At 47.9% G+C, this 57,671-nt stretch carries 55 protein-coding genes, 1 pseudogene and 1 riboswitch (2 of these 57 running past the window's edge); of the genes and pseudogenes, 49 read left to right on the top strand and 7 right to left on the bottom strand.

What is annotated here, in order from left to right; all coding sequences use genetic code 11:
* The 29 genes from lanM to ACO53F_RS02070 form a co-directional block, all read left to right on the top strand.
* Positions 1-1,085: the final stretch of a type 2 lanthipeptide synthetase LanM gene (lanM, locus tag ACO53F_RS02210; protein WP_485137146.1), read on the top strand. 1,627 nt of this gene lie to the left of the window's left edge; only the last 1,085 of its 2,712 coding nucleotides appear in the window; the start codon falls outside the window, past its left edge; the stop codon is at positions 1,083-1,085.
* Positions 1,086-1,099: 14 nt separating this feature from the next.
* Positions 1,100-1,420: a hypothetical protein gene (locus ACO53F_RS02205; RefSeq protein WP_485137145.1), complete on the top strand. Its 321-nt coding sequence runs from the start codon at positions 1,100-1,102 to the stop codon at positions 1,418-1,420.
* 15 nt (positions 1,421-1,435) lie between these two features.
* Entirely contained in the window at positions 1,436-2,137 is a 702-nt protein-coding gene (locus ACO53F_RS02200) for a flavodoxin family protein (protein WP_485137144.1), read from the top strand.
* A 15-nt stretch (positions 2,138-2,152) separates the two neighbouring features.
* On the top strand, positions 2,153-3,748 hold the full coding sequence (locus tag ACO53F_RS02195; protein WP_485137143.1) for an ATP-binding cassette domain-containing protein: 1,596 nt from the start codon (positions 2,153-2,155) through the stop codon (positions 3,746-3,748).
* Positions 3,749-3,880: 132 nt separating this feature from the next.
* Complete coding sequence (locus ACO53F_RS02190; protein WP_485137142.1) at positions 3,881-4,429, top strand: hypothetical protein; 549 nt, start codon at positions 3,881-3,883, stop codon at positions 4,427-4,429.
* Positions 4,426-5,472: a radical SAM protein gene (locus tag ACO53F_RS02185; protein ID WP_485137141.1), complete on the top strand. Its 1,047-nt coding sequence runs from the start codon at positions 4,426-4,428 to the stop codon at positions 5,470-5,472. Before ACO53F_RS02190 ends, ACO53F_RS02185 begins: the two co-directional genes overlap by 4 nt.
* Positions 5,473-5,494: 22 nt before the next feature.
* Positions 5,495-5,851 (top strand): hypothetical protein, encoded by a 357-nt coding sequence (locus tag ACO53F_RS02180; RefSeq protein ID WP_311465878.1) that lies wholly within the window; start codon positions 5,495-5,497, stop codon positions 5,849-5,851.
* A gap of 37 nt (positions 5,852-5,888) precedes the next feature.
* Positions 5,889-6,230, top strand: coding sequence for a hypothetical protein (locus ACO53F_RS02175; protein WP_485137140.1), 342 nt, complete (start codon positions 5,889-5,891; stop codon positions 6,228-6,230).
* Between the two features lie 198 nt (positions 6,231-6,428).
* A riboswitch (TPP riboswitch) is annotated at positions 6,429-6,534 on the top strand.
* Between the two features lie 68 nt (positions 6,535-6,602).
* Positions 6,603-7,418 (top strand): ABC transporter permease, encoded by an 816-nt coding sequence (locus ACO53F_RS02170; RefSeq protein WP_291453839.1) that lies wholly within the window; start codon positions 6,603-6,605, stop codon positions 7,416-7,418.
* Positions 7,419-7,439: 21 nt separating this feature from the next.
* Positions 7,440-8,441, top strand: coding sequence for an ABC transporter substrate-binding protein (locus ACO53F_RS02165; RefSeq protein WP_485137139.1), 1,002 nt, complete (start codon positions 7,440-7,442; stop codon positions 8,439-8,441).
* A 43-nt stretch (positions 8,442-8,484) separates the two neighbouring features.
* A complete protein-coding gene (locus ACO53F_RS02160; RefSeq protein ID WP_485137191.1) occupies positions 8,485-9,198 on the top strand; it encodes an ABC transporter ATP-binding protein in 714 nt (237 codons plus the stop codon).
* Entirely contained in the window at positions 9,185-10,678 is a 1,494-nt protein-coding gene (locus ACO53F_RS02155; protein WP_485137138.1) for an amidase, read from the top strand. Before ACO53F_RS02160 ends, ACO53F_RS02155 begins: the two co-directional genes overlap by 14 nt.
* A 109-nt stretch (positions 10,679-10,787) precedes the next feature.
* Complete coding sequence (locus tag ACO53F_RS02150; RefSeq protein ID WP_485137137.1) at positions 10,788-11,882, top strand: M24 family metallopeptidase; 1,095 nt, start codon at positions 10,788-10,790, stop codon at positions 11,880-11,882.
* Positions 11,883-12,065: 183 nt separating this feature from the next.
* Positions 12,066-12,680, top strand: coding sequence for a TVP38/TMEM64 family protein (locus ACO53F_RS02145; RefSeq protein WP_268442403.1), 615 nt, complete (start codon positions 12,066-12,068; stop codon positions 12,678-12,680).
* Between the two features lie 4 nt (positions 12,681-12,684).
* Positions 12,685-12,978, top strand: coding sequence for a membrane protein insertion efficiency factor YidD (gene yidD / locus ACO53F_RS02140; RefSeq protein ID WP_291428268.1), 294 nt, complete (start codon positions 12,685-12,687; stop codon positions 12,976-12,978).
* Positions 12,979-13,119: 141 nt separating this feature from the next.
* Positions 13,120-14,154 (top strand): PTS sugar transporter subunit IIC, encoded by a 1,035-nt coding sequence (locus ACO53F_RS02135; RefSeq protein ID WP_291428266.1) that lies wholly within the window; start codon positions 13,120-13,122, stop codon positions 14,152-14,154.
* A 22-nt stretch (positions 14,155-14,176) separates the two neighbouring features.
* The gene (locus ACO53F_RS02130) at positions 14,177-15,109 is read left to right on the top strand and encodes a 2-dehydropantoate 2-reductase (RefSeq protein WP_485137136.1); all 933 of its coding nucleotides are present in this window, start codon (positions 14,177-14,179) and stop codon (positions 15,107-15,109) included.
* Between the two features lie 229 nt (positions 15,110-15,338).
* Complete coding sequence (locus ACO53F_RS02125) at positions 15,339-19,958, top strand: Cna B-type domain-containing protein (protein ID WP_485137135.1); 4,620 nt, start codon at positions 15,339-15,341, stop codon at positions 19,956-19,958.
* Positions 19,959-20,118: 160 nt separating this feature from the next.
* Positions 20,119-21,759, top strand: a complete 1,641-nt coding sequence (locus tag ACO53F_RS02120) for a Na/Pi cotransporter family protein (RefSeq protein ID WP_485137134.1) — start codon at positions 20,119-20,121, stop codon at positions 21,757-21,759.
* Between the two features lie 114 nt (positions 21,760-21,873).
* On the top strand, positions 21,874-23,259 hold the full coding sequence (locus ACO53F_RS02115; protein WP_485137133.1) for an ATP-dependent helicase ComFA: 1,386 nt from the start codon (positions 21,874-21,876) through the stop codon (positions 23,257-23,259).
* A 12-nt stretch (positions 23,260-23,271) separates the two neighbouring features.
* Entirely contained in the window at positions 23,272-24,036 is a 765-nt protein-coding gene (locus ACO53F_RS02110; protein ID WP_485137132.1) for a ComF family protein, read from the top strand.
* A gap of 133 nt (positions 24,037-24,169) precedes the next feature.
* A complete protein-coding gene (gene hpf / locus ACO53F_RS02105) occupies positions 24,170-24,730 on the top strand; it encodes a ribosome hibernation-promoting factor, HPF/YfiA family (protein ID WP_485137131.1) in 561 nt (186 codons plus the stop codon).
* 250 nt (positions 24,731-24,980) lie between these two features.
* Positions 24,981-27,368, top strand: coding sequence for a preprotein translocase subunit SecA (gene secA / locus ACO53F_RS02100; RefSeq protein WP_485137130.1), 2,388 nt, complete (start codon positions 24,981-24,983; stop codon positions 27,366-27,368).
* A 152-nt stretch (positions 27,369-27,520) separates the two neighbouring features.
* Positions 27,521-27,745 carry a helix-turn-helix transcriptional regulator gene (locus ACO53F_RS02095; RefSeq protein WP_485137129.1) on the top strand — a complete coding sequence of 75 codons (225 nt, stop codon included), beginning with the start codon at positions 27,521-27,523 and terminating at the stop codon, positions 27,743-27,745.
* Complete coding sequence (locus ACO53F_RS02090) at positions 27,714-28,301, top strand: DUF3278 domain-containing protein (protein ID WP_485137128.1); 588 nt, start codon at positions 27,714-27,716, stop codon at positions 28,299-28,301. The genes ACO53F_RS02095 and ACO53F_RS02090 overlap by 32 nt, the downstream gene beginning before the upstream one ends.
* Positions 28,291-28,488, top strand: coding sequence for a hypothetical protein (locus tag ACO53F_RS02085; protein WP_023391369.1), 198 nt, complete (start codon positions 28,291-28,293; stop codon positions 28,486-28,488). The genes ACO53F_RS02090 and ACO53F_RS02085 overlap by 11 nt, the downstream gene beginning before the upstream one ends.
* Before the next feature lie 24 nt (positions 28,489-28,512).
* The gene (locus tag ACO53F_RS02080) at positions 28,513-29,256 is read left to right on the top strand and encodes an ABC transporter ATP-binding protein (RefSeq protein ID WP_485137127.1); all 744 of its coding nucleotides are present in this window, start codon (positions 28,513-28,515) and stop codon (positions 29,254-29,256) included.
* On the top strand, positions 29,246-31,576 hold the full coding sequence (locus ACO53F_RS02075) for a CPBP family intramembrane glutamic endopeptidase (RefSeq protein WP_485137126.1): 2,331 nt from the start codon (positions 29,246-29,248) through the stop codon (positions 31,574-31,576). Before ACO53F_RS02080 ends, ACO53F_RS02075 begins: the two co-directional genes overlap by 11 nt.
* Positions 31,577-31,784: 208 nt before the next feature.
* Entirely contained in the window at positions 31,785-32,534 is a 750-nt protein-coding gene (locus ACO53F_RS02070) for a hypothetical protein (RefSeq protein ID WP_485137125.1), read from the top strand.
* A gap of 117 nt (positions 32,535-32,651) precedes the next feature.
* Here ACO53F_RS02070 and ACO53F_RS02065 read toward each other — a convergent pair whose 3' ends face one another.
* A complete protein-coding gene (locus tag ACO53F_RS02065) occupies positions 32,652-33,389 on the bottom strand; it encodes a hypothetical protein (protein ID WP_485137124.1) in 738 nt (245 codons plus the stop codon).
* Positions 33,390-33,622: 233 nt separating this feature from the next.
* Here ACO53F_RS02065 and ACO53F_RS02060 point away from each other — a divergent pair, with 233 nt between their 5' ends.
* Positions 33,623-34,156, top strand: coding sequence for a DUF1697 domain-containing protein (locus ACO53F_RS02060; protein ID WP_485137123.1), 534 nt, complete (start codon positions 33,623-33,625; stop codon positions 34,154-34,156).
* 39 nt (positions 34,157-34,195) lie between these two features.
* Here the strand turns inward: ACO53F_RS02060 and ACO53F_RS02055 are convergent, their stop codons facing one another.
* Positions 34,196-34,519, bottom strand: coding sequence for a hypothetical protein (locus tag ACO53F_RS02055; protein ID WP_485137122.1), 324 nt, complete (start codon positions 34,517-34,519; stop codon positions 34,196-34,198).
* A gap of 76 nt (positions 34,520-34,595) precedes the next feature.
* On the opposite strand from ACO53F_RS02055, the gene ACO53F_RS02050 reads away from it, so the two are divergent.
* From ACO53F_RS02050 to ftsX, 4 genes are all read left to right on the top strand, one after another.
* Positions 34,596-34,958, top strand: a complete 363-nt coding sequence (locus ACO53F_RS02050; protein WP_485137121.1) for a MerR family transcriptional regulator — start codon at positions 34,596-34,598, stop codon at positions 34,956-34,958.
* A 109-nt stretch (positions 34,959-35,067) separates the two neighbouring features.
* A protein-coding gene (prfB, locus tag ACO53F_RS02045; protein ID WP_303885708.1) for a peptide chain release factor 2 occupies positions 35,068-36,181 on the top strand; the annotation gives its coding sequence in 2 pieces (ribosomal slippage) (positions 35,068-35,139 and positions 35,141-36,181; 1,113 coding nt in all).
* A 97-nt stretch (positions 36,182-36,278) separates the two neighbouring features.
* Positions 36,279-36,965 carry a cell division ATP-binding protein FtsE gene (ftsE, locus tag ACO53F_RS02040; RefSeq protein ID WP_268442382.1) on the top strand — a complete coding sequence of 229 codons (687 nt, stop codon included), beginning with the start codon at positions 36,279-36,281 and terminating at the stop codon, positions 36,963-36,965.
* Positions 36,952-37,842, top strand: coding sequence for a permease-like cell division protein FtsX (gene ftsX, locus ACO53F_RS02035; RefSeq protein ID WP_268442380.1), 891 nt, complete (start codon positions 36,952-36,954; stop codon positions 37,840-37,842). The genes ftsE and ftsX overlap by 14 nt, the downstream gene beginning before the upstream one ends.
* Positions 37,843-37,929: 87 nt before the next feature.
* Here the strand turns inward: ftsX and ACO53F_RS02030 are convergent, their stop codons facing one another.
* Positions 37,930-39,186: an MFS transporter gene (locus ACO53F_RS02030; protein WP_485137120.1), complete on the bottom strand. Its 1,257-nt coding sequence runs from the start codon at positions 39,184-39,186 to the stop codon at positions 37,930-37,932.
* 205 nt (positions 39,187-39,391) lie between these two features.
* Here ACO53F_RS02030 and ACO53F_RS02025 point away from each other — a divergent pair, with 205 nt between their 5' ends.
* The 13 genes from ACO53F_RS02025 (at position 39,392) to ACO53F_RS01965 (ending at position 51,991) form a co-directional block, all read left to right on the top strand.
* Positions 39,392-40,222 (top strand): phosphotransferase family protein, encoded by an 831-nt coding sequence (locus ACO53F_RS02025; protein ID WP_485137119.1) that lies wholly within the window; start codon positions 39,392-39,394, stop codon positions 40,220-40,222.
* Positions 40,223-40,225: 3 nt separating this feature from the next.
* The gene (gene trmB / locus ACO53F_RS02020; protein ID WP_023391358.1) at positions 40,226-40,867 is read left to right on the top strand and encodes a tRNA (guanosine(46)-N7)-methyltransferase TrmB; all 642 of its coding nucleotides are present in this window, start codon (positions 40,226-40,228) and stop codon (positions 40,865-40,867) included.
* A gap of 131 nt (positions 40,868-40,998) precedes the next feature.
* Positions 40,999-41,175 carry a hypothetical protein gene (locus tag ACO53F_RS02015; RefSeq protein WP_023391357.1) on the top strand — a complete coding sequence of 59 codons (177 nt, stop codon included), beginning with the start codon at positions 40,999-41,001 and terminating at the stop codon, positions 41,173-41,175.
* 60 nt (positions 41,176-41,235) lie between these two features.
* A complete protein-coding gene (locus ACO53F_RS02010) occupies positions 41,236-41,847 on the top strand; it encodes an NUDIX hydrolase (protein ID WP_268442376.1) in 612 nt (203 codons plus the stop codon).
* A gap of 89 nt (positions 41,848-41,936) precedes the next feature.
* Positions 41,937-43,943 carry a transketolase gene (gene tkt / locus ACO53F_RS02005; protein ID WP_485137118.1) on the top strand — a complete coding sequence of 669 codons (2,007 nt, stop codon included), beginning with the start codon at positions 41,937-41,939 and terminating at the stop codon, positions 43,941-43,943.
* 178 nt (positions 43,944-44,121) lie between these two features.
* On the top strand, positions 44,122-44,754 hold the full coding sequence (locus ACO53F_RS02000) for a sugar O-acetyltransferase (protein ID WP_485137117.1): 633 nt from the start codon (positions 44,122-44,124) through the stop codon (positions 44,752-44,754).
* Positions 44,747-46,294: a cardiolipin synthase gene (cls, locus tag ACO53F_RS01995; protein WP_485137116.1), complete on the top strand. Its 1,548-nt coding sequence runs from the start codon at positions 44,747-44,749 to the stop codon at positions 46,292-46,294. Before ACO53F_RS02000 ends, cls begins: the two co-directional genes overlap by 8 nt.
* A 39-nt stretch (positions 46,295-46,333) precedes the next feature.
* A complete protein-coding gene (locus ACO53F_RS01990) occupies positions 46,334-47,782 on the top strand; it encodes a polysaccharide deacetylase family protein (RefSeq protein ID WP_485137115.1) in 1,449 nt (482 codons plus the stop codon).
* Between the two features lie 162 nt (positions 47,783-47,944).
* Positions 47,945-48,805, top strand: coding sequence for a phosphate ABC transporter permease subunit PstC (gene pstC, locus ACO53F_RS01985; RefSeq protein WP_485137114.1), 861 nt, complete (start codon positions 47,945-47,947; stop codon positions 48,803-48,805).
* A complete protein-coding gene (pstA, locus tag ACO53F_RS01980; RefSeq protein ID WP_070756363.1) occupies positions 48,805-49,623 on the top strand; it encodes a phosphate ABC transporter permease PstA in 819 nt (272 codons plus the stop codon). The genes pstC and pstA overlap by 1 nt, the downstream gene beginning before the upstream one ends.
* 1 nt (position 49,624) lies before the next feature.
* Complete coding sequence (gene pstB, locus ACO53F_RS01975; protein ID WP_070756364.1) at positions 49,625-50,386, top strand: phosphate ABC transporter ATP-binding protein PstB; 762 nt, start codon at positions 49,625-49,627, stop codon at positions 50,384-50,386.
* Between the two features lie 19 nt (positions 50,387-50,405).
* Positions 50,406-51,062 carry a phosphate signaling complex protein PhoU gene (phoU, locus tag ACO53F_RS01970; RefSeq protein ID WP_291428214.1) on the top strand — a complete coding sequence of 219 codons (657 nt, stop codon included), beginning with the start codon at positions 50,406-50,408 and terminating at the stop codon, positions 51,060-51,062.
* 20 nt (positions 51,063-51,082) lie between these two features.
* A complete protein-coding gene (locus tag ACO53F_RS01965) occupies positions 51,083-51,991 on the top strand; it encodes a substrate-binding domain-containing protein (RefSeq protein WP_485137190.1) in 909 nt (302 codons plus the stop codon).
* A 265-nt stretch (positions 51,992-52,256) separates the two neighbouring features.
* Here the strand turns inward: ACO53F_RS01965 and ACO53F_RS01960 are convergent, their stop codons facing one another.
* Positions 52,257-53,606, bottom strand: a complete 1,350-nt coding sequence (locus ACO53F_RS01960) for a BaiN/RdsA family NAD(P)/FAD-dependent oxidoreductase (RefSeq protein WP_485137113.1) — start codon at positions 53,604-53,606, stop codon at positions 52,257-52,259.
* 239 nt (positions 53,607-53,845) lie between these two features.
* Between ACO53F_RS01960 and rplM the strand changes: the two genes are divergently transcribed.
* Both rplM and rpsI read left to right on the top strand, forming a co-directional pair.
* Entirely contained in the window at positions 53,846-54,289 is a 444-nt protein-coding gene (gene rplM, locus ACO53F_RS01955; protein ID WP_083316312.1) for a 50S ribosomal protein L13, read from the top strand.
* Positions 54,290-54,302: 13 nt separating this feature from the next.
* The gene (gene rpsI, locus ACO53F_RS01950) at positions 54,303-54,695 is read left to right on the top strand and encodes a 30S ribosomal protein S9 (protein WP_035363993.1); all 393 of its coding nucleotides are present in this window, start codon (positions 54,303-54,305) and stop codon (positions 54,693-54,695) included.
* A 498-nt stretch (positions 54,696-55,193) separates the two neighbouring features.
* Here rpsI and tnpA read toward each other — a convergent pair whose 3' ends face one another.
* From tnpA to ACO53F_RS01935, 3 genes and pseudogenes are all read right to left on the bottom strand, one after another.
* Positions 55,194-55,667, bottom strand: coding sequence for an IS200/IS605 family transposase (gene tnpA / locus ACO53F_RS01945; protein WP_070755616.1), 474 nt, complete (start codon positions 55,665-55,667; stop codon positions 55,194-55,196).
* Positions 55,668-56,088: 421 nt separating this feature from the next.
* Positions 56,089-57,053, bottom strand: a pseudogene (locus ACO53F_RS01940) (glycosyltransferase family 2 protein).
* Positions 57,046-57,671, bottom strand: the 3' portion of a protein-coding gene (locus ACO53F_RS01935; RefSeq protein ID WP_314211302.1) for an acyltransferase family protein. The gene runs 403 nt beyond the window's last position; 626 of the gene's 1,029 nt are visible here — the last part of the coding sequence; its start codon lies beyond the right edge, outside the window — the gene reads right to left on this strand; it ends in the stop codon at positions 57,046-57,048. Before ACO53F_RS01935 ends, ACO53F_RS01940 begins: the two are co-directional and overlap by 8 nt.

The raw sequence follows: 57,671 nt of genomic DNA, 5'->3' as shown, positions 1-57,671 counted from the left end.
ATATTTTTGACTCTGTATGGAAAAGAAGGTTTAAGGTTAGTGACGATGAGTTTGATTTCTACACTTTGGTTAATGCTAATGAGCAATGGCTAAAGATAGACTTTGCTAAGTATGGGATATATCATACGGGTGGCTTACTATTAACCATGTATGCATATGGTATTTGTAATTCTGAAAAATATAAACGTATGGCTGAAGATTTATACAGTCAATTCATGAGAAAGTATCGATATGCGGTAACGGTTAAAAATGCTAGCGCGGAGATTGATATTTCCGTTTTCTCTGGACTAGGCGGACTAGCATATATATCTTTAGTGTTACATGGTTTATCGCAAAAACCGGAGTACATAAAAAATGCTAAAGAAATTATATATGAAATCAAAAAAATATTAGACGAAAAGAGAAGGAAACAAAAGATTAACCTTGATTTTGTGGAGGGATTAAGTGGTATTGCAGTATTAGTTTGCAGATATATAAGTGTCGAACCTGATTGTGTTCTTATTAATTGGCTAAATGAAATGTACGAGGACCTAGACGATACATTATTAGGCGATGGATTTGCACATGGAAGGTTGGGAGTGGCGTATGCTAAGTTAGTGATTGCAGCTACCTTAGGAAGAAAAAAATGCATTCTAGAGATCTGTAGTGGAATTAAGAAAAATAAATTGAAAGATAAGGGGTGGTGCCGAGGAAAAGTTGGTTATGCCCAGTTTTGGCTAGAGGTAGGCATCAACTTGCATAGTGAAGGGGAATTGGATTCGGAGATAACAGAAATAGTGACTATGTCATTAGACGAATGTCTTTCAATTGACGATTGGGCAGGTGTCTCTTTATGCCATGGATACTTTGGGCTAATCGATATTTTAATTAAGGCAGATAAAGAAGCAACGTGGTTGGATTCGGATATACGTACAAAAATTAAAAATAGAATTGATGGGTTGCCTAGGTTTGATGTGAGGAATATTAAGTGGCAAGAAGAAGTTGATTTAGTATGTGATAGCTATATGCTTGGTGCTACAGGAGCGCTATATGAATATATGAGATTGGATAAAAAGTTACCATCAGTGTTATGTCTAGAAATATAGTGGGAGGTATCGTTATGTTTGTTGAAAATGATTATATCTTGCGGCAAATTAAGCAAATTATTCGAAATTTAGCTAGCTTAATGAATTTGCAGACAGTTTTTGATTTGTTGAGTGATACCATTAACGTACAGGATGAAGCTACAGTTCTTAAGGTTACAAATGAATACTATGCAGAAATGATACGTAGCAAATTGCAAAGTAAAGACAGTGAGTATATGGAGAGGCTGAGTAATAATTCTGGAGTTCCGCTTCATGCCCTAAACAAAATGATAAGCGGGGAAGAGATGCTAGATAAAGAACAAGTAGAGTTATTAAAAGTATACTTTGGAGACTAAAAGGTTGTGAGCATTATGAAAATCTGTGCACTATCAGGAAGTCTAAGGAAGAATGATTCTATGTGTAGCTATGCTATTAGGCGTCTTGTACAGCAAATTAAAAGTCAGGTAGAGGATAGTGTTGATTTGTTTTTCCCGAATAATTCGGAACTGAAGATTAATTTCAATGATGGGACGGGAAGAGAATTTAAGGTGGGGCATCAACATAAAGTAGATGACATAATCGAGATTGAAAAGAGGCTTTGTGACTGTGATGTAATTATTTTTGCTAGTCCAGTGTATTTGCACGGAGTGTCTGCATTTATGAAAAATATAATAGATCGCTTGGCCTATTGGGCTCACTTATTGCGATTAAGTGGGAAATTGGCAGTGGTTATTAGCTGTAGTGATCGTAATGGCGTGTCAACTGCATCAGATTACCTTGATTTTGTATTACAGCACTTCGGCTGCTCAGTCATCTCAAAAGTTGAAATTGAGTCAGGAAATATGTCGAAACTTGCGCTTGATAGTGTAATTGACTATAGTGCAGAAATGGTCGTTGAGGCATACAAAGCCAAAAGATATCCGGTAACAGAATTACAAGAAGAGAAATTCAAAGAGTATCAAAAGATGTATATAAATCAGAAAGAGGAAACCTCTGAGAAAAAATTCTGGGACCAAAATCATATGTTTGAGTACAATTCTTTTGGAAGTTATGTCAAAAGTAGGGTAATCTGAATATGGAGGGATATAATGGAGTTTTTAAAAATGACTAAAAAATTAATCCAGGAATATCCTAAGTTCATCTTCGGTTACGTATTTGCTGCGCTCTTAATGAACATTATATCTTTTATAGTTCCTATCTTAAATGGGAAAATTATTGATAGCATTTCAACAAGTTACAACGATTTGACATCTCGAGCTTTCCTACTTGTAATGGGGGGGGCTTTGACGTTAAACATTGCATTGACATTCTTATTTAAGTACATAGTTGCCAAAAAAGGGACTAAAGTGATTTTTACATATAATTTATGTAACTTAAATAGATTGGAGCATAAAATCATTGAACATGCAACTAGCAATCCCTCGTACCTACATAATAGAATTTCGCAAGACGTTGATACTACAGTTAATTTTGTGTTGACGAATATTGTTGGAATATTAGTCAATATAGTTCTTCTGCTATCTGTCGGCATCTTATTTCTAAGGCTTAGTGCAACCCTATTAGTTGCAGTTATTGTATATACATTACTTTTCTTTGCTATCTACATATTCTTTAGACAAAGGTTATATTATACGGGGCGATTGGCGCTAGATGCAAAGAATGTATTTTATAGTATTGAAAATCGAGAGTTTGAAAGAATAAAAGAAATTAAGATGCACGTGGATTATGACAACTCCGACAAATATCTAAAAAGAAATTTTAGTGACATGTATACTAAGAATTTAGAAGCAACAAGGGCCTCGTTGCAATATGAAACCATCAATCAGACTCTTACAATATTTTTTCAGATTACTATTACTATGATTGGAATACAACAAATAAGTAAAGGGGTGATGAGCCTAGGAACTTTTACTATACTAAGTACGTACTTTTATATGTTTTTAGATGGAATCAAGTATTTTTTTAAGTTCGCACAAAGCTATCAGACTTTTAAGGCGTCCTATCAGCGCCTAGAAGAGATAGATAATATACCAGATGATGCGATTGGTGACAAAGAAATTGATTCTGTGGAAAGTTTATTAGCAAAAGATATTTCATATTCCTTTAGTGGAAAGACAATCTATTTTAAGGAAGATTTAACATTAGGGATGAGAGGGCTGATATCAATAGTTGGCCGTAACGGCAGTGGCAAAACTCTATTGAGCCAGATCCTAGTAAACTTATATAACTATGGGCGGCAAGGCATAGTTAGAATAAATAATATCCCTATTTCTGAATTGAATATGAACATAGTTCGCAAATCACATATCTCATACTGCTTTGCCGAGGAACTTTTTCCTGATATGACTGTGGAGGAATTTATTAGTAAATATAAAATGAGAAGTGCTGAATCTCTTCAAGAATTGGCGACAACAATTACTGAGGGTGAATTTGATTTAGTGCCACTACTTAGCTCAAGTATATCGAATTTATCTATGGGAGAACGGAAATTTTTGTCAATTCTATTAACTATAGATAAAGAAGCAAAGTTTTACATTTTTGATGAGCCTCTTGCTAATCTACACCAAAATGTGGCTAGCTGGTTGACAGCATATCTAAAAGAATTGAGTGTAAATCATCTTATCATTGTTATTGACCATAGTCGTGAGTTTGATAAGATTGCTGATCAAATTGTTGAGTTATGAGGAGCATATAGATTTATTCAGTATGTGAAATGAGTATGGAGCGAGGAGGTTTTTGGGCAAAACGGGTGATATTATAGTTTCAAGATTAGCGTTTATATATTTTGCTTATAGAAGCGAACGGAGATGCTATTTATGAGAAAGAATCGAGATAGAATTTTTGGAGACTTCCAGACGGATTCAGCACAAGTAATTAACAATAAGTTTGAAATTGAGAACCAATATGAAACGGTGCATGATGAACTGGAACAGGTGAGTGATAGTAATCTGTATGGTATGGTTATAAAATTATTGAATGATGAGAAACTTCAAAACTATGTTGAAGAGGGTGACGTAGAAGCGTTTATTGATTACCTCAGAACTACAAAGGTATTGCCAAACAGCATTTTAATTACAAATGAAGGCCCAGATGTATACCGCGACTGTGACAATAATTGGTGCGTTAATACTCATGTCATTGGATGGACGGAGTTTGGTATTGCTATTGCGGCAGTTGTAGCTATAATTGCTGGCATAATTGGCACACTAAAAGTCAATGAAGACGAAAAAAGTATACTAGGTGTATCGGTAGAACTTGCTGCAGTTATGGGGAATGCTAGTTTTGCGGAAAAGGTGAATGAATCACTTCAAAATTGGGTGAAAGTTTCTTTAGCGCCAGCCAGTTTGGAGGGGGAATTTGTGTGAAATCACAGAGCCATGTCCCTGATTGTCTGTGTTTAATAACTACTTACAGATGTAACGCCGAATGTAGAGAATGCTGCTTTGAATGTGGTCCGTCATCAGTTGATCGGTTAAATCTAGAGGATATTAAACGCGTGATTGATAACGCGACGAGATTCAAATCAATAAAGTATATTGTATGGACAGGAGGTGAATGTACTTTACTTGGTAGTGACTTGGTAAAAGGTATTCAATATGCCAAAGAAAAAGGATTTCCTTCCCGAATTGTATCAAATGGTTTTTGGGCAAAGACTAAGACTATAGCGGAAGAAAAGTTGAGTACATTAATTAAGGCAGGCTTAGCAGAATTGAACATTTCGACTGGAGATAATCATCAAGAATTTGTTGACGCAAACCTAGCTATTCTAGCAGCGGTTACCGCTGCTAGATTGGGAATATCAAGTGTGATTTCGGTAGAAAAAACAAAGCAGTCTAAATTTAACCTTGATTCGTTAAAAAATAACGAAATCTATCGAGAGTTTATGGATATGGGAATAAATACAGACAAATTAAAAGTAATTAATCCTGTATGGGTATCATTTCATCAAGATACATGTTATTCGTATAAGGATGAAGATTTAGATAATTCTCAGTTAGACAGAGGATGTAATAATATTTTTGACTTTACTGGGGTAGACCCAAATGGCAATTATATCGGGTGCTGTGGATTAACAGTCCGATATATACCATCAATGAACTTGGGTAACGTCAAAGATATAGATATGGTTGAGGCCTATTCCAAACAATATAATGATTTTCTTAAACGTTGGCTATTTATTGAGGGGCCAAAAAGAATTATAGAAAGGGCTCATGAATGGAACCCTGAAATTGAGATTCCTAGATTTCCTCATTTCTGCCTATACTGTTCTTACCTTTATAATAATGAACAGATAAGATGCGAGATTCTGAAGAACTACAAAAAAATAGCTAACGACATAAATAAAAGATTCGAAGATAAGATTAAGTGGGAAAAACTTAGAATTAAAAATGGTGTTGTTCGCTACTAGTATACTTGAGTAGGTGATGATAATGAAGTCATTCAGAAAGATAATCTGGACTATTGTGGCCATACAATTTGTCTTTACTACTATATGTTTTGCCTTTTTCGCACCTGAAACAGTCATTACCCATTTCGGATTTAAGGGGATTGATTCAGTGGGGCCTCGTTATATGCTGTTTTTGGAGCCGATTTGTACCGTAGTTAGTGGTCTTTTGATAATATGGGTAGCAAAAGTTAGACGGCGTGAGAATGGAATTAAGGAAAATATGAATGTGATTATGCCCGCTGAAGGGATGTTGTTAACAGGGCATTTGTTGATTGCTGTCATCATGTCAGTTTTGATATTAGATCAAATAGGACTTACGCATATCTTACAACTTTATTGAATGATGCCTAATCAGAGAAGGGGAGAGGTGAGCGGGTATGAGAACCTTCAGAAAAGTCCTATGGGCCCTAGTGGTGGCTCAGCTCTTGTTTACGCTTGTCTGTTACCTAGTGATTGCACCTCAGCCAGCCGGCTTATTTAGTGTAGAGGCGCTCAGTTCAAACTACCGGCTCTTCTTAGAGCCATTCGCCGTCTTCTCTTGTGGTCTAGGCTTGAGCTGGTTGGCCAGATGCTATCGACACAGGAAGGGGATCAAAGCCACCTTCCCGGGACTAGTGCCCTTTGAGACCTATTTGTTGCTGGGCATGTTGGTCTATTGCCTCTTTATGTCCTTCCTGGTTCTAGATCATAGCGGCATCATGAAGATGCTGCAGGGTTAATTAAAGCATAATGGAAGTGTTGCTAGGAAGAAGGTTTGGCGGATAGTTAGAATTAATATCTTTATTATCATCATACCGAGGGTGGCAGGCGTTAGAAGAGAGATTATTTGTTGAAATACCAGTTTATTTTAAAGAGTTACCTTATTTCTTCCTTAAGCACCGCAATTGCATTCTTACATCAACTTGCATATAATATAGAGGTAACACAAGGGGAGCCGCGACTGCGGCTGAGATGGGGCTTTGCCTCGGACCCTCATAACCTGATGAAGTTAATACTTACGTAGGGATGTGGCAAGTTGAATCTGATTGATGGACTCATCCTGCGCGTCATGCCGGGATGGGTCTTTTTTTATCGAGTCCAAACGCAAGTGGGTGTTACGTATTCTCAATAGAAAGGAGACGGTAACCATTAAACAGAGAGTGCATCGCTGGTTTGAATCAAGTGTGGCTTGGCTGACAGGCTTAGGGCTCCTGGCCTTATGGGAAGTGACGGCTCGGCTGGGTATGCTGCCGCGTTTTATCATTCCGGCTCCGTCGGCGGTTCTAGCGGCTATCTGGCAAGATGCCCCTAACCTCTGGCGCAATAGTCGGGTGACCCTGATCCAGGCCTTTATTGGACTGGGCATTGGGATTGTCTTGGCCTTTATTCTGGCGGTCATCATGGATCGCTTCAAATGGGTCCACCGGGCCCTCTACCCACTCTTAATCGTATCTCAGACTGTGCCGACGGTGGCCATTGCCCCCATTTTGGTCTTGGCCCTGGGCTATGAGATGACGCCTAAGATTGTCTTGGTGGTCTTAACCACGATTTTCCCCATTATCATGAGTATCTTAAGTGGCTTCGCCCATTGTGACCAGGATGCCTTGCAGTTGCTGAACATGATGGGAGCCAGTCATTGGCAGACCTTGCGCTATGTTAAGATACCGACCAGCCTACATTTCTTCTTTTCCGGGCTTAAGGTCAGTGTCTCATACGCCTTCGTGAGTTCGGTTGTGGCGGAATGGCTAGGGGGATTCGAGGGTTTGGGTGTCTATATGATTCAGACCAAGAAGGCCTTCGCCTACGACAAGATGTTCGCGGTCATTTTCCTCATTTCAGCACTGAGTTTGATATTCATGGGGCTAGTTGCCCTCATTGAACGACTCGCCTTGCCTTGGCGCTCAAGCAAGGCTCCCCATATTTCCTAAGATTAGAGGAGTGACACACACATGCAAAAATGGATGAAAAAATTTGCGGCCCTGCTTGCCGGCCTATCTTTGGCTGGGACCACACTACCAAGCGTAGCCGCTCAATCAAGTGATGACAACAAGGTAGACCTGATTCTAGACTGGGTACCTAACACCAACCATACCGGGCTATACGTCGCCCAAGCCAAGGGCTACTTCAAAGAAGTGGGCGTGGAAGTCGACATCAAACGGCCGCCTGAAGGCTCAACCACTGAGTTAGTGGGGCTAGGTAAGGCTGCCTTCGGTATTGCCTTCCAAGATTCTTTGGCTAAGCGATTTGCGGGTGGCTTGCCAGTAACGGCGGTAGCGGCTATTATTGAACACAACACGTCCGGTATTATTGCTAAGGAAGAAGCCGGTATCAAGGATCCTAAGGGCTTAGAAGGCCACAAGTATGGGACCTGGAATGACCCAATTGAGTTGAAGATGATGGAATACATGACTAAGAAGGCCGGCGGGGACTTCTCCAAGGCTAGCCTAGTACCAAATGATGGCGACAACTCCATTATCGGCTTGGCCAATAACCAATTCGACGCAGCCTGGGTTTACTATGCCTGGGACGGGATTTTGGCAGGCTTCCAGAAGGTGTCCACCACCTTCTTCCAAATTCGGGACATCGCGCCAGAATTGGACTTCTACTCACCAGTTATTATTGCCAACAATGATTATCTCAAAGCCCACCCAGATCAAGCCAAGAAGGTCTTGGCAGCCATCAAGAAGGGCTACCAATATGCTATGGAACATCCAGAAGAAGCGGCCGACATCCTGATTGAAGCGGCCCCAGAATTGAAGGACCAACGTGATTTCGTCGTGGCTTCCCAAAAATGGTTGAGCGAGCGTTATGCTAGCGATCCAGCCAAATGGGGTCAATTCGATCCAGCTCGTTGGAATGCCTTCTATCAATGGCTCTACGACAACAAACTGGTCGATGCAGACCTAACTAAGGGCCAATACTTTAGCAATGAATATTTAGGAGCGGAGTAAGGTGCTAGAAATTCGGGATTTAGCCTACGGCTACGACCAGCAAATGGTCATCCAAGATGTCAATCTTCAGGTGGCAACGGGCCAAACCGTGGCTATCCTGGGTCGAAGTGGGGTCGGTAAGACCACCCTCTTTAATTTAATCGCGGGTATCTTGCCGGTCCAGTCAGGCACCATTAGCCTAGCGGGACAGCCCCTGGAACCCGGCCAGGTCAGCTACATGCTGCAAAAGGACATGCTTTTCGAGCATTTGACCTTGGTGGACAATGTGGCCCTACCCCTAGTGGTGTCGGGGGTTAAGAAGTCCCAGGCCCGCGCGGAGGCCAAGCAGCTACTGGAAGAATTCAAGCTAGCGCCTTGGGCCCAGCACTATCCTAAGTCCCTGTCAGGGGGCATGCGCCAGCGGGCAGCCTTCCTACGGACGGCCTGCTTCAAGCGCCAATGGGTCCTCTTGGATGAGGCCTTTGGTGCCCTGGATGCGGTGACCCGGCGCCAGCTGCATCAGTGGTTCCTCCACTACAAGCAGCAGATGGGCTGGTCGACCCTGCTCATCACCCACGATGTGGATGAAGCCCTGATCTTGGCTGACAAGGTCTACGTTATGGGTGGCAAGCCAGGGACCCTGCAAGCTGTTCACGACATTCAACTGGACAAGTCAGACTTTGAAGCTATTGGCTTTAGTCCAGAATTTCTTCATTACAAACGCCAACTACTCGATGATTTAGCCAAAGGAGTGCTGCCAGAAGATGCCCTTATTTAAGCAAGATGCGACTTACTACGCGCAAGAAGTCAAGGCCGGTCGTTTGACGGCCAGCCAATTGGTGGACTGGGCCCTGGACAATATCCAGGCCCTCAATCCTAGCCTACATGCGGTGGCCCATGTCCAAGCCGACAGTGCGCGGGCTCAGGCTCAGGCGCAAGACCAACTCTGGCGTCAACTGTCAGAGTCAGAACGTCAGGAATTGCCTGCCTTCTTTGGGGTGCCGATTCTGCTCAAGGACTTGGGCCAGCTCCAAGCTGGTGAGCCTTCCTATGCGGGCGCCCAGCTTATGGCCGACTATGTGGCCAACCAGACTTCTTATTTCGTAGAACGCATCCAGGCTTTGGGCTTTATCGTGGTAGGCCGGACCAATGTGCCGGAATTTGGCTTTAAGAATATTAGCGATGCCCAGTTTACCGGGGCGGTCAGCTATCCCGGGGATCTAACCCGCAATGCGGGCGGATCCAGTGGTGGGGCAGCAGCTGCGCTCAAGTCGGGTATGGTGCCAATTGTCACAGCCAGTGACGGCGGGGGCTCCATCCGGATTCCCGCCAGCTTCTGTGGTCTGATTGGCCTCAAGCCTTCCCGTGGCCGGGTGCCAGTTGGCCCCGACGGCTATCGGGGCTGGCAGGGGGCATCGGTACATTTTGCTTTGACCAAGTCGGTCCGGGATACCTGGACCTTATTGGAGGGGCTGCAGGTGGAACAGTGGAGTGCGCCTTACATGGTGCCTCGAATGAGTCCTGGGCCCCTGACCTTGCCTCAGCGTCCGCTTAGAATCGCCTATCTGCTGGATTCGCCCCTAACACCTCAAGTTCGCTTAGATGTAGCCAACTTGTTGCGCCAGACGGTAGAACGATTGGCAGGCATGGGTCATGAGCTCGTCGCAGTTGACTTCCCAGTGGGTGTCATCGCGGCGGCGCGTGATTATACCACCATGAATGCTGTTGAAACGGTTGCCATGATGCGAGGATTTGAGGCTAGTCTGGGTCGCGCCTTGACGCCAGACGACATGGAGCCAATGACCTGGGGCATCTACCAGGCCGGCTTGCCTTGGGATGCTGCCGATTACAGCCAGTTGCTGGGCCGTTGGGATCAGCTAGCGGCTGATATGGAGAATTTCTTCCAGGACTATGATTTACTTTTGACGCCTGGGACTAACGGGCCGGCGCCCCTGCATGGGAGTTTTGCAGCCTCGCAAGAGATGGCTCAGCGCCTCTTGAATCAGGAGGGCTTAGCCAAGGAGGCTCGCACTGACCTCATTATGGAGCGTTGGCGGGAAAGTTGGGCTTACACGCCTTGGACCTTCCTCCAGAACCTGGCTGGTCAACCGGCCATCATGTTGCCTCTGGGCAAATCGTCAGAAGGCCTACCGCTGGGTGTCCAGCTTTGGGCCGGCAAGGGCCAGGAACGGGTCCTCTGCCAGTTGGCGGCGACCTTTGAAGCAGTAGGTGTCCTAGAGACAGAAATTATCGAATAGACAGCACCGAGGCTGGGACGAGTTCCCAGCCTTTTCTTATGGCTTTGTCTTGGGTCCCAGCAAATCCCTGTGTTATAATAGAAGGGAAAGAAGAAGGGAGCGCGTATACATGCAAGCTGAACGATTAGAAGCCCTAGTTCAGGGGATCAAGGCGGCGGGGATTGCCCAACAATTAGTGACGGATCCGTCAAGTATTGCTTATTTGATTGGCTATGAGACCCAGCCGGGAGAGCGGCTCTTACTGCTCAAGGTGGCAGCTGACGGTCGTCATCAACTCTATCTCAACCAACTCTTCCCACAGGCTAGCGACTTAGCACACGACTTAGAGATTGTGACCTATCGTGATGGGGAGCCAGTCATCAGCTGGTTGGCCCAAAGTCTGGCACCCGGCAAAACGGGGATTGATAAGGTTTGGCCAAGTCATTTTCTCTTGGATTTGATGGCAGAGCGTCAAGATTTGCAGCCGGTGAATGCTGCTTATTTGGTGGATGACCTGCGGGCCATCAAGTCACCTGAGGAGCAAGAACTGATGCGAGAGGCGTCTGCCCTTAATGATCAGGCGACCCTAGCCCTGATTAACTTGGTAGCGGATGGCTTACCAGAATCTGAAATGGTCAGCGAATTGGCAGGCATCTATCAGCGTTTGGGCTGCCAAGGCTTCTCCTTTGAACCCATTATTGCCTACGGGGCCAATGGGGCGGATCCCCACCACGAAACTAATGACGACCGCCCTCAACCGGGTGATTCAGTGGTAATTGACATCGGCTCTTCTTACAAGGGCTACTGTTCGGATATGACCCGGACCGTCTTCTACGGGGAGCCGGATGAGGAGTCTCGGCGGGTCTATGAGACCGTGCGTCAGGCCCAAGAAGCCGCCATTAAGGCAGTCCGGCCAGGTGTGACCTTGGCCAGCATTGACCGGGCGGCGCGCCAGGTCATTGAGGAGGCTGGCTACGGAGAATACTTCACCCACCGGACTGGTCACTTCATCGGGCGAGAAGTCCACGAAGCAGGCGATGTTTCCGAGTTCAACCAAGCTCAGGCCCAAGTCGGCCAAATTTTCTCCATCGAGCCAGGTATTTACCTGCCAGGCAAGGTTGGGGTGCGGATTGAAGACTTAGTCTTGGTGACAGAGACTGGTTGTCAAGTCCTCAACCAAGTCAGCAAGGACCTGATTGTGGTGGAACCTCACGTGAAATTCTAATAGTCGAGTGGCTAGGGCATGGTGAGCTCTGGCCACTTTTTGCTTAGCTAGGCGACTACTTTGACATCAAATCCTAAAAAAGAGTTAACATTACTGACATAATAAGATTTTTAGTGTATAGTAGACTTGTTGGCGGTCTGTCTAAGTGACAACCGTGAGACATGACTTAAAGGAGTAGACGCTATGAGCAAGCTATCGCTCGAAAAAAAACGGAAACTGATTCAAATTCTCACCGTAGTAGGTTTGATTCTGACCGTTACGGGCTCAGTCTTTATTGCCAGTTCGCCTTATTTTAAGGAAGGCGGGGGCTTTGGAGAACTGCTTAAAAGTATGGGGATATTCGGTCCCTTACTCTTCCTCTTATTACAAATTTCCCAGACAATCTATCCCATTATTCCCGGGGGCCTACACAATGTCATTGGTGACGTCATCTACGGTCACTTTGGTGGCTTCCTGCTCAACTGTACGGGCATGGTGATTGGTTCCTGCATTAACTTCTTCCTAGGCAAACGTTTCGGATCTAGTTTCATCAAGGCCTTCTTGTCAGACAAGCAGTACGACCACTACATCGCCAAAATGAATGATGGCCCAGGTTTCCGTCGCCTACTTAAAATCGGCTTCGTGGCACCCATCTTCCCAGACGATATCTTCTGTATGATTACCGGTATGTCCAACATCACCTTCAAAGAATTCGTCAAGATGGTCCTGCTCTACCGGCCAGCTTCCCTCTTCTTTTTCACCTTCCTGTCCAGTGAGATCATTCAGTGGCTCTTCCGGACCTTCCTCCAGAAGGGGTGATAGGATGTTTCGTTGGCTCTTCATTAAACTAGTGCGTTTCTACCAATTGGCCCTATCGCCGCTCTTTCCGCCTAGTTGCCGCTACAGTCCGACCTGTTCCACCTATACTATCCATGCCATTGAAAAACACGGCGCCTTCAAAGGTCTCATCATGGGCTTAGCGCGGATAAGTCGCTGCCATCCCTTTGTGGCAGGGGGCAAGGACCCGGTTCCGGACTACTTTACCTTAAGACGCTCAACCCTAGCAGATGGCAGTCCTAAGCCCCATCCCAAGGGTTGCTGTCACCACCATCACTAACAATAAGCGATTAAGCTAGGACCTCCAGGTCCTAGCTTATTTTTCTGCCTGAAGGGATTTATGGGACCTGCCTCTTTTTTTGTGGTCTTGCTTAGGGTATACTAGTACTTGTAAACTTGATGAAAGCGAGGAAATCCTATGATGAAATCCTTCAAATCATTCCTAATGAATGTCTTAAACGGCTCCGCCCTAGGGGTCATCGCTGCCTTGATTCCCGGGGCTCTCCTAGGAGAACTCTTCAAGGCCCTAACGCCAAGTTTCCCTGCCTTGGCCTTCATGACCCAGATTGTCAGTGCCACCAATACCTTTGTTGGCTTTGCGATTGGGGTGGCGGTTGCCATTCGTTTCGCCTTCAATCCCCTAGAGACCATTACGGTCGGCATGACCACCATGTTGGCAGGTGGGTCCCTTCAATTCCTAGAGTCTGGCCTGCAGCTTAAGGGGACGGGGGACATTATCACCATGTGTGTGACGGCCGGTCTGGCGGTGGCAGTCATCCAATTCTTGCGCCCACTGGTGGGGGCTTACGCTATTCTGGTCATTCCAACCTTAACCGTCATTGTGGCGGGTGGCTTGGGCCGTGTGCTCTATCCATACTTCATCCTCATTACCGGTAAGATTGGTGAGTTTATCGCCCATCTCTTGACCTTAGAGCAGACCACGCTCTGTATCTGTCTGGCGATTATTTTTGCCTTGATTATTGTATCGCCTATTTCTTCTGTCGGCATCGGGATTGCCATTTCCTTGGCGGGCGTCGGTTCAGGGGCAGCCAACCTAGGGATTGTAGCTTGTGGTTTCGCCTTGGCCATTGCAGGGCGTCGCGTTAACTCCCTGGGGACCTGTATCGCCCACTTCATCGGCTCGCCTAAGTTGTCCATGCCCAACATCATCAGCCATCCTAAACTCTTGTTACCAATCTGCCTTAACGCGGGCATTATGGGACTCTTGGCCTCCGTCTTCTATATTCAGGGGACGCCGCTATCAGCTGGTTTTGGCCTGAGTGGTTTAGTAGGTCCGGTCAACCACCTCAATATCGTGGGCTGGACAGCCGGGAATGGCCTCGTAACGGTCTTGCTCTTCGTCGTGGCCCCAATTGTTTTGGGCTTTGCTAGCGACTACCTCTTCGTCACACGTCTGGGCTGGATTGACCCAGAAAACTATCGTATTACCATCTAATTAAAGAAAAGGAGACAAAACTATGAAATTTGCAATTGCTGGCGCCGGCGCTATGGGCTGCCGTTTTGCCTATCAACTTAAACAAAGTGGCCAAGAGGTTATCTTAATCGACCGCTGGCCAGCTCATATTGAAGCCATCCGCCAAAATGGCCTGCATGTCGATTGGAATGGTCAGGAAGTGGTGGAGCAATTTCCTATCTACTATCCTGAAGAAGTGAGCGAACAAGTGGACGTGGTCATCGTCTTCACCAAGGCTATGCAGTTGGCGGACATGTTATCAGCCATTCAACCGGTCTTCGGACCTGACACCGCAGTGGTCTGCCTACTCAATGGATTAGGCCACGAGTTAGTCATGAAGCAGTATGTGGCCGAAGAGAACCTAGTCATGGGCTCTACCATTTGGTCGGCCGCTTTAGACGGCCCAGGCCGAGCAGTACTGCATGGCGTGGGTAGCCTGTCCCTGCAAAACTTTGTCGACACACCAAGTGCTCGTGCTAAGACCCAAGCTATTGTGGCAGCCTTAGATGCGGCGGGCTTGCAAGCTAGTTACAGCGAAAATGTTAAGGCGGCCATTTGGCGCAAGGCCTGCGTAAATGCCTGCGGTAACGCGCCAACTGCCTTGTTGGAATGCGACCTGGGTGGCTTTTTCGACAATCCTTACACGGAAGAATTAGTGTCTGCTATCGCCCAAGAGTTCACGGCGGTAGCCGCAACCCAAGGGGTAGAATTCGACCCAGCAGAACTGACCCAGTTCATTATCTCGGCTTCCCTTAAGATTCGTGAGCACCATGCTTCCATGTACCAAGATTTGATTATCAACCGTCGTTTGACTGAGGTGGATTACATCAACGGGGTCGTAACCCGAATTGGGGAAGCAGCTGGTATCCCAACACCTGTTAACCGCACTATCACCCAGCTGGTTCATATGAAGGAATTACTCTTGGGTGCCAAATAAGCCATTCATCACCGTCTGCTCTTGGAGTAGGCGGTGTGTTTATGTCTGAACATTTTTCACTCTGAGGGGCTCAAAATACCGAAATGGCCTTGATTTATTAAGATTTTTACGGTAAGATACGTGTAATACTAGGGCCATTTTTCGGGGAGCAGGCTCCCACCTGTCCGTTAAGGCACTAGCTTAGATAAAAACAACTGTCAATGTTCCATTGAAAGTAAGGAGGAATAGCATGAAAAAATGGCAGTATTATTTAACCCTGCTGGTCTTATTGCTTTCCAGTGTGCTCTCACCAGTGAGTGCCTGGGCGCAAGAAGTTGCAGCACCCCAAGAAACCTCAGCCCTAGTTGGTGACAGCCAAGCTCAACCAGAAGCAGAAGCGACGGAAGAGTCTGAGGAAGGCTTGGATCCAGATCTGCCTAGTGATGTCGACTTAGATGAACTCATTCGTCAAGCACCAAATGTTAAGGCAGTACCCAATGTGGTGACGCGAATTTACGCCACTACACGTGACGGCAAGCCTATCACCAAGAATCTCTTGAAGTGGGAAGCCTTTCGGATTAATGTAGACTTTACCCTGCCTAACAATGTTATCAAGGCTGGGGATACTACCGTAATTGAGGTGCCAAGTACCTTGGCCTTTACCGAAGCATCTAACTTCGAAGTGCGTGACTCTAGTGGTCAGCATGTGGTAGCCAATGCTACCATCCAGCCAGGTGCTCGCACCGTTACCCTGACCTATACCAGTTATGCCCAAAACAACTCGGATATCACTGGGAACCTCTTCTTCTACGCTCGGATTAACCATGCCGAGGTTACTGAGAAGGGTAACGTGGATTTGAATTTTGTAGTAGAAAATAAACCAATTCCAGGGGGCTCTGTACCTTTCGAGGGGGCACCAATTCCTAAGGGGAACCCAATGGATAAGTCTGGTTGGCAATTACCAGGTCAGCCTAATAAGATTCGCTATATCGTGGCGGTTAACCGTCGTGGGGAGCAACGTAAGCATGTCGTCATTCGCGACTACCTCAAAGACGAAGGCCTAGCCATTGATCAAAGTTCCGTCTCCATTACTAAGGGACACTGGGTTTACCAAAACGGTGGCTGGGTGCTCCAAAATGCAGCTAACGCAGCAGGCTCCTACAATATCACTTGGGACCAAGGTAACACAGGTTTCACCATTGATTTTGGGGACTTAGATACTCAGACTGGTTTTGAGATTCTCTATACTGTCAATATTCCTTATGATGCGGCTGATGGCGAGAAATTTGGCAACTATGCTGCCATGAATGATGCCAACGGGACCGTCGCCTATACTAACTATGATTACAGTTACTCAATTGCCGGCGGGAATGCCGAGGGCTATACCTTCGTGGTCAAGGTCCATAAGCATGATGGCCAAGGCAAAGATTTAGCCGGTGCTGAATTCGAAGTTGTGCGGGATGCCAACAAAAAGGTTGTCGGCAAGATTGTGACCGACGCCCAAGGGAACGGGCAAGTCGCAGGTTTGTTGCGGGATGCCTATACCCTGCGTGAGATTAAGGCGCCAGACGGCTACCAATTATCTAATGAAGAAATTAAGATCCAAGGTGGCGACTTTGGCGCAGATAAGAGCGTGCTGAAGCAGGTTGTCAACCTACCAGCGGTGACCACGGTAGATGTGCGCGGGACTAAATCCTGGTCCGATGCTGAAAACCAAGATGGCTTGCGTCCAGAACAAGTAACCATTAAGCTCTTAGCTAACGGAACTGAAACAGGCCAAACAACTACTGCGACAGCAGCCAATGGTTGGACCTATGAATTCACTGGTCTTGCAGCTAAGGATGCCCAAGGTCAAGCCATTACCTATAGCGTGGCCGAAGAAGCAGTTACAGGCTACACCTCAACCGTGAACGGCTACGATATTACTAACAGCCACACCCCAGAGACAGTGGACGTGCGCGGGACCAAGACCTGGGAAGATGGCGACAACCAAGATGGTTTGCGCCCAGAACAAATTACCCTTAAGCTCTTAGCTGATGGTGCAGAGACAGGCCAAACGACCACCGCGACAGCGGCCAACAATTGGACTTACGAATTTACCAACTTGCCTAAAAACAAGGCGGGTCAAGCCATTACCTATAGTGTGGCCGAAGAAGCAGTAGCCGGTTATACTTCAACTGTGAATGGCTACGATATTAGCAACAGTCACACCCCAGAAACTGTCTCCGTTCAAGGGACCAAGACTTGGGAAGATGGCGACAACCAAGATGGTTTGCGCCCAGAACAAATTACCGTCAAGCTCTTAGCTGACGGTGTCGAAACAGGTCAAACCACAACCGCGACAGCGGCCAACAATTGGACCTACGAATTTAGCAACTTACCTAAGAACAAGGCCGGTAAGCCTATCACTTATAGTGTGGCCGAAGAAGCAGTAGCCGGTTATACCACAAAGGTAAATGCCTACAACCTTACCAATAGCCACACCCCAGAGACTGTCTCTATCCAAGGGACTAAGACTTGGGAAGATGGCGACAACCAAGATGGTTTGCGCCCAGAACAGATCACCATTAAGCTCTTAGCTGACGGCGTTGAAACAGGTCAAACCACGACCGCGACAGCAGCCAACAACTGGACTTACGAATTTAGCAACTTGCCTAAGAATAAGGCAGGTAAAGCTATTAGCTATAGTGTGGCCGAGGAAGCAGTAGCCGGCTATAACACAACCGTCAACGGCTACGACCTCACCAACAACCACGCTACTGACTTGACTAGCGTATCCGGGACTAAGACTTGGGAAGATAATGATGATCAAGATGGTCTCCGTCCAGGCCAAGTAACCATCAAGCTCTTAGCAGATGGCGTCGAGACCGGCCAAACAGCAGTTGCCAGCGCAGCCAACAATTGGTCTTACGAATTTAGCAACTTACCTAAGAACAAAGCCGGTAAGGCCATTAGCTATAGCGTGGCTGAAGAAGCCGTTGCAGGCTATACGGCAAGCGTCAATGGATACAACCTTACCAACAGCCACACCCCAGAAACGGTTTCTGTCCAAGGGACTAAGACCTGGCAAGATAATGATAACCAAGATGGCGTCCGTCCGGAACAGGTGACCATCAAGCTCTTAGCAGATGGCGTCGAGACAGGCCAAACAGCAGTCGCTAACGCGGCCAACAATTGGACCTATGAATTTAGCAACCTGCCTAAGAATAAGGCTGGCAAGGCCATCACTTACAGCGTTCAAGAAGAAGCCGTTGCAGAGTACACTGCTAGCTATCAGGCTTATAACGTAACCAACAGCCATACGCCAGGTCAAACTAGCCATACCGTTCAAAAGGTATGGGATGATGGTCAGAACCAAGATGGTTTGCGCCCAGTTGAGCTCAAGGTTCAGCTCTATGCAGATGATCAAAAATATGGCGATGAAATCAGCCTAACAGCAGCTAACAATTGGACCTATACTTGGAGTCAATTGCCAGAAAAGGCCCAAGGTAAAGCTATTTCCTACCAAGCACGTGAAGTAACCGTGCCAGAAGCTTATCAAGCAGATCAACCAAGGACACAGGCAGGCGTGACGACCTTGACTAACCGCCATACGCCAGAAATCACGAGCGTTTCAGGGACTAAGACTTGGAAAGACAACAATAACCAAGACGGTGTCCGCCCAGAACGTATTAAGGTCAACCTCTTAGCTGATGGTGTCCTTAAGGCAAGCAAGGAAGTTTCCGCTGCTGATAACTGGTCCTATAGCTTCGATAATTTACCAAAATTTGCCGCTGGCCAAGCCGTGGTCTACACGATTACCGAGGATGCGGTGGCAGAATACAGCACACAAGTAGAAGGCTATAACCTAACAAATAGCCATACGCCAGGTCAGACCAGCCTGACAGTTACCAAGCAATGGCAAGACCAAGGCGACCAAGATGGCTTGCGTCCGAGTCAAATCCAAGTTCAGCTCTATGCTGACGGTGTTGCTTCAGGTAGCCCAGTTACCTTGACAGCTGCTGATAATTGGGTTTACACCTGGTCAGGTTTGGCTGAGAAGGCCAATGGTAAGACCATTGAATATAGCGTCAAAGAAGTCGACCAACCAAGTGGCTATACTAGCACGATCAGTCAAGTAAGTCCGGGTAATGTCCTCATCGTCAACCAACATACACCTGCGACCACTGAAGTCAAGGGGCAGAAGACATGGGACGATGCTAACAACCAAGATGGCAAACGCCCTGAATCTGTGACTGTTCAACTCTATGCTGACGGCCAAGTGGTGGCTAGCCAAGTCGTGACCGCAGCCAACAATTGGACCTATAGCTTCAGCAACCTCCCTCAATTTGCTAAGGGCAAGGCAATCAGCTACTCCGTACAGGAATTAGTGGATGCTGGCTTAGACAAGGCGGGTTACCGACCAAGCTATGAAGCATACAATATCACCAACCACTACAAGCCAGAAGTAACGACCTTTGAAGTTCGCAAGGTCTGGAATGACCAAAACGATCAAGACAAGCTACGTCCAAGTCAAATTCAGGTCCAACTCTATGCCAATGGCAAAGCCTTTGGCGAGCCTGTGACCCTGAAGGCCGACAATGACTGGCGCCACGTCTTCGCTGATTTGGCTAAGTACCAAGAAGGCAAAGAAGTGGTCTACACAGTGGAAGAAGTAGCCGTTCCAAGCGGTTATAGTGTCACAAGCAGTCAAACTGGGGTAAATCAAGTGACCTTGACTAACACCCATCAACCAAAACGTCCTGAAGATCCAGGCAAGAAGGACCTACCTAAGACAGGTTCTGCTGAGACCTTCTCCTTAGCCTTAGCTGGCCTTATGGCCATGACAGGCTTGGGTATCTTATGGGGGACTAAGCGTCGTCAAGCTTAGTCTTAACTAAGGGCGAATTTAGGCTAATAAAAGTGGCTAGGATCAGCGTCCTAGCCGCTTTTTCTTTTGCTTTTAAATTCTTCTTTTTTTTCCTTATAAGTCTTGTTATACTATAGTTAGTTGAAATCATCGTGTCTATTGAAAGAAAGGGAATTATCACATGGCATTAACGAATATTTTCGGCCTCTTGGGTGGTTTGGGGCTCTTCCTCTTCGGGATGACCCTCATGTCTCAAGGACTAGAAACGGCTGCCGGCAGTCGCCTCAAGCAGATTTTGGAGAAGTTGACCGCTAACCGCTTCATTGGGGTAGGGGTCGGAGCCTTAGTCGCAGCCTTGACTCAGTCTTCTTCCGCAACCACGGTCATGGCGATCGGTTTCGTTAACTCAGGTTTGATGGACCTCAAAAGCGCGGTCTGGATTATCATGGGGGCCAATATCGGAACCACCATTACCGGGCAGTTGATTGCCTTGAATTTCTCGGCCTATGCGCCACTTATCCTCTTCGCCGGGGTTCTCTTGGCTATGTTCGCAGCCAAAGGACGCTCCGCAGCAGTGGGCCAAGTCTTAATTGGGCTTGGTATGCTCTTCATGGGGCTGGAGCACATGTCCCAATCCATGGAGCCACTCCGCTATATGCCTGAATTTACCGGGCTCTTGGCTAAATTCGAGAACCCCTTACTAGGGATTGCGGTCGGGGCCATCTTTACGGCGGTCATTCAGTCCAGTTCAGCCTCGGTCGGGATTTTGCAGACCTTAGCCCTCAGCGGTGTTATTACCTTGCCAAGCGCCATTTATGTCCTCTTCGGGCAGAACATCGGGACCTGTATTACGGCCATTCTGGCTTCGATTGGCTCTGAGCGTAATGCTAAGCGGGCGACCTTGATTCACCTCTTATTTAACGTAATTGGGACAGTTATCTTTGTGGCCATTAGCATGACAACGCCATTTGTCCACTGGATGGAAGGCCTGACGCCAGGCAATGTGCCAGTCCAAATCGCCAACGTCCACACCATCTTCAACATCGTGACTACTTTCTTGCTCTTGCCATTCGGGGCTCAATTGGTGCGTCTAACTTATGTCTTCTTGCCAAACTTACCAGAAGCGCCAACACCAAGTGTGGTGCATCATTTAGACTTCAATATCTTTAATCAAGAATACCATGTCGGTTTAACCACTATGATGGGGGCCCAACTCTACAAGGAAGTCATGAATATGTTAGGTTTAGTACGCCAAAACGTAGCCATGGCCTTCAGCCTCTATGATGAGACAGATGTTGAGGATAAGATGGCTGAGATTAAGAGTCGTGAGCAGGACATCGACGAGCTCAACCAGCAGATCGTCCAATATGCGGCCATGTCTTTGACTCACGATGCCAACTTGCAGAGTGGTGAATATGTCAAGATTGCCTCTGACCTGGAGCGGCTAGGCGACCATGCTACCAACATTATGGAGCGTATCCTCTTGATTCAAGGCAGCAAGCACGACCTGTCTGAAGAAGCGCGGGAAGAATTAGCAACCATGTCACGCTTGGCTCTAGAAATCTTAGACCAGCTCAAGGAAACCGTAGGTGACAACCTGGAAGAAGTCAACAACCAGGAACAATTAATCGACCAAGCCTACGAGACCTTCGAACGCATGCAAATCCAGCGTCTTAAGAGCAAGGTCTGTGGGACCAGCAACAGTGTCCACTTTGCTAAGATTCTGACCGACTTCGAGCGCATTGGTGACCACTGTCTTAACATCGCCCAAGAAATGAATACCATCCACCCAAGTTGGAAATTCGTTGAGCAGCAAGACTAAAATAATTAAGGCTAGGACCTAAGGGTTCTAGCCTTTTTGTTTGTCATCAAAATGTTAGAAGCTAAAAAGTGCCAAGGCCCCCTCTTTTGGGTATTTATAGAGGGAGGGATCGAGATGGAAGTCCAGGATTATTTAGCGGGCCGTTGTTTGACCCAGACAGAAGTTCAAGAAGTGTGGCAGTTGACGGAGGCTAGGGGGCAGAACCTAGAAACTTGGCTAGCTAGTCTGCCTTCAAAGCCTGCCCTAACGGGTCCGCCCTGGGTCTGTGGCCGATGCGGTAACCAAGATCCACGTCAGTTTTGGACCTTCCAAGGACTGGACGGCCAGTCTAGGACTTATTGCCTGGACTGCCTATCTCTGGGCCGCGTCATGTCGGGTCAGAGGCTGTATTGTCAGCCGGCTCCAGCGGGAAGGCCCCTGAGCCAGTCTCCGCTGACTTGGCAGGGAGAATTGACCCCAAGTCAGGCTGAAATTGCTCAGAAGCTGGTTGAAGCCTGGCGGGGCCAGGAGCGACGACCACAATTAGTTTGGGCGGTCACTGGTGCCGGCAAGACCGAGCTAGTTTTTCCTTTGTTGGAGCAAGCTCTGATAGATGGAGGCCGGGTCTGCCTAGCCTCTCCTCGAATTGATGTCTGCTTGGAGCTGGCGCCTCGGCTTAAGGCAGCCTTTGCTGGCTTAGATTGTCAGGTTCTCTATGGGGGGAGCCAGGATAGATATGAGCTCAAGCCCCTGACACTGGCCACAACCCACCAACTGCTACGTACTTATCAGGCTTTTGACTGTTTGATTGTGGATGAGGTGGATGCCTTTCCCTATGTGGATTCTCGTGCCTTGCACGAGGCAGTGGCTCGAGCGCTTAAGCCAGGTGGCTTATTAGTTTATCTTACCGCCACGCCGGATGATCGCCTCCTGTCTGACTGGGAGGCGAGGCGCTTGGTCTGCCACCAACTGCCGGCTCGCTACCATGGACATCCTTTGCCCCTGCCGCAGCTGCAGTGGGTAGGGGACTGGCCTAAGGGCTTAGCAGCCGGTCGCTTGATTAAGCCACTTAAGCAAATTTTGCAACGCTTCGGCCACCTAGAGGGTCCAAAGTTACTCTTTGTGCCCCATATTCCCCAGGCCCAAGCCTGTGCTAAGCTCTTGAAACCCTTGTTACCTGGTGTGGCTTTGACTTCGGTTCATGCCAGCGATCCTAAGCGTCAGGATAAGGTGACTGCCCTGCGTCGAGGACAGCTAGATTTATTGGTGACCACGACCATTTTAGAGCGGGGTGTGACTTTGCCTCATTGCCAGGTCTGTATTCTGGGGGCGGATGATGAGCTTTATACGCGAGCCAGTCTTATGCAAATGAGCGGTCGGGTAGGGCGGAGTGCTGATCAACCGTCAGGCGCCCTTTGGTGGTTGCATCAAGGGCAAAGTCTTGCCATGCGCCAGGCCATTCAGCAACTTGGCGCCCTCAATCAGACAGCCCAAGCGCGTGGGCTTTTGCGGGCCAACTAGGAGGTGGAAAGTTTGAAATGTATCATGTGTCAAGAAGCTTGCCATCAGGGCCCGACCATCTGGGACTACCTAGCTTGGGGTCCCTTGCCGGAGTCAGTTCTCTGTCGCGCCTGCCAAGATTTCTGGCAGACTCGAATTGAAGGCCAGGTCATTTGTTGGGGTTGCGGTCGGGCCTTGTCCCAGCAGGCCCAGGACCCCTATCATGCCGTGGCTATCTGGCAGGATCAACATGCCTATTGCCAAGAATGTCAGGCCTGGCTCAGCCGCTATCCCATTGACTTAATCCATCACCAGGCCCTCTGTCCCTATCAGGGAGCCCTGCGCCAGTGGCTCCACAGTTACAAATACTTAGGAGATATCCGCCAGGCCCAGGCTCCTGCTCAGCGCTTGAGGGCCTTTGCAAATCAACATCCAAAGGCCCATTGGTTGGTCTTGCCCTCGTCGCCAGCCAGTTTGGCCCAACGACAATTTCACGCCACACGCCAGCTCTTAGAAGTGGCGGGTTTGAAGGTTTTTTGTCCTTTTGACTATGTGGGGGATGGAGTCAAGCAAGCTAGCAAGAGCCGGCAACAACGCCTAGCGCTGGGCCAAGTTTTTGCCCTCAAGGAAGAGGTGTTAGCTTATTTGCCTAGGGGCGAATGGTGGCTCTTTGATGATGTTTACACGACTGGAAGCACCCTCTTGCGGGCTAAATCCTTGTTGTATCCTGTAGCAAAAAATCGGCAAATCCCCCTCTATTCCTTTTCTTTATTCCGCGAGGGGAGAGTCGAAAAATAATTGAGTGTTTCCGCTTTCAATCTTAGGATGGGTATGCTATAATAAGCATAAGCAGAAGATAAACTGCTTGACAATAGGATTAACATCCCGGGATTAACCCTATTAATCACCAACAGAAATGAGGGATTCGGTTATGTTTAACTATAATGTACGCGGAGAAAATATTGAAGTGACCAAAGCCATCCGTGACTATGCAGAGAAGAAAGTCAGCAAGTTAGAGCGTTTCTTCGACAATGCGCCAGAGGCGACGGCTTACGTTAACCTCAAGGTATATCCCGACAAGACAGCTAAAGCCGAAGTGACCATTCCGCTCTCCTTCCTAGTGTTGCGTGCGGAAGAAACCAACCCAGATTTATATGCAAGTATTGACCTGGTGGTTGATAAACTCGAACGCCAAGTGCGTAAACATAAAACAAAAATTCACCGTAAATATCGCGAAGTTCATGGTGATGCAGGGGCTTATGATGCGCTCCTCAACCAGGCAAGTGAACCTGCTAGCGAAGAACCTGAGCTAGATATTGTGCGGTCAAAACGCATTAGCCTCAAACCAATGAGCAGCGAAGAAGCGGTACTACAAATGAACATGCTGGGTCATGACTTCTTCGTCTATACAGACGCAGAAACAGAAGAATTCAGCATTGTCTATCGTCGTAAAGATGGCCGTTATGGCTTGATTGAGACGGCAGAGTTCTAAGCTAAAGTTGAATTTGTGAGGGCGAGACAGGAGTCTCGTCCTTTTTTTATGGTGGAGACCAGCTTTGTGCTCATGGAGGCGAGCTGGGGCATGATCATTATCTTAAATCCCAACCAGGCGGACAAGGGTTCCTGCCTGGCTTTTTTTCATTTTTTAGTATAAAAACATTCAAATTCTGCACGAATTCTGCTATAATAGAATAGATGCATTAGGCATAACTTATGATGTAGATAAACAAAGGAGATTATTAATGGCTAATTTTCTAAGAAACCTCGTTGAAAACGATAAAGCAGAATTGCGCCGGACAGGTCGTATTGCCGACCAAGTCATGGCGTTAGAAGACAAATACAAGGCCATGAGCGATGAAGAATTACGCGCCCAAACGGCTGAATTTAAGAAACGCCTGGAAGCAGGTACTAAATTAGACGACCTCTTGGTAGAAGCTTTCGCTGTTGTGCGTGAAGCGGATCGTCGTGTCTTGGGTCTCTTCCCATACCGCGTTCAAATCCAAGGTGGGATTGTCATCCATGGCGGGAACATCGCCGAAATGCGTACCGGGGAAGGGAAAACCTTGACCGAAACCATGCCGGTATACCTCAATGCCCTAACTGGCAAAGGGGTTCACGTCGTGACCGTTAACGAATACTTAGCAACTCGTGACTCCAAGGAAATGGGGGCTGTCTACGAGTTCCTAGGCTTGACTGTCGGGCTCAACCTCAACAGCATGTCATCTGCTGAGAAGCGTGAAGCTTACAACTGTGACATTACTTATTCTACTAACAACGAATTAGGCTTTGACTACCTCCGTGATAACATGGTGGTTTACAAGGAGCAAATGGTACAACGCCCATTGCACTTTGCGGTAGTCGATGAAGTAGACTCCATCTTAGTCGATGAAGCGCGTACGCCACTGATTATCTCTGGCCAAGCTGAGAAATCAACCGCCCTCTACACTCGGGCAGACTACTTTGCTAAAGGCTTGAAGGCTGAAGAAGACTACACTATTGACTTGACGTCTAAGACCATTGCCTTGACTGACCAAGGGGTTGACAAGGCTGAGCGTGTCTTCCGTCTGGAAAACCTCTACGATGTCAACAACTCTGTCTTGGTTCACCATATTGACCAAGCTTTGCGTGCCAACTACATTATGTTGCACGATATCGACTACGTGGTTGACGAAGGCAAGGTTAAGATTGTCGATCCATTTACGGGTCGTATCATGGACGGTCGTCGTTACTCTGACGGTCTCCACCAAGCAATCGAAGCTAAGGAAAACGTTGAAATCGAAGACGAGTCTAAGACTATGGCGACCATCACCTTCCAGAACTACTTCCGTATGTATGAGAAGTTGTCAGGGATGACCGGGACGGCCAAGACCGAGGAAGAAGAATTCCGCGAAATCTACGGCATGAACGTGGTTGTAATCCCAACCAACCGTCCAGTACAACGGGTGGATGCGCCAGACCAACTCTATCCAAGTCTTAAATCTAAATTCAAGGCAGTGGTGGCTGACATTAAGGAACGCCACAGCAAGGGCCAACCAATCTTGGTCGGTACGGTTGCCGTTGAAACCTCTGAATACCTGTCTGGTCTTTTGACCAAGGAAGGGATTCCTCACGAAGTCCTCAACGCCAAGAACCACTTCAAAGAAGCGGAAATCGTTATGCAAGCGGGTCAACGTGGCGCGGTTACCATCGCGACCAACATGGCCGGTCGTGGTACTGACATTAAGTTAGGTCACGGTGTTAAGGAATTAGGCGGTCTCTGTGTTATCGGGACTGAACGTCACGAATCTCGTCGTATTGATAACCAGCTCCGTGGTCGTTCAGGTCGTCAAGGGGACCCAGGTGCTTCCCAATTCTACCTATCTCTAGAAGATGACCTCATGCGTCGTTTCGGTTCTGACCGAATCAAAGCTATGTGGGAGCGTCTCAATGTGACGGATGAAGAGATGGAAGATATGGCTATTACTAGCCGTTTCCTCTCTCGCCAAGTAGAATCTGCGCAAAAACGCGTTGAAGGGAACAACTACGATACACGTAAGAACGTCTTGGAATATGACGAAGTAATGCGTGAGCAACGTGAAGTTATCTATAGCCAACGACAACAAGTTATCAACGAAACAGACAACTTAACTGACGCAGTCAAAGGGATGATCAAACGTACCATTATCCGCGAAGTTGAAGCCGTGACTGAAGGCGACAAGAAAGACTGGAACTACCGTGGTCTCTTGGATTACGCACACGCTAACCTAGTCAACCCAGAACAATTGACCCTTCAAGACTTAGAAGGTAAGTCTGCCAAGGAATTAGTTGAAACCCTCTACGGCACAGCTATGAAGGTATTCCAAAGCAAGTTGGACATGCTCTATGGTCCAGAACAAGTCTTGGAATTCGAGAAAGTGATTATCCTACGTGTGGTAGATAGCAAGTGGACAGATCACATCGACATGATGGATCACCTACGCCAAGGGGTCGGCTTACGGGCTTACGCTCAAACCAACCCATTGACTGAATACCAAACAGAAGGTTACGAACGTTTCCAAGAAATGATTGCTGAAATCGAGTTTGACGTGACACGCTTCATTATGAAGTCACAAATCCGTCAAAACTTGGAGCGCGAACAAGTTAACGCATAATCAAAAATCCCATTATATCATATATGATATAATGGGATTTTTTGCGTGTTAGGCCTAGCTTCAAAAAAAGTGTCATATATAGTTGACATCCTCTCCCAAAAGGTCTATACTATGTGTAACATATATGTGACACACAAGAAAGAAGGCGTGCTATGAACCGCGTGCGAGAACTACGACAGAGCCGGAAACTCTCACAATTAGCCCTAGCCAAAGAGGTTGGGGTCGCCCGACAAACCATTAACCTAATCGAAAATGACAAGTACAATCCATCCTTGGATCTCTGCCTCAAACTAGCCTATGCGCTTGAGACAGATTTGAATACCTTATTCTGGGAGGTCGAATTGCATGAATCAACCACACAAGCACAAGAAATTTAGCTGGGAGAACTGGATCCGCCGCTTTTACGGGGTACAGAACTTAGACGAATATCGCATGGCCGAAATCAATAAGATTGGCAACAAGGCCTATCTGATCTTGCTGCCCTATCTTGGCTTGGCCAACGTCGCAGCCTATTTTCTCTGGTTCTTCCACCCCGAGTGGGCCTTTTGGGGCATGCTTGGCTGTAATCTCTTGGTTCTACTAGGGCTCAACACCTATGTGGCGACCAAGGTTCATCGCCTTAAGCTAGATGCCTTAGAAGTCGAACCTAACAAGGTCCAGCAAGCCCTCAAAGACTTAGTCTGGTCGGCCATAAAAGCCGGGATTTTCTTCGCTGTTTGGATGCATTTTTCCCTAGCGGCCATTGGGGCCCTCTTGGGTGAGGATGGCATGGCCCATCTGACCCAGTGGCGCTACATTATCATTAATGCCTTAGGAGGTGTCTTCTTCGGGATTGTGACCTACACAGTAGGACGTCGGCGTTTGCGAGATGGCCAAGCTGGCCTAGAAGAAGACCTAGAGTCTAGTCAAGAGGAGGACGACCATGAAAACTAACTATCTAAGATGGCTAGCCATTCTGGCAGGTATGGGCCTGATTGCCATCGCCCTGTCTCGTGGCATGGGCTACTGGCAGGAATCCCTCATTCAGATGGATTCGACCCTGCGAATTAGCATTGGCCTCATTCTAGGCCTTAGTTTCTTCGTATTTGTCTACTGGCAGCAGCGAAAGAATAAGAAGTAATCAGCAGATTAGGAGGTAATTTCCATGATTGAATTTCAAAATGTCTCTAAAGCTTACGGGGCCACTCAAGCCCTCAAAGACCTCAATCTTAGCATCCAAGAAGGCCAAATTGTCGGCCTAATCGGCCATAATGGGGCCGGTAAATCCACAACCATCAAATCCCTAGTCTCCGTCATTAACCCGTCTTCAGGCAAAATCCTAGTCGATGGCTTCGACTTGGCTAGTCACCGACTAAGAATCAAGCAAAAGATTGGCTATGTGGCTGATTCGCCAGACCTCTTCCTACGCCTGACGGCCCAGGAATTCTGGGACTTAGTTGCTGCCTCTTATGGCCTAAACAGGCAGGATTATGAAAATCGACTAGTAGATCTGCTTGGTCTCTTTGATTTTGCCGACCACCGTTATGAAGTCATTGAGACCTTCTCGCACGGTATGCGGCAGAAAGTTTTCGTCATTGGCGCTCTCTTGTCTGACCCTGACATTTGGGTTCTCGATGAACCTATGACCGGTTTGGATCCTCAGGCCGCATTCGACCTCAAGCAACTCATGCGGGCCCATGCAGACAAGGGCAAGACCGTGCTCTTCTCTACCCACGTGTTAGAAGTAGCCGAGCAAATCTGTGATCGCCTGGCTATCCTTAAGAAGGGGGAACTTATCTTCTACGGAACCGTGGCAGAGCTCAAGGCGGAACATCCCGACCAAAGCCTGGAAGCCATCTATTTGAATTTGGCAGGGCGTAAGGAAGAAGGCGAGTCTCATGCGTCTTAAAATGATATGGCAATTGATGCGGGTCAATATCCTCTATGCTGGGCAGGCTGGTGCCCTCGTGCGTTATCGCCAAAGACAGGCGGCTAACCCTAATAAGAAGCTAGACGTACCCATGATTCTCATCCGCCAGTACCTACTGGTAGGGGCTATGTATGTCTTTCTCTTTTGCTTTATGAATGGCTTCTTCCAACTGGCAGGGGCACCCATGCGATTTACGGTCATTGTTTCCGTCTTCGTGCTCATGATGCTGGGACAGGGCTTTATGACCTTCTACAATGTCTTCTATGAAAGTGGCGACCTACAAGCTTACCGGCCCTATTCCTATTCCGAGGGCGAAATTATGCTGGCCAAGCTCTTGTCGGCTCTGATGGTCATTCTCTTTACCATCTTGCCAGTCCTCTGCTACTTTATCCTCTTAGCCATTCAGAGTCCCGGCTTGTTGGTCTTGACCTTGCCAGTAGCCTTGCTAGGCTTTAGTCTGATTTTGGCTACTATCATTTCTTTGTTGATTGTGCTGGCTCATTATTTGACCAAAACAACTGTTTTCCGTCAACATAAGCAACTAGCCTCCAATCTGCTTATGGCTTTGGTGATGATTATCACCTTCTGGGCGGTCTTCCAAATCAATGGCAGTCGGGATGATTTTAGTAATCTATCTGGCATGGCACAGATTTTTATGCCCTTCTATGACCTAGTGATGAATCCAGGACAAATCACTGCCTGGCTGGGGCTCTTGCCTTGGCTAGCAGCCTTAGGGGCGCTCCAAATCCTCTTGCGGCTTCAAGTAGTGCCGCAATTTTACGAAGCGGCTCTGACAACTTCCAGCCAATCCGGCATAGGTCAGCGCAAGAGTCGCATCTATCATTTTGGTAGCCAAGGTCGTCTAGCCTGGGTCAAAACCTACATTTGGCGTCTGGTAAGTGAGGGGTCAGTTCTCATGCAGGCCATCCTGATGAGTAGCATTTTCCCTTATATCTTCCTGATTGCTATCCTAGGGGGATTGTCAGAAAAACCAGATCTGTTGACGGAATTGGTGCAAGCTCACTACCTAGCGCCCCTCATGCTCCTAGTAATCTTTATTGCTGGCTTTAACGCTGGCTACGGTGGCCTAGCCATGATGGGCCATTCCCTGGAAAGGGACAATCTGGCCTATATTAAGACCCTGCCAATGGATTTAATGGGCTATCTCAAGAAAAAATTCTGGTTATTAGTTGGTCTGCAAAGCCCACTGGCGCTGGTCTTATTGATTGGCCTCTGCCTCTTCTTAGGCATGGAGTGGTGGGTCATCGGCTGCCTAATCTTAACCTGGCTGGTAGTCAGCCTAGCTTGGTCTAGCTGGTCCTACAGCAAGGATTATCTGGAGCCTGTCACCCAATGGTCTAATGTCTCCGAACTCTATAGTCGAGGCAGTACCTGGGTACGGAGCATGCTGATGCTGTTAGGTTATATTGTGACCATTGGTCTGGTCGTGGGAGAGTATGTGCTCTTGATGAATCTGCCTGAGGAAACCGGCTATCTTCACGCCCTAGACTTAAGTATTGCCCTCTTGGCTGTATGTGGGATGGTGGCCTTGGTTGCTTGGCATCGACTTGCTATCCAAGTTCGCGGTGTCGAGGCGGAAGGGTCAATAGGTCGGAAATGGCTATATTGGCCGCTAGCCATTGCTCTGATGGGAGTAATTCTCAATGTGGGTTTACTCCCTCAGAACCTAGCTTTTAATTTCTTAGTATCTATTTTGGGCGATCAGCAAACAATCTTCATGCTTGGAACCTTAGTAGGGGGAATTATCTTCGTTTCTGTTTTCCTTTGGCTCTACTATAAGCATTCTGGGGAAAAATTCCAATTTGGGTGGAAAGATTTGGGGATTTCAATTCTATCTACTATTGCTATGAGAATAGCGATTTCACTCCTTTACGGAGCTATGCATTCCTCTCAAGAAATGACGGGGAATGATGCGGCCTTAGGCGGTATGTTAGGAGTTGCAACAGAGCCTAGCCTATGGATTGCTTATTTCTTTATCTCGGTCATTGGGCCAATTAGTGAAGAGGTCATTTTTCGCGGATATTTCAAGAAACTCTTCTGTCTCAACGGTCATTTTGGTTGGTTTGCCGCTTTGGTATCCTCAGCCCTATTCGGCTACATGCATGGATCTAGCACACTCTTCGAGTGGTTACTTTATGGAGGTATGAGCCTAGGGCTCTACCTCAGCTTCCGACGCCGGAATCAGCTAATCGATTCCATCGCCCTCCATATTGGGAATAACCTATTCGTTAGCGTCATACAGCTCCTAATGTATTATGGTATCTTGCAACTGCAATAAGAGACAACCTCGCTCCTGAGACATAGGAGCGAGGTTGTTTCTATGCTTAGTGTTAGGATGAGATAAGAGCCTTAGTTTGGCGTGGCGTATTTGAAAAGTTGCTTGATTTTTCGATAGGAAACCCTTACAATGTGACTTAACGGTGATTTTTCACATAAAATGTGGTATGTCAAAAGCTAGCTGTCAACGGCGCATACACCATGGGGAGGTGTTTTCAATTAAAACAGAGAATTTACAAGCATATGTTGACCAGTATTATGGTTACGATTCTAATATTATAGATTGGCGTGCTAGTAACTTTTTATCTCGGATTGATTATTGGGTGGATGAATTTGATAACCGAGTCACACATTATGCCATCATCGACATCGATAATTTAGAGTGGACCGGCTGGGGAGATGATCGATCCCCGAGAGCGCCTTATGTACGCACTATGGTTGCCCCTGGCTATTTCCACCATTGGTTCCTAGTGGATGACCCCATAGACGGGCAATATGCTTTTAATGGCACCCATTCCTTTCTCAACTTTTACGGGAAGGCAAGGGATTTACAAATAGAGGTACAAACACATCAAGCAGAGGATGAACTGAGACATTGCCCGCCAACCAATCCCATTGAATCCAAAGACACCCAGCGTTTCAAGGAAAGTTTGGCACCTCTATTCACTAAGGATTTTAAGCTGACTAATATTGAGGGACGCCTTTTTGGGGATGAGGTCCATCTGAGCCTGGTTAGCCCTGAAGGTGACTTGCATCGATTAGAGTTATTACAGATCTTAAGTGTCAAGAAAGAAAAACGAGACAGAATAGAAGGCACGCAATTTCTTGACCTAGAAGTGACAGAGGTGCCTTGGGAGATGTATGGTCGCGTTGAAACAAGATTTGTGACTACTCTTACCCTTCAGCACGAGGATTATCTCTATACCATCCAGTTCCTAGTAGCTAATTGGGCAAAATAGTGTTGTAATAGGAAGAAATCATATAAAAGCCCACCGACTCTATGAATTAGAGCGGTGGGCTTCTATTTTTTTTAGCCGTTAATTTTTTTTAGGTGGCTTAAGTAGATGGAGTTAATGCTAGCTAGTCACTAACTCTCCGAGAGCTAGTTGTTGGAAACAACAGGACAATGAAAACTCCTGGTTGTCAATATGAAGACAGGTGTAGCTACGATTTTCCTTAGTATAGTAAGTTTCGCTCAAGTTGAAAGACTGATGGGCCTGGTTCCGTCTCCGAAAAATAAGCTTCTGACAGTGGGCCAGCGACAGAGTAAGTGGTCGTGGTGTATGAGAGAAGGACAAGGTGAGCGTGTCTAGGGTGTCGTACCAAAAGTAGGAAGTGATAGGAAAGGTAAAATAAGGCTCGATTTCCTGTCTTAGAGTGTCGAGGTTTTGCCTTGAAAGAGTCTGAACCTTATTGATTTTAAGTGTGTCTTGATCAGGTAGCTGATCAAGAAGCTCTGTTTCGAGTTGGCGACAGGCAATTGAAAGTTCCATATACTGGAAGCTCAGGAAAAAGGTAGTAATTCCCTCGTCATCTGGCGGATGACTAATGAGAATGTGATCGATAAAATAGTGGGTCTGGTATTCCGGATGATCTGCAAGCAATAAATCAGCCGGCCTAACGAGACTATCGTAAGAGAAAAAGTCAATGGACATACAGTCGGAGAAAGTAAGTGATATATATTGATCGAAGGCATCAATATAGAATTGTAAGGTACGGAAATGGGGACTAGCATGAGCAGAGATTAGATGAGGATTACCCAAAAAATTGGCGTTAGCCAAATCAACATGGTAGTTGAGGTCCTTTAATAGCATGATTCCTAATCTCCCTTGCTTTTCTATGTAAGCTTAAGGCAACTATACCATATAATAATTTGATTTTCTATAAGATTAATATGACGAGAGTTTCCATCAGCCCAGTCGCTCCAGACGGTTTTGTCTTATCTTTTAGACTGCAAGATGATAGTCGATAGGTCTGTGATTTTGACAGGACGTTTGGCTCTAAATTATGCTATAATAGGAGCCAGATAGGGAGTGACTTGAAATTTATGAAATACCTTTTATTACTTCGTGGAATTAATGTTGGTGGCAAGAACAAAGTAGTTATGAGTGAACTTAGAGCTCAGATTGAGGCTTTGGGTTATGAAGCAGTCACTACCTATATCAATAGTGGGAATGCCTTTTTCGAGACGGAGGAGCCTCTGGAACGCATCAAGGCTAAGATTGGCGACATGTTGGCGACTTATCCTTTTACCATTTATTATGTGGTCTTAAGTCGCGATACCTACTTGGCAGATGCCACACAAGTACCGGACTGGTGGCAGGAGCCCTTGGCGCGTCGCGATGTGCTCTTCTACACGGACCAGGTGGATTATGAGGACATGAAGGCTCGCATTCAGGCCATGCCCCTACACGATGAAGTGGTTCATTTTGGCGACCGGGCGGTCTTCTGGGGCAAATACACGGAAAGTGAATACCTCAAGACCTCCTACCACAAGTACCTGCTCAAGGAGGACTTCTACCCGCAGATTACCATCCGTAATGGCAAGACCTTCGATAAATTGAGGGACTTGCTAGGGTAAGATCAAAAAAAGCCGGATTCCTAAAGTCCGGCTCTTTGCTTAGCTGAGCCAGTAGGCTAGCCAGAGAATTAGAGACAAGCCGCCACGAATGAGGAGATGACGTGCTTGGATGCGGCCAAATAGATAATGGCCGTTGAGTAAGGCGCAGACCATGAGGCTGAGCAAGGCTAGTCCTAGTCCAAAACAGGCAGGCCCGTGCGACAGCCAACCAAAGCAAGCTGCTAGGCTGCTTGCCATAAGACTTAAGGTGCAAAAGACATTAAGCCCGGTCAGCCAAGTCAGCCCGGGGCGCCGGCTATGAAGGCTGGCGCCTAGCATGGCTAGGGCGTAAAGGACGAAGAGACTGAGTAAGAAAATTTTCATGATAGGACCTCCTTGTAGGTTACTATCTCTAGTAAAACCTAAGGGGCTAAGCCCCTGTCAAGAGGAGGAGACCAAAATGTTGCAGACAGGTCAGATTGAAGCCAAATACCAGGTCAGTCGCGACACCCTGAGATTCTATATTGAAGAAGGCCTTGTGGCGCCAGATAAGGTGGCGGGCAAGTATCAGTGGTTGCCTGAGCATGAGGTGGCCTTGACTAATATTTTGGAACTTCGGGCCCTGGGCTTATCGGTCAAGGCTATTAAACGCATCAAGGAATTGCATGAGACAGCTTGCGGGACCGAGACTCAATGGCGGGAGAATTTGACGGTTGTAGAGGAAGAACTAGCAGACTTAGACCGCCAACAAGCTGACTTGGACCGTCGCCGGGCTTCCTTGTGCGCTTTGGCCGACCAGTTGCGTCAGCGCTTAGAAGTTTAAAACTAGGCACAATTAAAGCCGTAGGCCCCCTGGTGGGGCCTTTTACCATTGTCCCACTAAGTTTTGCGTGGTACAATAAGGTGATTGACTAAACGAAGGAGCGTTGATTATGGAATTATATGAAATTCGTCAATTCATTGACAAAGCCAATAACCAATTAGCTAGCTTCAGGGGGTCTCTTTGACTTAGAGGCTTTAGAAGCAGATATTGCCGACTATGAACATCAGATGTCGGCGCCTGATTTCTGGGATGATAACGAAAAGGCTCAGAAAATTATCAGCCAACTTAACTTAGCTAAGGAGACTTACTCGACTATTCATGCCTTGGAAGAAGGCGTGGCCGACATTGAAGTGGCCCTGGAACTCTATGATGAGTCAGAAGATGCCGACATCTTGGCCGAAGCGGAAGGTCAAGTGGCCCAAGTCCAAGCGGACCTGGATGCCTACGAGATGAAGTTGCTCCTGTCTGGACCTCATGATGCCAATAATGCCATCCTGGAAATTCACCCAGGGGCTGGCGGGACCGAATCCCAGGACTGGGGTAGCATGCTCTTGCGTATGTACCAGCGTTGGGCGGATAAGCAGGGCTTCAAGGTAACAGTCTTGGATTATCAAGACGGGGAAGAAGCGGGCATTAAGAGTGTGACCTTGGAAATCGAAGGCCACAATGCCTATGGCTACCTCAAGTCAGAGAAAGGGGTACACCGTTTGGTGCGGATTTCACCTTTTGACTCCAACAGCCGGCGCCATACTTCCTTCGCTTCGGTAGAAGTGACACCTATGTTGGATGATACCATCGAAATCGACATCAACCCCGATGATTTGCGGATTGATACCTATCGGGCTTCAGGGGCTGGGGGTCAGCATATTAACAAGACCTCCTCTGCCATCCGGATTACCCATATTCCAACCGGGATTGTGACTCAGAGCCAGTCCCAACGTTCCCAGTTCCAGAACCGGGATTTAGCCATGGCCATGCTTAAGGCCAAACTCTATCAATTAGAGGAAGAGAACAAGGCCAAGGAATTAGCCGCCCTCAAGGGGGAACAAAAAGACATTGCCTGGGGCTCGCAGATTCGCTCCTATGTCTTCCATCCTTACGCCATGGTTAAGGATCACCGGACTGGCTACGAAGTGGGCAACACGGGGGCTGTCATGGACGGCGACCTCAACGGTTTTATCGATGCCTATCTCAAATGGCAAATGGGCGACTCAGCCTCCTGATACACAATTGACATCTCCTTGTGACCCAGTGGACGAGGGAATGTGGTAGACTTAGAGTGACCAATTTTAGAAAAAGAAAGAGAAAGAAGGTGACCAGATGATTCAATTACAACGTGTCAGCAAACAATATGACAAGGGGACCATTGCTCTACGCGACATCAACCTCTTTATTGACAAAGGGGAGTTTGTCTACTTGATTGGGCCAAGTGGCTCCGGTAAGTCGACTCTGATGAAGTTGCTTTATCGTGAAGAAATGCAGACCCGCGGGACTATCCGAGTAGGGGACTTTAACCTCAACAAGCTCAAGGAGCGTCAAGTGCCACATTTGCGCCGGACGGTAGGGGTAGTCTTTCAGGACTTCAAGTTGCTGCCTAAATTGAACGTCTACGAAAATATCGCTTATGCCCTAGAGGTAACGGGCGAGAGTGGCCGGACTATTAAAGCCCGGGTCAAGGAAGTTTTAGAATTAGTGGGTCTAGCCCATAAGGCTAAATCCTATCCAAATCAATTATCAGGTGGGGAACAACAACGGGTGGCCATTGCTCGGGCTATTGCCAACCGGCCAGCTATCTTGATTGCGGACGAGCCAACTGGTAACTTGGACCCTGAGACAGCCATGGGTATTCATCGTGTCCTCGAATCGATTCATCGCCGGGGAACCACCATTTTGATGGGGACCCATAACGATACCCTAGTGGACCACTTCCAACACCGAGTAGTGGTACTAGAAGGTGGCCGGATTGTCCGCGATGACCGGAAGGGGGATTACCATGAGAGCCATTAGAAGTTTCTTCCGTCATATTCGCGACGGTTTCCGTAACCTCTTCCGTAACGGGCTCATGACCTTGGTGTCCATCTTCACCATGACCTTAACCTTGATTATGATTGGGAGCTTCGTGCTGATTTGGACTAACATTAATGAAGCGACGCGAAATATCGAACAGACCTTCCAAGTACGGGTGCTGATTGACCGCATTGCGACAGAAGAAGAAGAAGCCACACTCAAGACGCAAATCCAAGGCCTGGAGCATGTCACGGATGTGGTCTATCGCAGCAAGGATGAGGAACTAGAGCACTATAAGAAGACAATCACCTCTGACTTCGATGTCATCGAAGGGGATAAGAACCCCCTCAATAACGTTTATGTGGTCTCAGTGGATAAGGGTGAGAACCTAGATAAGGTGGCCCAGGATATTCGTAAGCTAGCCAAGGTAGAAGCTGCCAATTATGGTTCCACAGACGTTGAGACCATTCTGGGCAACATCAATGCTGTGCGGATTGTTCTAGCAGTACTGGCCTCTATCTTCGTCGTCTTTGCGGTACTCCTGGTGTCTAACACCATTCGTCTGACTATTTTGGCCCGCCGGACAGAAATCGAGATTATGCGCCTAGTAGGGGCAACCAAGCGCTACATTCGCGCGCCTTTCAAATATGAAGGGGCCTATATTGGTTTGATTTCGGGTCTTCTGGCCTTTGGTGCCTTGTATGGCATCTATGAAGGAGCCCATAGCTACTTGCCTGGATTCTTAGGATTAGCTAATCTCCAGCTGGTAGCCACCATGCCAATTCTGGCCTATGTAGGAGCAGGACTCCTAGTGATTGGGATTGTCTTAGGTCGCCTAGGGGCAGGCCGCTCAATCCGCCGTTTCTTAGATATATAAGAGAGCAAAGGACTGGAAGTATCTTCCAGTCCTTTTTAATATGAAAAAAAGCCACTAGCTTGGCTAGTGGCTGGGCCTTAGTTGAGGTTAGTCTTCTAATTGGTTGCTTAAAATGTTGACCTTGTAGAAGCGAGGCCAGTAGGCGGTCACGCCTATCATAATAACGCCGCATAAGAGGAAGAGTAGGCTAGCTGGCAAGTAGTCGAAACCTAAGGAGAAGATGACCATACCTAGGGGCGAGAGGAGTTGGCTAGCCGTTGAGACGATATTGAAAATCCGGCCTTGATAGTGAGTGGGTACAATCTGGGTGACCCAGGTCATCATGGGAATGTTAACGGCCGTTGAGATACCACCAAAGATTAAACTAATAAGGAGGAAGAAGGCGAAGAAGGCATCTGTTGACAGAGGTAACCAGAGGACAGCCCCCATAAGCGCCACCAGGCCGCCAATGGTGAGGATGGATTTCCAGGCTAGGAGTAGTGGATAGCGGATAGCCTTACGAGCGGAGAGGTAAATCCCCACTAAGATGAAGCCTAGGCTGAGCGCAGCTTCCGTTAGGCCGTAGTAGTAATCTGAGAAGTGGAGGACTTTGACTTGGACATAAGGCATGCCCACAATGATCCCTGTAATCAGAAGGTTAATGAACATGAAGAGAGCCAAGGTATGTTGGAATTTCTTGTGGGCCTTGATAAAGTCCAGCCCTTCCTTGAAGAGGGTGAAGAGAGAGGCTTCAGCATCCGCTTGATGATGCGCAACGAGGTGGAAGTTAAGGGTCAGGGTGATGATAATGACGAGAGCTTCTAAGCCAATCTCTAGCCCTACCAGGTATTCCAGTGGCAGAGTGGCATAGAGGGCAACCCCAGCAATAGGCGCGATAAATTGAGACAGGGCACCAATGGTTTGTTCGATGGATCTGAGTTTATGGACGTGCTCCTCAACCACTAGGGTGGTAGCGGCCGACACCGAAGCGGTAGACAGGAATTGGTCGGAAATCTTGAGGGCAATCAAGAGCAGGAAGACCATGAGCAGATTGCTAGTCAGATGGGTGGTGGCGATAAAGCCGGCAAAGAGCCCCAGGGCTAGGATACTGAGACCTTGAGCCCAAATAATGATGTGTTGTTTGTTGTATTTATCGACTAGGCTACCGGTAAAGGGCAGCAGTAGCAGGGAAACCACCGGCCCTACTGCCTGGGACAGGCCGAAGTAAATGGCTGAGTCACTGTGCTTGAGAATAATCAAGCCGATGACGAAGGTCAGGATGGCGGAACCGAGCGTACCGGCTAGGTTGGATACAATCAGTTTACTGAGTTGTTTATTGGATGCTTGGGTAAGTCTAGCTTCCATGGGAACCACTCCTTTCTTAATCGATTCTAGTCTAACATAGGAGCTGGGGGCTGCCATCGGCCTTAGGACCGAAATTTGAGCGGAAGGCTATTAATCCAACCACAACTCGGAATCGCTTACATCAACTATTTAGTGGAAAAGTATTTTACCTGGGTCCATTCCATGGTAAAATGGACTGTATGCTTATGAGAGAGGAGGCGCCCAGATGCGAGATGGACAGGAACAAGACTGGCAAATGACCCCTATCGGGGGCGCTAGTGGTGATGCCTATATGGGCGTTAAGAATAATGAACGCGTCTTCTTCAAGCGCAACTCCTCGCCTTTTATTGCTGCCCTATCAGCCCAAGGGATTACGCCTAAGCTCATGTGGACCCAGCGGACCTATTCAGGAGATCTCCTGGTGGCCCAAGAATGGAAGGATGGCCACTTGTTGAGCCGGGAGGACATGGGCCAAGAAAAGGTTATTCAATTAATCCGTTCCATTCATCAATCTGACTACCTGCTCATGATGCTCAAGCGCAGTGAAGACCAACTCTTCTATCCCTTGGACTTTATTGCCCTCTACCGTAAGGATTTGCCAGCAGCCCTCTGTCAGCATCACTTCTTCAATGAAGTCATTCATTCTCTGGAAGATGCCTTGGATGACGACTTCTATAATGTTAACTACTGTGTCTGCCATGGGGATTTGCATCACCTTAATTTCTTGGAGGCGGAAGATGGCCAGCTCTATCTAGTAGACTGGGAGAATGTCCGCATTGCCGATCCGCTTAGCGACCTTAGCCGCCTACTCTGTGAGTATTACCGGCCTAGCGAGTGGACTCAATGGCTGAAGACCTATGGCTTGCGCTTCGATGCTACTACCTACAAACGAGTCCAGTGGTATAGCCAGATTAACTGTCTACTCATTATCAAACACTATTATCAAGAGAATCGCTTCGATCGTATGAATGAGCTGGTCCTACTCTTGAAGTCTATCTACCAAGGGGCGCAAGCTGATAAGCGTCGCCTCGCCTATCAACCAAAGGAGTTTTTCTAAGTTATGAGATTACGTCATAAACCTTGGGCCCAGGATAAACTGGATGCCCATCCTCAGTATGTGCCTCAGCAGGCGGAGACACTCCGTGGCCAGTGGCAGACCCGTTTCGCCAAGGAACAGCCCATTCATATCGAAGTGGGTTCCGGTAAGGGGCGCTTTATCGTGGAGATGGCTAAGCGCCACCCTGAAATTAACTACATCAGCATTGAGATTCAAACCAGTGTCATTGTGACGGTCTTGGAACATCAAATCCGGGAAGACTTGCCTAACTTGCAAATCCTTCACGCCGATGGCCGTAACCTCAACCAGTACTTCGCGCCTGGCGAAGTGTCCCTGGTTTACCTCAACTTCAGCGATCCTTGGCCTAAGAAAAAGCATGCCAAGCGTCGTCTGACCTCGCCTGACTTTCTGGCTCAATACCAAGAGATTCTGGTGCCAGAAGGGGAGATTCACTTCAAGACCGACAACCAAGGGCTCTTCGAGTATTCCTTGGCTAGCATGTCCCAGTATGGCCTCTACTTCAAGCAGGTCTGGTTAGACTTGCACCAGTCGGACTTCCCTGATAATGTCATGACCGAATATGAGGAGAAATTCTCTTCGCGTGGCCACCGTATTTATCGCATGGAAGCGAAATTTAGAAAATAAGCCCTTAGGGCAGGAAGGTGACTTCCTGTCCTTTTTGAATGGGCCTGGCTAGTTTGGATTAAGCGTGTCTCTATACAAGGCCTGATAAATTTGGTATAATAGCGTTATCAAAAGCAACCGGAGGCGGTATTATGGTAAAAGATAATCCATTAGAAATCGAAAACATCGAAGACGAAGAATTGGCCGCACAAGACCATGCGGATGGTCATTGTGGTGTAGGGTGCTGCAGCACCTCCTTCCACGTAGTTGATTCTGAAGAAGCCTTCCAAGAACTTCTTCGGGGTTTGCAAGACGAAGGTTCATTCTAATCTTGCAAGACCCTGAGGCCCTTGGGGCCTCTTTTTTCGTAGAGAGGGAGGAGAAAGTGTATGGATGAACTGGTCTTGTTAAAGGAACTCATTGCCATTGGCCTGGCGGGTGTCTTCTATTCTAAGGATGTCTTCGACACCGAACGCTATGAGCGGATTCAAGTCATTGCCAAGGAACTAATTGCCCAGAGGTCTAATTTGACTCGGGAGCAGCTGGATCTGGGCTTTGATGGCGAATATGGCTATCAGACGCCTAAGGTCGATACCCGAGCGGTGGTCTGGCGAGATGGAAAGATTCTGTTAGTTCAGGAAGCCGATGGGCGCTGGGCCCTGCCAGGTGGCTGGATGGACGTGACGGAGACCTTGACTTCTAATGCTCTCAAGGAGCTTTGGGAGGAGGCTGGTGTCGTCGGGCAGGCTAAGCGTCTGATTATGATCCAAGACCGTAATCTGCATAATCCAGGTCATAGTCCTTTAACTATTCTCAAGTGCTTCATCGAGTGTGACTACCAGACTCAAAACTTCCAAGCCAATGTCGAGACCCAGGCAGCGGAATTTTTCGCTCCGGATGACTTGCCGGAACTCTTTGAAGCCAAAAGCTCCTACCAACAAATCGCACTCTGCCACGAGGCTTATCAGGCGGGTGAGCGTTGGCAGGTGTTAATCGATTGATTTTTGAGCATTCGAACATTTAATTTGTTCGATTTCCGACCGATTCGTGTTACAATAAAGGCAAGCAACAAAGCAAAGGAGATATGCGCATGTTTAATGAAAAAGACTTACTCGCCGTCAATACCTTACGGACCCTGAGTGTAGACCAAATTGAGGCTGCTAATTCAGGTCACCCAGGTTTACCAATGGGGGCGGCACCGATGGCTTATGCCTTGTGGGCAGGCCACTTGAATGTTAACGCTAAGGATTCTGGCTGGCTCAACCGCGACCGTTTTATCCTCAGTGCAGGCCACGGTTCAGCCTTACTATACAGCCTGTTGCATACTGCTGGCTTTGATGTAAGCATTGATGACTTGAAGAACTTCCGCCAATTAGGCAGCAAGACCCCTGGTCACCCAGAAGTGGGTCACACGCATGGGGTAGAAGCGACTTCTGGTCCTTTAGGTCAAGGGATTGCGACAGCTGTCGGCATGGCCATGGCTGAAGCTCACTTAGGTGCAACCTACAACACGCCTGACTTCCCAGTGATCGACCACTACACCTATGCCCTCTGTGGTGACGGGGACTTAATGGAAGGGGTAGCCTATGAAGCCTGCTCCTTAGCCGGTAAGCTCCAATTAGGTAAATTAGTAGTGCTCTACGATTCTAACGATATTTCCTTGGATGGGGACTTATCGCAAGCCTTCGTAGAAAATGTCAAAGACCGTTTTGGAGCACAAGGCTGGCACTATCTCCGCGTGGAAGACGGTAACGACTTGAATGCTATTTCCGCTGCCATTGAAGCAGCTAAGGCGCACACTAGCCAACCAACTATTATCGAAATCAAGACCGTCATCGGCTTTGGTTCTAAGAACGAAGGGACGGCTAAGGTTCACGGGGCGCCTTTAGGTTCAGAAGATTGGGCAGCAACCAAGGCTAAATACGGCTGGAACTATCCTGCCTTCACTGTACCAGAAGAAGCCGCACAACTTTTCGCTGAAAAAGTTCAAGCGCGTGGTGCCAAAGCCAATGAGGCTTGGAACCAGTTATTCGAAGCTTACAAGGCTGCTCACCCTGAAAAGGCTGCTGCCTTAGTGGCTGCCTTCCAAGGTAAATTGCCAGAAGGCTATGATGCGGGCCTGAAACTAGTTGGTCCAGAAACAGCGGCTGACGCAAGCCGTAACTCAAGCTTCAAGGCCATCCAAGCCTTAGGCCAAGGCGTGCCTTTCCTATGGGGTGGCTCTGCTGACTTATCTGGTTCTAACAAGACCATGAACAGCCAAGAGCAAGACTTCATGCCTGACAACTACGCAGGCCGCAACATCTGGTTTGGGGTACGTGAGTTCGGCATGGCAGCTGCCATGAACGGTGTAGCCCTCCATGGTGGGTCTAAGATTTACGGTGGGACCTTCTTCGTCTTCACTGACTACCTCAAGGCTGCTGTACGTTTGGCTGCTTTATCTCAATTGCCAGTTATCTATGTCATGACACATGACTCGATTGCAGTTGGGGAAGACGGCCCAACCCACGAACCAATTGAACAATTGGCTGCCTTCCGTGCCTTACCTAACCTCAACGTCTTCCGTCCAGCAGACGTTAACGAGACTTACGTTGCTTGGAAAGTGGCATTGGAAGAACAAACGCGTCCAAGTATGTTAGTCTTAACGCGTCAAAACTTGCCAGTCTTGGCCAACAGCCAATCCTTGGCAGAAGAAGGCGTACGCAAAGGGGCTTACGTGGTATCCCCAGCTCAAGGTCAAGTGCCTGCTGGTTTACTCCTGGCTTCTGGTTCTGAAGTAGCCTTAGCGGTCGCAGCTCAAGCTAAATTACGTGAAGAACACGGTGTGGATGTATCCGTTGTATCCTTCCCAGCCTTCAACCGCTTCGACGAGCAAGACGCAGCTTACAAGGAATCTGTCTTGCCAAATGCTGTTCGCAACCGTCTGTCTGTTGAAATGGCCTCAACCTTCGGTTGGCAAAAATATGTCGGCTTAGACGGCGTCACGGTGGGGATTGATGGCTTCGGGGCATCAGGTCCAGCTGACCAAGTTATGGCTCAATTCGGCTTCACAGTAGAAAACGTGGTGGCACGTTACTTAGAAGCTTTCGGTAAATAAGCTAAAAAATAAGAGGGTTGGAAGATAACTTCCAGCCCTTTTTTCTATGGCTAAGTTAGGCAGGCGAGAGGGGGCCATAAGTGTGCATTTTAGCGCACATTTTTGGTGATTGGAGTTGTTTCAAAGGGGCGTCATCGGGTATAATAGAAGGGAGTAGCTTAAGAAGGGGGATACTACTATGCGCGAATATGAACGAATGATTTCTGGGCAAGCTTATGATCCGTCAGACATGGAGTTGCGTCAATTGGGCAATAAGGGGCGCTTGGCGATGGAGCGCTATAACGCCTTGTCGCGGACGGAAAAGGAAGCTCGTTATCAGATTCTCAAGGAGACCTTCGCGGCAATTGGCCAGCGTTGTCATATTGAGTCTCCCTTCTATGTGGACTATGGGTGCAATATCTCAGTGGGCGAGCATTTCTACGCCAACTTTGATTGTATTATGCTGGACGTGGCGCCGATTACCATTGGCCGCAATGTTATGTTTGGGCCTCGGGTTAGCCTCTATACGGCGACCCATCCCCTGGATGCTGGGGTCCGCAACCGCGTGATTGAATTGGCTAAGCCCATCACCATTGGCGATGAGTGCTGGCTAGGTGGCAATGTAGTGGTCAATCCTGGTGTCACCATTGGCCCTCGCACGGTCGTAGCCTCAGGCTCGGTTGTCACCAAGGATCTACCGGCTGATGTGCTAGCAGCAGGCAACCCAGCCCGTATTATCCGAACCTTAGGTCAGGAGGAACGCCTGCATTGGGAGGCGGTCGAGGCTAACTACTTTGCTAGCAAAGCAGCAGAGGAGGGGAATCGTGATTAAAAAACTCCGCGGTCGTTTTACTACTGGGCGGGCCCTGGTGACGACCCTCCTGATTCTGATTCAGCTAGTCTGGTTTGCCACGGTCTTTCTCAACATCATCGATTACTCCTTGGTACTGGACGCACTCTTGCGGGTCTTCACGGTCATCATGACCCTATATCTGATTCGTAAGAACGAGAACCCGGCTTATCGCATGAGCTGGATTATCTTAATGGGACTTTTGCCTATCTTCGGTGGCCTCTTCTATGCCCTCTTCGGTAACAAGCGGCCTAGCCGACGCATGGCAGCCCAGGTAGCCAACCAGGTAGCCAAGGATTACGGCCAAGCTGTGTCAGGGGCTTATCCGCACTTGTTAGAGCAGGATTCCCGGCTGGCTAGCCTCAGCTATTATATTGAACAGACTTCTAATTTGCCGGTTTATGGTGATACCCAAGTGGATTACTACGCCGCGGGTGAGTTGGCCTTGGAGCCTCTTTTGGAGGCTTTGCGGTCGGCGGAACGCTATATATTGCTTGAATTTTTCATTATGAATCCAGGCCTCTTCATGGATCAGGTCTTCGAAGTCTTAGCGCAAAAGGCTGACCAAGGAGTGGAGGTTCGGGTGATCTATGATGACTTTGGTTGCTTGACCACCCTGCCTAGCGACTTTGTCGCGCAAATGGAGGCCATCGGTATTAAGTGCCTGCAGTTCAATCCCTTTACGCCGGTGATTTCGCTGGCCGTTAACAACCGCGACCACCGTAAGATTGTGGTCGTCGACGGCAAGGTGGGCTTTACAGGTGGCATGAATCTAGCCGATGAATATATTAATGAAATCGAACGTTTTGGCTATTGGAAGGATAACCTGATCCGCCTAGAAGGGCCAGGTGTCTGGAGTCTGGCCACCCTCTTCCTGGATATGTGGAATGCCTTCTATCCTAAGAAGGACATTAACTATGAGACCTTCAAGGATGACGAGCTGGCGGAGCAGGCGGTAAGGCTGGCCAATCCTGCTCAGGGCTTTGTCCAAGTATATGGCGACACGCCTTTGGATAATGAGCCTCTAGGGGAGAATGTCTATCGTGATATACTCAATATTGCCCAGGATTATGTCTATATCTATACGCCTTATCTGGTTATTTCCTATGAATTGCAGACGGCTATGACCCTGGCGGCGAGACGTGGGGTGGATGTGCGTCTTATGACACCGGGTATTCCGGATAAGAAGATGGTCTTCCGCATGACCCGTTCTTACTATCGTCCCTTGATTGAAGCAGGGGTTAAGATTTATGAATTCAGCCCTGGCTTCCTCCATGCCAAGACCTTTGTGGCGGACGATCGTCTGGCCAGTGTGGGAACTATTAACCTGGACTACCGCTCCCTCTATCTGCACTTTGAGTTGAGCGCCATGTTATACAATCATCCAGTTATTCCAACTATCAAGGCGGATTTCCTGGCAAGCCAAGCCCAAGCCCGCCAAATCACCCTGGCAGATACCCGTAATACCTTGACTGGTATGCTATGGGATGCTGTCTTACGGATTGTTGCACCATTTGTATAAAATAAGTCAAAAATTATTGTTGAAGAGGACGGATTTGACATGTCAGACCAAGAACAAGTAAGCAAGCAAGATCCAATTAAAGATTCAGAAGAGACTAGTCCAGGCCCTGCCCAAGACCCAGCCGCTCTGCGAAAACGGGCAACCCGGACAGGCTTGACCCTCTTAGCAGGGACTATAGCAGTGCTAGTGCTAGCCTGGGTGGCTTTCCCTCTTATTCGTGGGGGTTCAAGCCAGAGCATCCAAGCAGCCGAGAGCGCCATTCAGGACCTCTACCTCAGTCCGCAACGAGACTTCCTAGCTCAAGATATCTCAGCTAGTAAGCTAGAGGCGGCTAAGTCTAAGGTGCAAGCCCTAGGCGGATGGTCAGGTTACCGACTGATGCAGGACTACCAGGCAGCCGAAGCCCGTTACCAAGCCATTAAAGCCCTGAGTCAGCTCTATGATAGCGACCAGGCCCTCATTCAAGGTAGCCAGGTCAACCACAAGGCCAAACTAGCTGAGGGTGTGACGGCTGAGACAGTTAAATCCGTGGCTGGCAACGAATCGGTGACTAAGGTTGGCAAGCAAGATGCCCTAGGCCAAGCCATCCAGGAGTTGATTGCGGAGGCCGACCAAGTCTTTACTTTGAAAGATAAGGTGACGGCGGCGATTAGCGACTTGTCCTTGGGGACGACCGTCGACCAAGCGACGGTGGACACTAACGTGGCAACTCTTCAGGCCATCGAGCAAGATATCCAAAAGATTGAGGCTCATACCGATGCCCAGGACTTGAGCGACCAACTCAAAGACAAGGCTAAGGACTTCGCCAAGGCAGTAGCTAAAAATGCCACCGACGATAACTTATCCAAGGAAAGCATAGAGGCTCTCTGGTCTTGTGCTAGCCTAGCAGACGGCTTGTCAGGCTCTGCCATTGACCACCGTAAACTGATCAGTCTAACTTTTGACGATGGTCCTAACCCAGAAGTGACAGAGAAGTTACTGGCAGTCTTAGATAAGCACCAGGTGAAGGCCACCTTCTTCATGATGGGGGGCTTCGTCGAGAAGTATCCTGAGATTGCCCGTAAGGTGCGAGATGCCGGCCACCAAATCGGCAACCACACCTATACCCACCCGGACATGGCCAAGGAGTCAGATGAAGGGGTTAAGAAGCAAATTCAATACGCCCAAGAAGCCATTCAAGAAGCGACGGGTGTTACACCAACCCTCTATCGCCTACCATTCGGGAGTGGGGGTAAGCGGGTAGTAGACCTCCTACAACCTATGACGTCGATTGTCTGGAACGTGGATTCCGAAGACTGGAAGAGCCACGACAAGGACATGATTATCGAGCAGGTCTTGAGCCACTTGCAACCTAAGTCAGTGATTCTCATGCACGATACCCACATCTCAACGGTGGAAGCCATTGATGTCCTCATTCCTATCTTCAAGGAGAAGGGCTATCACTTCGTCATGCCACAGCAGAACGATCTAGGTTATTACTATTACTAAGCCAAAGGACCGGAAGGTAGTTTCCGGTCCTTTTCTTGTGCTGACTTAAGCACAACTTGCTTCGTCCCGCTAGGCAAGCTAGCGCAAGTTTGTGTATAATGGAGAAGAGTTAGCATGTCTAGACCTCGCATATTTGAATTTAACACTATAGGAGTTACCACTATGAAACGTGATGTACGTGAGACCGTCATGAAGCATGTCTTCTTGATTTCGGCATTGATCTCGGTCTTATCTATTATCCTGATTTTTTACTTTATCTTCTCCGGCGGTCTGCCCTTCATTCTGCGGCAGGGAGTCTGGGAATTCCTGACCGGGACCAACTGGCGGCCAACGGCCAGTCAGCCTGAGTTTGGCATTCTACCCATGATTGTCGGATCCCTAATTGTCACAGGAGGCGCCATCCTGATTGGGGTGCCCATTGGGGTGCTGACGGCCGTCTACATGGTCTTCTATTGTCCAGAGCGTTACTATCGCTATGCCAAGTCGGCCATTAACCTGATGGCAGCCATTCCTTCCATTGTCTATGGTTTCTTCGCCCTCCAAATCTTCGTGCCTTTCTTCCGGATTATGGGTCGGTCGGGCATGAACATGGTGACAGCCTCGCTCCTGCTAGGCATTATGATTCTGCCCACTATTATTGGCTTGTCGGAATCAGCCATTCGTAATGTCCCTAAGTCCTATTATCAAGGGGCCATCGGCCTGGGCACTACCCACGAGGGGGCCATCCTCACCGTCGTGGTGCCAGCTGCTAAAAACGGTATTCTGTCGGCGGTCATCCTAGGGATTGGCCGGGCCATTGGGGAAACCATGGCCGTCATCCTGGTGGCGGGGAACCAACCACGTATTCCAACAGAACTCAACCAAGGGGTTCGGACCTTGACGACCAACATCGTCATGGAAATGGCCTACGCGACCGGCCAACACCGGGAAGCCTTAATCGCCACAGCCGTGGTGCTCTTCGTCTTCATTCTGATTATTAACCTCTTCTTCACCCGGGTTAAAAACAAAGGGGGTAAACGCTAATGTCTAAGCTTACTTGGGTTAAGTGGCTGATCTATGCTTCGGCTGCCTTCACCTTGGGCATGTTAGCCTTCATTGTAGGTTTTATTGTCTGGAACGGGCTTGGTGCCTTGACGCCTAGTCTTTTCGCTTGGGACTACACGACGGACAACCTGTCCTTGACGCCCGCTTTAATTTCGACCTTGATTACGGTCGGCCTGTCGCTGGCTATTGCCACCCCCATTGGTGTCTTTACCGGCTTTTACCTAGTAGAGTACGCTGACCGCAAATCACGCGTAGTCAAAGTCATTCGTCTGGCTACGGACACCTTGGCAGCCGTGCCGTCCATTGTTTATGGCTTGTTCGGGATGCTCTTCTTCGTTATCTACTTACGATTCCAGTTTTCGCTCTTGGCCGGGATTCTAACCATTGTCATTATGGTCCTGCCTATTATTATTTCGGCGACGGAAGAAGGTCTACTCCAGGTCGATAATTCCCTGCGTATGGGGAGTTTGGCCCTGGGCGCCGGTAAATTACGGACTATTTTTACGGTAGTTCTGCCAGTGGCCATGCCAGCCATTCTGCAAGGGGTCATTCTGGCCGTTGGGCGGATTGTCGGGGAGACGGCCGCCTTGCTCTTTACCCTGGGGTCGGCGACCGGTCTACCTTCTAGCCTCATGTCCAGTTCTCGGACCCTGTCCCTACACATGTACGTGCTCTCGTCAGAAGGGCTTCACCTTAAGGAAGCTTACGCGACCGGGACCGTCATTATTCTCTTAGTACTAGCAATTAACGGCTTATCGAGCTACATTGGGCGTCGCTTAAGCCGAGGAGGAAATTAAGATGACTCAGCCATACAAGTTTAATGTTACCAATCTCAATCTCTATTATGGAGATTTTCATGCCCTCAAAAATGTCAATATGCAACTGGAAGACAAGGTCGTGACCAGCTTTATCGGACCATCTGGTTGCGGCAAGTCCACCTTCCTTAAGACCCTCAACCGCATGCAGGACTTGGTGCCTAGCGCCCGCGTAGAAGGCTTGATTGAGCTAGACGGCAAGAATATCTATAGTAAGAACTATGATGTCACCCAACTGCGTAAGCAAGTGGGCATGGTCTTCCAGCAACCTAACCCTTTCCCTAAGTCTATCTATGACAATATCGCCTACGGGCCACGTACTCACGGTATTAAGGACAGCCAAGTCCTAGATGAAATCGTCGAGAACAGCCTTAAGGGGGCGGCTATCTGGGATATGGTTAAGGACAAGCTCCATTCCAATGCCACTGAATTATCAGGGGGGCAACAACAACGGATTTGTATTGCCAGAGCCATTGCTAATGACCCTGAAGTCCTACTTATGGACGAGCCGACTTCAGCCCTGGACCCTATTTCGACCAACAAAATCGAAGACTTGATTCAGGAACTCAAGGACCGCTACGCCATCGTGATTGTCACCCACAACATGCAACAGGCGGCCCGCATTTCGGACAAGACGGCCTTCTTCCTATCAGGGGAAGTTGTGGAATTTGGCGACACGGCTCAAATCTTTACCGATCCACACGATCAACGGACCAATGACTACATCTCAGGCCGCTTCGGCTAATCTAGAGGAGGTATGACCTATGCGTAATAACTATGTTCAAGAATTAGAAGCCTTACACAACAAGCTCTTAGGCCTAGGCAAGGCGGCTGAAACTTCAGTCAACAAGGCCACCCAAGCCTATATCGAAAGTGACACCGAGTTAGCTCACGAAGTCTTCAGTGATGACCTGAGAATCAACGCGACAACGGCTGAAATCGAAAAAGATACTCACAAGATTATTGCCTTGCAACAACCTGTGGCCCAAGACTTGCGTATGCTCTTCGCCGTTCTCCATGTCAGCATCGACCTGGAGCGTATTGCTGACCACGCGGTTTCTATCGGGACTATTGCCCTGCGCAATCAAGATCACGACGAAGAAAGCCAGACGGTTAAGGGCTACCTAGCCCGCATGGCGCAAGTGGCCGAGAAGATGATTGCGGACGCCTTGGATAGCTACATCACTCGTGACGCTAAAAAGGCCCGTAAGGTGGCTCTCATGGACGAGGAAATTGATGAATTGCTGGAGGCAGTCTATCGCGATACAGCTGAGCGCATGGAGCGTAAACGGGAGTTGATCCCAGCCGGAATTGACTATTTGGGTGTGGCAGGCAGCTTGGAGCGTATTGGCGACTATGTGACCAACATTTGCGAGCGGGTAGTCTTCCTCAATACGGGCGAAATCGTCGAGCTCAACTAGGAGGCTAGTAGATCATGTTTATGCAAAAGAAATGGGGGAGCCGGCGCCTTAAGTGGGCGTTGGCGACTCTAGTGACTGGGCTTGTAGCGGGCGCCCTTGGGCCATTTGGCTTGGTGGCAGCTGCTGCTAGCTCGGTCAGCGGCCAGCCCATTATTGTGGTCAGCCGGGAAGCCGGGTCTGGGACGCGCCAGGCCTTTGTGGAATTGGCTAAAGTCCAAGATGCCAAAGGCGACGACAATATCACGGTGGAAGCCGATGTCCTTAATACGACGGGCGGCGTCCTCCAGGTGGTGGCAGGAAACCCGGCGGCTATTGGCTATATTTCCTTTGGTTCCCTCAATGACAGCATCCAGGCCCTGAGCTTGGATGGGGTGGCGATCAGTGCTGAGGCAGTGCGTGACGGTTCCTATCCGCTAGCCCGGCCCTTTAACTTGGCTTGGAAAGAAGAGGGGCTGAGCGATCTGGGTCAAGACTTCATGTCCTTCGTCTTCTCGCGTGAGGGGCAGGCCATGGTGGAAAGCGCCGGCTATATCAGCCCCGGCAGCAAGGCGACTTGGCAGGAGCAGGCGGCCGGCAGCTATGACTACAGTTCGGGTGGACACAAGGGCCAGCTGAGCTTAGTTGGGTCAACTTCCCTGACGCCGGTCATTGAAAAGCTAGCCGAGCGTTACGAGAAGCTCAATCCTGGCGTTAAGATTAACGTGACCTCCAACGGGTCGACTGCTGGCTTCACTGCCGCTCTGGATGGCACCGCCGATATCGGCATGCTGTCACGGGAGTTGACTACTAGCGAGGCTAGCCAGGTCGGGCACGCCACCTTTGCCTTGGATGGCATCGTGGTGGTAGTCAACCCGGCTCAGAGCCAGCTAAAAAACCTGACACTGACCGAATTACAAGCCATTTTCAGTGGCCAGAAAACTCATTGGTAAGATAAAAAAGCGGCTAGGATTGTATCCTAGCCGCTTTTTGGTGTGCCAGTGGTCCACTCCAAAGAGTGGACCACTGGCTGGGGCAGAAACTGCCGGAAATGGCGTAAATAGGGTGGAAAGCTGTGAGCTAGTGGACCACTTTGAAGAGTGGACCACTGGCTGGGTCGGAAACTGCGGAAAAGTGCGCAAAAAGGGCGGGAAGTCATGAGCTAGTGGCCTACTTTTGAGAGTGGACCACTGGCTCGGGTAGGGGGCTATTAAATAATCAGCCTTGCAGCTCGAAGCTTTTCCAGGCGGCGTATTGGCCGGCGATGGTGCCGGTCACGAAGGCGGCGGTAATGTTGTAGCCGCCGGTGTAGCCGTTAATATCCAGAAATTCGCCACAGAAGAAGAGGCCTTGGGTCAGCTTGGACTCCATAGTCCTAGGATTGACTTCCTTGGTGGAGACGCCGCCCCCGGTCACGAAGCCTTTTTCCAGAGGTTGAGAGCCGGTCGCGCTTAGTGGAAAGGCCGTCATCAGCTGCCAGAGCTGGGCAACCTGGGCGTGGGTCAGCTGCTTGAAGGCAATCTCTGGTGCCACCCCTAATTGCTGGCAGAGGACCAAGGCTAGGCGCTCAGGCACCCACTGTTTGAGCAAGGTAAGCAGCTGCTTATCGCGTCCGGCCTCAGCCTGGGCGCTCAGTTCAGCCTGCGTCAGGTTAGGCTGGAAGTTGACTGTTAGCAGGCAGGATTCCGCCTCCGGATGGGCAAAGAGCCACTGGTTGACGTGGCCGGAACAACGTAGGATGGCAGGGCCAGAAAAGCCGAAATGGGTGAAAATCATGTCCATTTGGTGGGTGACGATGGCCTTGGCGGGGGCATTAGCTTGTTTGGCAGGCGTATTTCCGGCTGTTTGGGCTGGGGAAGAGGCAGAAGGAGCTCCCGCCGCATCCCAAACTGTCACTGCCACGTCACGCAGGGAGACGCCTTGTAGGGATTTGTCTACAATGAAGCCATCCTGACTCAAGAGCGGGGCTTCGGTGGCATAAAGGCGCTCAATGGTGTGGCCGGCAGCCCGGGCCCAGGCGTAGCCATCGCCGGTGGCCCCGGTCTTAGGATAGGCGCGGCCACCGACTGCTAGCACCACTGCGGGCGCTAGCACCTCCCGGCCGCTAGCCAGTAGGACACCGCGCACCCGGCCGGCTTCCCGGTCCAGGAGCAGGCGCTCAACGGGCGCTTCGTACCAGATGGTGACATCTAGGGCCTCCAGCTCAGCCAGCAAGGTATCCAGAATGGTCCGGGCCGAATTGGTCACCGGAAACATGCGACCGTGGTCTTCTTCCTTGAGGGCGACGCCCCGGGACTGGAAGAAGTCGACAATATCGTCTTGATCGAATTGATTGAGAGCCGAGTAGAGGAATTTACCGTTGCCGGGAATGTGGGCAATTAGGTCCTGGCGGCTGGTTCGGTTAGTGACGTTACAGCGCCCGCCACCTGATAGCAGGAGCTTGCGGCCAGGTCGCTTATTCTTCTCCAGGAGGAGGACGCGGGCCCCTTGGCTGGCGGCATTAATGGCGGCCATAAGGCCACTGGAACCGGCGCCGACCACGAGGACGTCGAAGCTAGGATGTGTCATGTGAATTCTCCTTATAAAACGTGTTTCAAGTCCCCTTTACTTTACCGTAAGGACGGGCCTAAGTCCAACTTTTCGCTGTTATGCGTTTGTAATCTTTTTTGGGGGAGGAATTTGGCAAATACTATTGACTTTTGGGCCAAATCACGTTAATATGGATAACGGTATTGTTTGCCCCACTATGAGCCCCGGAAACTCAATAGTAATGTCAAACAACTAGATTTATATTGGAGGAAACTATCGTGCGTACAACATACATGGCTAAGAAAAACGAAGTTGAACGTAACTGGGTGCTTGTAGACGCAACAGATGTCCCATTGGGTCGTTTGTCTGCTGTAGTGGCATCAATTTTACGTGGTAAAAACAAACCGACTTACACCCCTCACGTTGACACGGGTGACTTTGTCGTAATCGTCAATGCTGATAAGGTAGCCTTGACCGGTAAGAAAGCAACCGACAAGATCTACTACCGTCACACTGGCCACCCAGGTGGTTTGAAACAAATCACTGCTGGTGAATTACGTGAAAAGAACCCAGTTCGTTTGGTAGAACAATCTATCAAAGGGATGTTACCAAGCAACCGCTTAGGTCGTCGTCAATTCACTAAATTACATGTCTACGCTGGTGCTGAGCACAACCATGCTGCTCAACAACCTCAAGCATTGGACATCCAATCATTAATTTAAGGAGGGAACCACATTGTCTAAAGCACAATACTTAGGTACAGGTCGTCGTAAAAACTCTGTTGCTCGTGTACGTTTAGTGCCCGGAACTGGTGTATTCACTGTCAATGGTCGTACATTGGAAGAATACATTCCATTCCCTCACTTACACGAAGTAATCAAACAACCATTCGCAGTGACTGAAACTCTCGGTCAATACGACGTATTGGTGAACGCTAACGGTGGTGGCTTCAACGGCCAATCCGGTGCAATCCGTCACGGTATCGCACGTGCGCTCTTAACTGTTGATCCTGACTTCCGTCCAGCCCTGAAAGCTGCAGGTCTCTTGACCCGTGACCCACGTATGGTTGAACGTAAGAAACCAGGTCTTAAGAAAGCTCGTAAAGCTTCTCAATTCTCAAAACGTTAATCAATACGATTATATCAACGTTTACAGACATTCAAGAGATATCTCTTGGATGTCTTTTTATTTCCAGGTACATATTCTTTCTAATAGTAAAATCAGTCTGATTTCTATAGTTTTATCCAAGCTGTAGACACTAGAGTGTTTTTATAACATTTTGAAAAATTATTTAATGATTGGGGGAAATTTGTATTTATCTAGTCTCTGTAAAAATCAGCAAAGTATAAGTAATAACGTTATATCGACTAGAAAATGGCAAACGTTTGCATTATTTGTGAATATTATCACTACTAAAACATCAATCTTCAGTAAAATTACTTGACTTTCATAAGTATTAGTTTTATAATTTGAGCATAGATAAGCGCTTACAAATCAAAACCGCCCGTGACAACGGGCGGTTTGCTCTGCGGCTGGAAGCCTCTGCTACCGGCCACGGCCTAAAGGCCTACTGAATCGGTTTCCCTCTTGCACCACTTTCCCTCGCTAGCTCTCAAAGAGCTCCACTTACTTTCTCCGATACTTTTCTCCTGTGAATGGATCTGTCGCTTCGAACAAACTCAGTTGTTCTGCTACCTGGTCCTCCCGAACTTGATTCCGAATGTATTCTTCTATCTTCTCCTTGTTTCGGCCTACTGTATCCACGAAGTAGCCCCGACACCAAAACTTGCGGTTCCCATAACGGTACTTTAAATTGGCGTATCGATCAAATATCATGAGACTACTTTTTCCTTTCAGATACCCCATAAAGCTTGAAACACTCAATTTGGGTGGGATACTGACCAACATATGAATGTGGTCTTTACAGGCATTTGCTTCATGGATAATGACGCCCTTGCGCTCGCATAATTCACGGATAATTCTGCCAATCGTTGCCTTGTACTTTCCATATATGATTTGGCGTCGATATTTGGGCGCGAACACGATATGGTACTTACAATTCCAACTTGTGTGTGCTAAACTATCATTGTCCTTTTTCATAAGGATACCTCCCTAGTTCTTTTTGTGTGGTCGGGAAACCTACACTAAGTTTACCACTTGGGAGGTCTTTTTGCTTACCTCGCTGTAAGCTATCCGGAACCACCAGCATTGCTGGTGGTTTTCTCCATACAAAAAAATCCCTTATAGCCAATAGACTATAAGGGACGAAATTTCGCGGTACCACCCTTGTTCCTTGGGACTTGCTCAAGACACTTGGACGCTGTTAACGGGGGCGACCCGAACCATTATTCATCAGCGAATCCCAATGGTCACTCCGGAAGTGAAAAGTTTGAAACGTTACTTGGAAGACTTGCAGTCAGGATCTTCCTCCCTGAAAAGTTTTGTTAAAAACCCTTTTCCATCATTGTGTTTTCTATATATGTTTTATCCTATCATAATGGCTTCAAAATGAAAAGAAAAACTAATCTTTTTCATCATAAGTACGTTCCCCAATAATATATCGAGGACGCTCTTTGGCTTCTAAATAAATCTTACCGATGTATTCACCGATAACACCAAGACTGATTAACTGTACTCCACCAAGTAAACTTACAATGGCGTACGTACTTGCCCAACCAGCAACAGAGTTATTCGAGAATTTAGCCCAAAGCACCCACAGGATAAGAGCAAAACTAAAGAACGACGTCAATACACCAATCGCAGTAATAATACGAATTGGCTTAATGGATAAACTTGTAATTCCATCTATTGCAAGACCTAACATTTTCCCTAGAGGATAATGACTCTCTCCCGCAATACGTTCATGACGTTTGTAAGTCACATAAGAATACTTAAATCCAACAAGAGGCATAATCCCACGAAGGAACAAGTTTACCTCTTTGAATTTCTTTAATTCTTGAATAAACCGTTTTGAAACAAGACGGTAATCTGCATGATTAAACACCACGTCAGCTCCAAAAAGATGCATCACTTTATAGAATCCTTCAGCCGTAATTCTCTTAAATGCTGAATCAGTATCACGATTATCACGAACTCCGTAAACAATCTCTGAACCATCTTTAAATTCTTCAACCATTTTGTCCATGCAGTTGATATCATCTTGTCCATCCGCATCAATGGTAATAACGATATCTGCAAATTTCGCAGCTTCTTCCATTCCTGCTAAAACACTACTTTGGTGCCCACGGTTTCTGCTTTGTGCAATACCAACAACATGACTATTTTCTTTTGCATATTGTTGAATTAGTGACCACGTTTGGTCTTTACTACCATCATTGACATACATCACTTTGCTATTTGGATCTACCTTCCCAGTATTGATTAAAGATTCAATTTTTCAATAAACATGGGATTCGTATAAGGCAAAACCTTTTCTTCGTTATAACAAGGAATAACGATATATAAAATTGGGTTATCTCTATTCATTTTTTTCTCCTAAAACTTGAATTCCAAAAGGGAAATTGGTTCCCTTGAATATTCTCACAATAATTTCACAGCCAATAACAGTTAAAAAAGTTGTGAAGGCTGTCGTAACATATCCATTAATGAAAATACCTGTATATTTTGAAGCTAGTTGTGCTACTAATTTTTCAACAAGCACAAGAACAATTGGTGAGTGTACTCCATAGTAAATTAATGTCTTTTTGCCAATGGATTTAAACCACTCCACTTCAGGAATGACTTTAAATAAAGTAATCGTAGCCCAAATTCCTGAAATTGCTGCTATATAAAACAAAAAATGGTTCCCAATTTGCTGGTAGAAAAGGTCTACTTTAAACCCACTCATTTTATCATTTAACAAACCTGTTGTAATACTGATAAATATAGCAATTGGTAAAAATTTAAGTGTTAAAAATCGTTCTATTACATCTATATTTTTTCTTGTTAAAAATCCTAGTAAAACAAAAATAGATGATACAGGAACCAAATCCCAGTTCCAAATTAAATACCAGTTTGCTTCATAAGCTTTCTGACCTATGAAAACTAAGAGCATTAAACAGACAACAACAGCTATTTGAATCTTCACTTCTTGCGCATATTTTA

This window comes from Abiotrophia sp. (assembly GCF_057275535.1).
This window is presented reverse-complemented; position numbering and strand designations above follow the sequence as displayed.

Bases quoted from the DNA above. Each gene is read 5' to 3' on its own strand.
- ACO53F_RS02090 (WP_485137128.1), top strand. From the start codon at position 27,714: ATGAATCAACCACACAAGCACAAGAAATTTAGCTGGGAGAACTGGATC.
- ACO53F_RS02015 (WP_023391357.1), top strand. From the start codon at position 40,999: ATGGTAAAAGATAATCCATTAGAAATCGAAAACATCGAAGACGAAGAA.
- ACO53F_RS02200 (WP_485137144.1), top strand. From the start codon at position 1,436: ATGAAAATCTGTGCACTATCAGGAAGTCTAAGGAAGAATGATTCTATG.
- ACO53F_RS02095 (WP_485137129.1), top strand. From the start codon at position 27,521: ATGAACCGCGTGCGAGAACTACGACAGAGCCGGAAACTCTCACAATTA.
- ACO53F_RS01990 (WP_485137115.1), top strand. From the start codon at position 46,334: ATGTCAGACCAAGAACAAGTAAGCAAGCAAGATCCAATTAAAGATTCA.
- ftsE (WP_268442382.1), top strand. From the start codon at position 36,279: ATGATTCAATTACAACGTGTCAGCAAACAATATGACAAGGGGACCATT.
- ACO53F_RS02080 (WP_485137127.1), top strand. From the start codon at position 28,513: ATGATTGAATTTCAAAATGTCTCTAAAGCTTACGGGGCCACTCAAGCC.
- ACO53F_RS02205 (WP_485137145.1), top strand. From the start codon at position 1,100: ATGTTTGTTGAAAATGATTATATCTTGCGGCAAATTAAGCAAATTATT.
- ACO53F_RS02000 (WP_485137117.1), top strand. From the start codon at position 44,122: ATGCGCGAATATGAACGAATGATTTCTGGGCAAGCTTATGATCCGTCA.
- ACO53F_RS02130 (WP_485137136.1), top strand. From the start codon at position 14,177: ATGAAATTTGCAATTGCTGGCGCCGGCGCTATGGGCTGCCGTTTTGCC.
- ACO53F_RS02125 (WP_485137135.1), top strand. From the start codon at position 15,339: ATGAAAAAATGGCAGTATTATTTAACCCTGCTGGTCTTATTGCTTTCC.
- tnpA (WP_070755616.1), bottom strand. From the start codon at position 55,667: ATGAAAAAGGACAATGATAGTTTAGCACACACAAGTTGGAATTGTAAG.
- ACO53F_RS02120 (WP_485137134.1), top strand. From the start codon at position 20,119: ATGGCATTAACGAATATTTTCGGCCTCTTGGGTGGTTTGGGGCTCTTC.
- phoU (WP_291428214.1), top strand. From the start codon at position 50,406: ATGCGTAATAACTATGTTCAAGAATTAGAAGCCTTACACAACAAGCTC.
- ACO53F_RS02065 (WP_485137124.1), bottom strand. From the start codon at position 33,389: ATGCTATTAAAGGACCTCAACTACCATGTTGATTTGGCTAACGCCAAT.
- secA (WP_485137130.1), top strand. From the start codon at position 24,981: ATGGCTAATTTTCTAAGAAACCTCGTTGAAAACGATAAAGCAGAATTG.
- ACO53F_RS02175 (WP_485137140.1), top strand. From the start codon at position 5,889: ATGAGAACCTTCAGAAAAGTCCTATGGGCCCTAGTGGTGGCTCAGCTC.
- ACO53F_RS02150 (WP_485137137.1), top strand. From the start codon at position 10,788: ATGCAAGCTGAACGATTAGAAGCCCTAGTTCAGGGGATCAAGGCGGCG.
- ACO53F_RS02030 (WP_485137120.1), bottom strand. From the start codon at position 39,186: ATGGAAGCTAGACTTACCCAAGCATCCAATAAACAACTCAGTAAACTG.
- yidD (WP_291428268.1), top strand. From the start codon at position 12,685: ATGTTTCGTTGGCTCTTCATTAAACTAGTGCGTTTCTACCAATTGGCC.
- ACO53F_RS02025 (WP_485137119.1), top strand. From the start codon at position 39,392: ATGCGAGATGGACAGGAACAAGACTGGCAAATGACCCCTATCGGGGGC.
- ACO53F_RS02195 (WP_485137143.1), top strand. From the start codon at position 2,153: ATGGAGTTTTTAAAAATGACTAAAAAATTAATCCAGGAATATCCTAAG.
- ACO53F_RS02165 (WP_485137139.1), top strand. From the start codon at position 7,440: ATGCAAAAATGGATGAAAAAATTTGCGGCCCTGCTTGCCGGCCTATCT.
- ACO53F_RS01960 (WP_485137113.1), bottom strand. From the start codon at position 53,606: ATGACACATCCTAGCTTCGACGTCCTCGTGGTCGGCGCCGGTTCCAGT.
- hpf (WP_485137131.1), top strand. From the start codon at position 24,170: ATGTTTAACTATAATGTACGCGGAGAAAATATTGAAGTGACCAAAGCC.
- pstB (WP_070756364.1), top strand. From the start codon at position 49,625: ATGACTCAGCCATACAAGTTTAATGTTACCAATCTCAATCTCTATTAT.
- ACO53F_RS01965 (WP_485137190.1), top strand. From the start codon at position 51,083: ATGCAAAAGAAATGGGGGAGCCGGCGCCTTAAGTGGGCGTTGGCGACT.
- ACO53F_RS02145 (WP_268442403.1), top strand. From the start codon at position 12,066: ATGAGCAAGCTATCGCTCGAAAAAAAACGGAAACTGATTCAAATTCTC.
- ACO53F_RS02010 (WP_268442376.1), top strand. From the start codon at position 41,236: ATGGATGAACTGGTCTTGTTAAAGGAACTCATTGCCATTGGCCTGGCG.
- trmB (WP_023391358.1), top strand. From the start codon at position 40,226: ATGAGATTACGTCATAAACCTTGGGCCCAGGATAAACTGGATGCCCAT.
- pstC (WP_485137114.1), top strand. From the start codon at position 47,945: ATGAAACGTGATGTACGTGAGACCGTCATGAAGCATGTCTTCTTGATT.
- ACO53F_RS02155 (WP_485137138.1), top strand. From the start codon at position 9,185: ATGCCCTTATTTAAGCAAGATGCGACTTACTACGCGCAAGAAGTCAAG.
- ACO53F_RS02135 (WP_291428266.1), top strand. From the start codon at position 13,120: ATGAAATCCTTCAAATCATTCCTAATGAATGTCTTAAACGGCTCCGCC.
- ACO53F_RS02180 (WP_311465878.1), top strand. From the start codon at position 5,495: ATGAAGTCATTCAGAAAGATAATCTGGACTATTGTGGCCATACAATTT.
- ACO53F_RS02060 (WP_485137123.1), top strand. From the start codon at position 33,623: ATGAAATACCTTTTATTACTTCGTGGAATTAATGTTGGTGGCAAGAAC.
- ACO53F_RS02115 (WP_485137133.1), top strand. From the start codon at position 21,874: ATGGAAGTCCAGGATTATTTAGCGGGCCGTTGTTTGACCCAGACAGAA.
- ftsX (WP_268442380.1), top strand. From the start codon at position 36,952: ATGAGAGCCATTAGAAGTTTCTTCCGTCATATTCGCGACGGTTTCCGT.
- ACO53F_RS02075 (WP_485137126.1), top strand. From the start codon at position 29,246: ATGCGTCTTAAAATGATATGGCAATTGATGCGGGTCAATATCCTCTAT.
- ACO53F_RS02055 (WP_485137122.1), bottom strand. From the start codon at position 34,519: ATGAAAATTTTCTTACTCAGTCTCTTCGTCCTTTACGCCCTAGCCATG.
- ACO53F_RS02160 (WP_485137191.1), top strand. From the start codon at position 8,485: ATGGTCATCCAAGATGTCAATCTTCAGGTGGCAACGGGCCAAACCGTG.
- pstA (WP_070756363.1), top strand. From the start codon at position 48,805: ATGTCTAAGCTTACTTGGGTTAAGTGGCTGATCTATGCTTCGGCTGCC.
- ACO53F_RS02190 (WP_485137142.1), top strand. From the start codon at position 3,881: ATGAGAAAGAATCGAGATAGAATTTTTGGAGACTTCCAGACGGATTCA.
- ACO53F_RS02050 (WP_485137121.1), top strand. From the start codon at position 34,596: ATGTTGCAGACAGGTCAGATTGAAGCCAAATACCAGGTCAGTCGCGAC.
- tkt (WP_485137118.1), top strand. From the start codon at position 41,937: ATGTTTAATGAAAAAGACTTACTCGCCGTCAATACCTTACGGACCCTG.
- ACO53F_RS02085 (WP_023391369.1), top strand. From the start codon at position 28,291: ATGAAAACTAACTATCTAAGATGGCTAGCCATTCTGGCAGGTATGGGC.